Genomic DNA, 57,671 nt, shown 5'->3' on the forward strand with positions numbered 1-57,671 from the left:
AATCTTCGGGTTTGGTTAGATGAGTTGGCTGTTGAAAGGTATAATAAGCTGAATACATAGGCTTATTAAGCAAACCCGGTGAACTGAAACATCTCAGTAACCGGAGGAAAGGACATCAACCGAGACTTCCCTAGTAGTGGCGAGCGAACGGGAACCAGGCCAGTGCTCTTGTGAAATAAAGGCGAACGCTCTGGAAAGGGCGACCATAGCGGGTGACAGTCCCGTAGCCATCAAACAGCAAGAGACTCGAGTAGGGCGGGACACGTGAAATCCTGTCTGAACATGGGGGGACCACCCTCCAAGCCTAAGTACTCCTCTACGACCGATAGTGAACAAGTACCGTGAGGGAAAGGTGAAAAGCACCCCCGACAAGGGGAGTGAAACAGATCCTGAAATCGGAAGCCTACAAGCAGTCGGAGCCCCCAAGCGGGGTGACGGCGTACCTTTTGTATAATGGGTCAGCGACTTCATGTGCCGAGCAAGCTTAAGCCGTTAGGTGTAGGCGTAGCGAAAGCGAGTTTGAATAGAGCGTTAAGTTCGTCGCATGACGACCCGAAACTAGGTGATCTATCCATGAGCAGGATGAAGGTACAGTAACATGTACTGGAGGTCCGAACCGATATCTGTTGAAAAAGATTCGGATGACTTGTGGATAGGGGTGAAAGGCCAATCAAACCTAGACATAGCTGGTTCTCCGCGAAATCTATTTAGGTAGAGCGTCGAATGTATTCCTTGGGGGTAGAGCACTGGATGGATGCGGGCTGCGCGAGCGGTACCAATTTCAACCAAACTCCGAATACCCAAGAGAACTGTTCGGCAGACACACTGTGGGTGCTAACGTCCATGGTGAAAAGGGAAACAACCCTAACCTGCATCTAAGGCCCCCAAATTATGGCTAAGTGGGAAACGATGTGGGATTGCTTTGACAATCAGGAGGTTGGCTTAGAAGCAGCCATCCTTTAAAGATAGCGTAACAGCTCACTGATCAAGCGATCCTGCGCGGAAAATGTAACGGGGCTAAAGCCATGTGCCGAAGATCAGGGCTTGCATAGCAAGCGGTAGCGGAGCGTTCCGTAAGCCTGTGAAGGTCAATCGTGAGGTTGGCTGGAGGTATCGGAAGTGAGAATGCTGACATGAGTAGCGATAAAGAGTGTGAGAGACACTCTCGCCGAAAGACCAAGGGTTCCTACGTAAAGCTAATCTGCGTAGGGTTAGCCAGCCCCTAAGGCGAGGCCGAAAGGCGTAGTCGATGGGAACCAGGTAAATATTCCTGGGCCAGTATGAAGTGACGGATGCGGTAACTTGTGAGGGCTTATTGGATTGTCCTTGCAGGGAACGTGTCCCCTGGAAATAACTCATACAGAGACTGTACCCGAAACCGACACAGGTGGTCAGGTAGAGTATACCAAGGCGCTTGAGAGAACTATGCTGAAGGAACTCGGCAAATTACACGCGTAACTTCGGGATAAGCGTGACTTCACATTGGGCAACCAGTATGAAGTGGCACAGGCTAGGGGGTAGCGACTGTTTATCAAAAACACAGGGCTCTGCGAAGCTGTAAAGCGACGTATAGGGTCTGACGCCTGCCCGGTGCCGGAAGGTTAAAAGGAGTGGTGCAAGCTGCGAATTGAAGCCCCGGTAAACGGCGGCCGTAACTATAACGGTCCTAAGGTAGCGAAATTCCTTGTCGGGTAAGTTCCGACCTGCACGAATGGCGTAACGACTTCCCCACTGTCTCCAGCATAGGCTCAGCGAAATTGAATTCCCCGTGAAGATGCGGGGTTCCCGCGGTCAGACGGAAAGACCCTATGAACCTTTACTATAGCTTCGCCTTGGCGTTAGCAACAACATGTGTAGGATAGGTGGGAGGCTATGAAGCAGGGGCGCCAGTCCTTGTGGAGCCATCCTTGAAATACCACCCTTATTGTTGTTGACGTCTAACCGAGACCCGTTATCCGGGTCCGGGACATGGCGTGGTGGGTAGTTTGACTGGGGCGGTCGCCTCCCAAAGTGTAACGGAGGCGCGCGATGGTGGGCTCAGAACGGTCGGAAATCGTTCGACGAGTGCAATGGCATAAGCCCGCCTGACTGCGAGACTGACAAGTCGAGCAGAGACGAAAGTCGGCCATAGTGATCCGGTGGTCCTTCGTGGACGGGCCATCGCTCAACGGATAAAAGGTACTCTAGGGATAACAGGCTGATTTTGCCCAAGAGTCCATATCGACGGCAAAGTTTGGCACCTCGATGTCGGCTCATCACATCCTGGGGCTGGAGCAGGTCCCAAGGGTATGGCTGTTCGCCATTTAAAGTGGTACGTGAGCTGGGTTCAGAACGTCGTGAGACAGTTTGGTCCCTATCTGCCGTGGGTGTACGAGACTTGAGAGGATCTGTCCCTAGTACGAGAGGACCGGGATGGACATACCTCTGGTGGACCTGTCGTGGCGCCAGCCGCGCAGCAGGGTAGCTAAGTATGGAATAGATAACCGCTGAAAGCATCTAAGCGGGAAACTAACCTCAAAACAAGGTCTCGCTGAGGATCGTGGAAGACTACCACGTTGATAGGCCAGGTGTGGAAGCACGGTGACGTGTGAAGCTAACTGGTACTAATAATCCGATCGGCTTGATCGTTCCTCAATAAAATTTATGGAACAACAAGCATAAGTGCATACAATGTCTTCTCGAAACCCCTGTATTCTGTTGACCTGGTGGCTATGCCGGAAGGTCCCCACCCGATCCCATTCCGAACTCGGTCGTTAAGCCTTCCTGGGCCGATGGTACTTTGTCTTAAGTCACGGGAGAGTAGGTCGTCGCCAGGTCTACAGAATACAGGCGGTTTTATATAAAGCCCTTCATTACAATCCTATCAAAGAGACCGTCAGGCAAACCCGCTTGCCGGTCTTTTTGCTTTTACCGCATGAGACACTAATCTCATGCGACGGCGTAGGCAGGAGCAGCCCCGTCTGGATGGCCATAAGCCAGACAGACAAACGTAAAATGCCGGGCTGCGCTCACAGGCCCGAAACTTGGTGACGCGGGGTGGAGCAGCCCCGAGGTTTTGTGAAAGCAAAACCGAAAAACGTAAAATGCCGGGCTGCGCTCACAAGCCCGATCTCTAGGTGACGCGGGGTGGAGCAGCCCGGTAGCTCGTCAGGCTCATAACCTGAAGGTCGTCAGTTCAAATCTGGCCCCCGCAACCAAGCCTATTACACCTTCAGGTGTGACAGACTGAAGCTCACAGGAAGTCGTAACACAGACCCCCGAGGCGAAAGCCAAGGGTTTTTTGCTTGGCGGCAACCTTCGGCCAGGCACTAAAGGGTTTGGGCGTAGTCGCCGTAGAGTGTCACATAGATGTCGGACGAATTTTCGGCAGGCGTACCCTCGCAGATATGCAGAAAGGCGGCCAAGTTGAATTTGCGGCTATGCTTAGGTCGGATGGTAGTCGAATGTTTGGTCGCGATCATCCTGCTTGTTCGGCACATCTCCGAGGGGCGGATTATTGCCTTGCCTGAAGGCAATAAATCTGCGAAGCGCCGGCGGACGCGCCAGCCAGCTACGTCGATTGCAATAGATGCGTTGATCGCGGCTTGGCTTTTGCTTTGGCTTCGGCTTCGGCGTCCTCCCAAAGCCGATTTTGACGCCCCGTTTTCCTCCTAACGCAGAATGGGCGCTTTAAGCTCAATCCATCGACGCGTAGAAAAAAAACGCTGCCCATTGCGGACTCGTTTGACACCCCATGTGAATGTAGCTTATTAAATGTAGCTAAGCTACTTAAGCAAATATATGTATTCAGAGGTGTCCATGACCATCAACCGTATCGGCGATCCGCGCTCCGGCAGTGGCGGGCAAATGCTGCCTTTTGCGCAGGCAACGGAAGCCGGCGGGTTTGTGTTCGTGTCCGGCCAGGTCGGTTTCGATGCCGGCGGCGAAATTGTGCAGGGTGGCATCGTCGCCGAGACAAAACAGACCATGGATAATATCGTCGCCATCCTCGCCAAGGCTGGCTGTACCCTGGCCGATGTCGTGAAGGCCAATGTCTGGCTTGACGACACGCGCGACTTTGCGGCGTTCAACCGCGTCTATGCCAGCTATTTCGATGGCCAGTTGCCGGCGCGCTCGTGCGTGCGTTCGCAGATCATGATCGACGCCAAGGTCGAGATCGACGTCATCGCCTACAAGGCCAAATAGGGTGACGGCGGCCGTCTACGCCTATCCGTGGAATCTACACGACCTGGATGCCGATGTCGCGCGTGTCCGGGCCATGGGCGTGGATGAAATAAGCCTCGCGGCCAGCTATCACGCTGGCAAGTTCATTCATCCGGGCGATCCGAAGGCGCGGGTCTATTTCCCGGAAGACGGCAAGGTTTATTTTCGTCCCCGCAAAGCCTACGGCATCGTACAGCCGCAGGTCTCGTCCCTGACGACCGGACGAGATGTGCTGGCGGAATTGTGCAATCGGGATGATGTCGCCGTCAATGCCTGGACGGTGCTGCTGCACAATACGCGTCTGGGCATGAAGCATCCGGACCTGGGGGTGCGCAATGCGTTTGGCGATGCCTATCCTTACAGCCTGTGCCCATCGCAACCGGAGGTGCGCGCCTATGCCGTCACCTTGTGTGCTGATCTGGCGGAAAACTACCGGCTGAAAAGTCTGTTGCTGGAGACGCCGGGCTTCCTGACCTATGGCCATGGCTTCCATCATGAATTTGCGCAAGTGGTGCCCAATGCATGGCTCGATGCCATGCTGGGTTTGTGTTTCTGCCAGCGGTGCCGTGAAGGCGCGAAGGGAGACGGAATCGATGTTGATGGCCTTGCCGCGCGGATATGCGCGGCTGTCGACGCCTGGCTGGCTGGCGGCGCTGATCAGTCGCTGGATCAGTGGAACGCCGAAGATGCGGATCTGGCCGCGTTTCATCGCTTCCGCTGTCAGGTCGTGACTTCACTGGTGGCCGATATTCGCGCGGCGGTGTACCCGGCAGTGAAGGTCAAGGTTATAGCCACTTGCCAGCGGCCCCACGCCACGGCCTATCTGGAAGGGCATGATCTGACGGCACTTGATGCGGTCAGCAATGGGCTGGAACTGCCACTTTACCAGTCTTCACCTGAAGACGTGGTGGCGGATGGTGGTTATGTGCTTGATCTCGTTCCAGCGTTCCGTACCAGTGTTATCCTGCGTCCCGGTTATCCTGACATGGGTCAGGAGACCGACCTGAGCGCGGCGCTGGCGGGGCTGCGCAATCTGGGAATAGGCGATTTTGCTTTTTACAATTTCGGTATGCTGCGCCCGATGAACCTCGAATGGCTCCGGAACACGCTGACTAAAAAGGTGGCTTATGTTTGATTTCAGCGGAAAAGTGGTTCTGATCACTGGGGCTGCGGGGGGCATCGGCCGGGGGCTGTGCGAAGCTTTTCTCGGCTGGGGTGCCACGGTTTACGCGCTGGATCGCGATGCGGGCGCTCTGTCCACAATGGACACGCGCCTGAAAACGGCGGCAGTCGATCTTACCGATCTGGCGGCCACAAAGGCTGCGATCGATAACCTGGTGACGGCGCACGGACCGGTGGATATCCTGGTCAACAATGCCGGAGCGGCCGCAGCCACGGCTTTGGCGACGCTTAAGCCGGAAGACTGGACGCACGATCTTGCCATCAATCTGAGCGCCGCCTACCACTGCGTCGAGGCGGTGAAGACGTCGATGTTTGCGCGTAAATCGGGCGTCATTATCAATATCGGCACGGTCAATGCCGGCCTCGCCATTGGTCACCCGGCCTACAGTGCCGCCAAGGCCGGGCTGGTCAGCTATACGCGCTCTCTCGCCATCGAATATGGGCCGCTCGGCATTCGTGCCAATCTGGTGGCGCCGGGCACGGTCAAGACCCAGGCCTGGGCCGAACGCGCGGCGAAGAAGCCTGAGGTCTTCGACGACCTGAAAAAGTGGTATCCGCTGCGTGACTTTGCCGACCCGAAGGACATCGCCAATGCCGTCGCCTTTCTCTCCTGCGATCTGTCGCGCATGATCACCGGCATCGTCCTGCCAGTCGATGCCGGCCTGACGGCGGGCAATCCGGTACTGGCCGCGGAACTGACCCTGGAAGCATTCTGATGGCGCTCGATCTCGACCCCATACTCGACTTGCCCCTGACGGCACGCATCAAGGGGCTGCCTGCGTCCGCCGAAGGCTTGCCTCTGCGCGAGGCCGGCGCGCAGGGCTGGAAACTGCTCGATGGCTCGATCCCAATGTCGGCGGCGGTGATCCGCAGCAGTGTGCTGACGAAAAATCTGAATGCTTTCCAGACCTATATCGATCAGGCAGGCGCGAAACTGGCGCCGCACGGCAAGACCAGCATGTGCCCGCAACTCTTCGACCGCCAGTTGGAAGCCGGTGCCTGGGGTATGACGGTGGCGACGGTTTCCCAGGCGAATACGGCGCTGGATTTCGGGGTCCAAAACCTGCTGATCGCCAATGAACTGGTCGGGGAGGCTGAGATTCGCGCCTTGTCGGCCCGCCAGGACGCGGCACCCGATACATTGATCCTCAGCCTAGTCGACAGCCTGGCGGGCGTAGAACGGCTGGAAGCGATCCTGACAAGCGCTGGCGCCAAAAGACCTTTCCAGATGATGGTCGAACTCGGTCTTTCCGGTGGGCGGACGGGGGCGCGTACGCGTGACCTGGCGCTGGAAATTGCCCGCTGTGTGGCGCGATCGCCTAAACTCACCTTGCGCGGTGTCGAAGGCTATGAAGGCCTGATCGTCACTGACGATGCCAAGGCGGATGCCACCCGCGTCAATGCCTTCCTCGATGACCTGCTGGGCCTGTTCGATACCTGCCATGCCGAAGGGCTGTTTACCGGCGAGCCTGTCATCAGCGCCGGCGGTTCGGCCTATTTCGACCTGGTGGCGCGCGGCCTGAAAACCGAGGGCATTACGCCCTTGCTGCGCAGCGGCTGTTACCTGACCCATGATACCGGTTTCTACAACAAGCTGTTGGCCCATGTCGGTGAGCGTGAGGTGCTTGGTCCGGCACCGGCGCTTCAACCCGCGCTTGAGGTCTGGGCTCAGATCGTTTCCCATCCGGAGCCCGACCTGATCATCGTCAATGCCGGCCGCCGCGACCTGTCAGACGATTCTGCCCTGCCCAAGGTCGAATACCATGCCGTGCCGGGCGAGGGCGCCAAGGCGCAGGCCGTTAAGGGCTGGTCATTTTTCCGCATGAACGACCAGCATGGCTATATCCGTCTGCCGCACGGCGCTCAGGTCAACATCGGCGACTATGTCGGCCTTGGCATCTCGCATCCCTGCACCACCTTTGACCGCTGGCCGGTCATTCTCGAAGTCGATGACGCTTATTCAGTCATCGGCGCGCTGAAGACGTTTTTCTAAGAGTACCCGCCTATGTCACCTGTACCTGCCGATATTCTCCTGCGCGATGGCCTTGTCTTCGATGGCAGTGGTGACGCACCTTTCCGGGCGGATATCGCCATCCGCGACGGACTGGTCATCGCGATCGGCGACCTGCCCCACCTTTCGGCGCGTAAATGCTTCGACCTCGCGGGAAAGGCTGTGGCGCCCGGTTTTATCGACGTTCATTCGCACGATGATTACGCGTGCATCCGTCAGCCGGAAATGACGGCCAAGATCAGCCAGGGCGTGACGACGGTCGTGGTCGGCAATTGCGGCCTCTCGATTGCGCCGCTGCGTTTCCCGAACGAACCGGAAGAACCCTTCAACCTGCTGGGTGACTCAAGGGCCTTTGCCTATTCCAGCTTTGCCGACTACGCGACGGCGATCGATCAGGCGCGGCCGGCGGTCAATGTGGCGGCGATGGTGGGCCATACCACCTTGCGCCAGATTTGTTTGCCAGACCTCAAAAAGGCCGCCTCCCCGGTCGAACGCAAGCAGATGCAGGCTTTGTTGGCCGAGGCACTGGAGGCAGGTGCCGCAGGTATGAGTTCCGGCGTCTATTATCCGCCGGCCGCCGCCGCCGATCTCGATGAACTGACCGCCCTGGCGGAGACGGTAAGCGCTCACGGCGGCGTCTATGCCACGCATATTCGCAGCGAATATGACGGCATTCTCGAAGCCTTGGAAGAGGCATTCACGACCGCCAGCCCGACCCAGACACCGCTGATTATTTCGCACCACAAGTGCGCGGGGGTGCGCAACTGGGGGCGCTCGGTCGAGACGCTGGGCCTGATAGACAAGGCGGCGAAAGCCCAGCCGGTCGCCATGGATTGCTATCCCTATACGGCCGGATCATCGGTGCTGAATCCCGACCTGTGCGACGGTGAGATCAAGGTGCTGATCAATTCGTCGGAAACCCATCCGGACCAGGCCGGGCGTTATCTCCATGATATCGCCGGTGAATGGGGCATTAGCGAACGCGACGCTGCCGTTCGGCTGCTGCCGGGCTATGCCTGCTACTTCCAGATTCACGAAGACGATATGCGCCGGATTTTGGCGCATCCGCTGTGCATGGTTGGTTCCGACGGCCTGCCAAATGACAAGAACCCGCATCCGCGCCTGTGGGGCACCTTCCCGCGCGTGCTGGGGCATTATGCCCGTGAAGAGAAGCTGTTCCCGCTGGCCGAGGCGATTGCCAAAATGACCGGGTTGCCGGCCAAGCGCTTTGGCTTCCATGATCGCGGCCGGATCACCATTGGCATGGCGGCGGATATCACCGTCTTTGACGCCGATACCGTGGCTGACCGCGCCACTTTTGAGAAACCGGTGCAGATTTCGGCCGGCATCGAAGAGGTTTTCGTCAACGGCGTCCATAGCTGGTCGCACGGGCAGGGGCTGGCGCGCGCCGGCGGCTTCCTGTCACACAAGACAATCGCAGCCGCAACCGCCATAGCTGGCGAATAACCGTTACAGGGGGAAACACTGATGCCGACACCTGGCCTTTCATCCGCCGCGAATGCACCTGAGAAGACCCCTGGGGGGCGGTGCTGATGTTCTGCGGCCTGTTCGCCATCTTCGGCTTCGTCACCTGGCTGAACGGCCCGCTGATCACCTTCTCCAAGCTGGCCTTTTCCTTGAGCGATGTCGAAGCCTTCCTGGTGCCGTCGGTCTTCTATCTCTCCTATTTCTTCCTGGCCCTGCCCTCGGCCTTTATCCTGCGCAAGACCGGCATGAAGGCCGGCATGGCGCTGGGGCTTCTGATGATGGCCGTGGGCGCCGCCGGCTTCGGCCAGTTCGCCTCCATGCGAATGTTCCCGCCGACGCTGGTATCGCTGTTCATTATCGGCGCCGGTCTCTCCCTGCTGCAAACGGCGTCCAACCCCTATATTTCCGTGCTGGGGCCCATCGAATCGGGCGCGCAGCGCATCGCCTTGCTCGGTATCTTCAACAAGCTGGCCGGCGCCGCCGCCCCCTTCGTCATCGGCACCCTGATCCTAAATGGCATCGGCCAGATGCAGGCCCAGGTCGACGCCGCCCCCACCACCGCCGCGCGAGACCTGCTGCTTAATGCCTTCGCGGCCCGCATCCACATGCCCTATCTGGTCATGGGCGCCTTCCTCGCCTTGATCGCTTTCCTGGTCTACAAGTCGCCCCTGCCCAATATCAGCGATGACGCCAATCCCGGCACCGGCAAGGGCTTCTGGGCCGCCCTGCCGCAGATGGTCTTCGGCTTCCTGGCCATCTTCTTCTATGTCGGCGTCGAGGTCATGGCTGGCGATGCCGTCGGCACCTATGGCAACGGCTTCCACCTGCCGGTCGACAAGACCATCTTCTTCACCAGCTACACCATGGTCGGCATGTTGATCGGCTATATCTGCGGCCTGATCGCCATTCCGCGCTTCATAAGCCAGGAACGCTACCTCGTTTTCTCGGCCGTGCTCGGTATCCTCTTCAGCATCGGTGCCTTCCTGACAAAAGACTATGTCTCCGTCGCCTTCGTCTTCGCGCTCGGCTTTGCCAACGCCATGATGTGGCCGGCCATCTTCCCGCTCGGCATCCGCGGCCTGGGCAAGCTGACCGAGTTCGGCGCCGCCTTCCTGGTCATGGGCATTATCGGCGGCGCGGCCATCCCGCAGCTTTTTGCCCACCTCAAAGACCAGTACGGCTTCCAGCTCGTCTTCCTCTGCCTCATGGTCCCCTGTTATGCCTATATCCTCCTGTTTGGCGTGCTGGCGGGACGTAAAGCAAAATAAGGTCGTGTTGATATATGGTGTAGTTTTGCTACAAGGCAGGCATGACTGTATTGAATGACATCCTGACCACCATCCGCGAACGTGCCCCGCATGAAGAGGGCGTTAATCTGAAAATCGGCGAGGAAATCCTGCGTGACCCGGCCATGGTGGTCGATGTCAGCATCAAGAGCTTCGCCAGCCGTATCGGGGTCAGCGAACCGTCGGTGATACGTTATTGCCGGTCGATCGGCTGCGATGGCTTTAAGGAGTTCAAGAAGCACCTTGCGCAGTCCCTGGTACTGGAACAGAAATTCGCCAAGGCCCCCACCTCGGTCGGCGGTGAGGAGGGCAGCAGCCAGACCGGCGACGAACGCTTCGACCGCCTCACCACCAGCGTTGCCATCGCTCTGCGCTCAGTCAGCGAAACCGAACATTTCGAGCAGATCGACGCGGCGGCGAAGACGCTGATGGCGTCTCCCATGATCGCCGTTTTCGGCCTGGGTGGTTCGTCCGCAACCCTGGCCATGGAGGCGCAGAACCGTCTGTTTCGCTTAGGCTTGCGCGTTGTCGCCCACGTCGATAGCTATATGCAGCGGATGACGGCCGCCACACTGAAAAAGGGCGATACCGTCCTGATTATCTCAGCCACCGGCCAGCCCGAAACCCATGCCGAAAGCGCCCGCATCGCCCGCAGCTACGGGGCGACCTGCATCGCCATGGCGCCGCTGAAAAGCCCTTTGGCCAAAGCCTCGGATATCCTGATCCCGATCGAGTTGGCGACGGATGTACCCTATCATCAACCCAATCCGGTGCGTTTCGCCCAACTGTTTGTGCTCGACTGCATCGCCGATCGTGTGGCTCTGATCCTGGGCCGGCCGGCGATGGAAACTCTGCGCCGGGTGTCCTCCGCCGTTTCGCCGCAACAGCATTACCTGCCTACGGGCGATTAACGGGCGTCATATCCAGCGTCAGTACCTCGAAAGGTTTCAGATGCAGGGTGACGGGCTTGCCGGCTGTCAGCGTCATAGTTGGTGTCTTGGCGCCTTTCCGGGGACTGCGGGCTGTGTAGATCGTGGCGGCATCCATTGGCAATTCGAGCGCGATGCCGATATCCACCGCGAAGTCCTGCGCCTTGTCGGACGGATTGCGGAGGGTGATGATGCCCTTCCGCGGTGCCCAGGCCGCCCAGCCATAGACATCCAGCCGGCCGGGATCGCCGCCGATCCAGTGCGTATCCTTCAGCACATCGGCATTGGCGCGCGACCAGTCTGCCGCCTCGGCGAGATTATCCCAGTCCGCGGGTTTCAGCAGGGACGGCGTGATATACATTTCCTGAAGGGCCGTGCCACTGCCGAAATAGGAGTGAATTTCGTCGGCGAACTCCTGTTTCGGGTCGCTGTCCAGACCAATCGCGTGCTGAGCATAGATCAGACCATGCACCATGAGCGAGTTGAGAGGGAACAGCGGCCCGCCGATAACGATATTCTGGTAGGTTTCGCGATCGCGATAGGTCATCCATCGCTGTCGGGGGGAGCCTACACCTGTGAAGGCATGGTCCTGGCCGCCGTGCCAGATGGAATCGGCGTACATCAGCCAGGCGGGCGAGGGGTAGGTGCCTGTAGTGACATTGATGAACAGGTCTGGACGGGCTTTGCGCAGGTCATCGATCAGATGGATGGCAGCGTCGAAATCACTGTTGAACCGGCTGCCGGGAAAGACCTTGGCGGCATTACCTGTGCCATCGAGTTTGAACTGGTTGACGCCCTGAGTGGTGACCAGGTCGAGCGTGACCTTACGGAAATTATCGTAATACTTTGGGCCGGAGAGGGCGAAGCCGCCATCAATAATCTCATAGCCGGTGTTCGGCACATTGGCGATGCGCGCCGCCTTGTTCTTGTTGTAGCCGCCCCATGGCGACAGCCAGGCGCCTGGCGCCGCACCATATTGGGCGGCGGCGTCGCGCAGCGGGATGAAGCCGTTCGGAAAGGCCTTGCTGAACGCCCATTGGCCGCTGAGATCGTCCCAGCCATCATCCAGCAGGAAGGAATCGATCTTGACGCCGCGTTTGACGGCCAGTGCCTCACCAAAAGCATGGATGCGGTCCAGTGCGTCGGCTTCGGTATAGGTGGTGTCGTATCCGATGTCGTACCAGGAATTATAATGCAGGAAGGTGCGGTAGGGATGGGCGCGCTCCGCCTCGATATAGCTCAGGAAGTCGCGCCGCAACTGGCCCGGCGCGGTGACGCCGATGACTGCGGAGTAGCTCAGGCTCTGGCCTTTGCGCAGAGGCAGGGCATTGTCGATCTGCGTCCATGCCTCGTCTGATTCCACAATGGCATGACTGTAGGCGAGCGGATTTTCAAACATCACATAATCATTGCCGGCAATGACCGGTGAGCCGTTGACCTTGCCGCAAATTTCCGCCCCAGGTGCATTCAGACCCATCAGGCGAACCTGGGGGATCATCTCATCCTGCTTCAGCGCCGTGATGGTGACGACTTCACGCACATATTTGGCCCCTTCGGGCTGAATCAGCCGCCAGTCAATGCGCAGCCGGTTCTCTTTGTCGATAAAAGTGCCTTGGATTTCCTGCCGCACTTGCATTTCGGAATGGCGGGAAGCCTTTGCGTCACCGGGCAGGGTTACGACGCGCAAGGGGGCGTCAAGGGTCAGATCGGCCAGGGTCAGGGTCTGGCCTGTGTTCAGCGAGACCGTGAAAGGTGCAGTGACGATCAGGGTGCGGTCGTTAAGCTTGTCGGAAAACCGGAAATCCGCCACCTGTCCCCCATCTGCCGTCCAGGTCAGGGCGGCGTTCTGGTTGCCGAAGGACTGTTGGTCACCGGCAAAGGCTGCCGAATGTGGTCCGGGCAGGCTCAGGAGCGCCAGAAGCGAGACACAGGCTTTGATAGGCGACATCAGTTTTCCTTTTTTGTAGCTTCGCTACATTATATGGGCTACAATTTTCGAATAAGTCAATTTCGAAATTGACGCCTTGAGGCTGCATGTATTGGTGGTGGCTGTAACCAGGCCGCTAGAGGTGAAAATATTGGAAAATGAAAGAAAATTCCTGCTTGTTGCGTGATTTGCCTCTGGTCTCAGTATTGCGGAATTGCAACAGATGGACTTTTAATTGTCATATAATTTCAGGGAATGTGTAACGGAGTTTGACATTTGTAGCGAATGTAGCATCATCCATGTAGCTCGTGTAGCTGGGAACAGATAAAAAAGGGATGATAAGAGGATGAGTATCTGGAAGAACAAATGCAGTGTATCGCGCACAGCGTTAACCATGGCCCTGTTTTGCGGGTTGGCTGGCATAACGGGGCAGGCTATGGCCGCGCAGGATGCACCGGCCGAGGCGCAAGGCGCCAGCCCCGATGACACTACGTCCGTAGTGGTCGTTGGCTCCCGAAAGGCGCTCAAGACGGCACAGGATCTCAAGAAAACGGCCGATACGGTTGTCGATTCCATCACAGCCACGGATATCGGCGCCTTCCCTGACAAGTCAGTCGCCGAAGCCCTGCAGCGCGTGCCGGGCGTGACCGTCATGCGCTCGGTGGCGGGTGGCGATGTCATGCACTTTCCAGCGGAACCGACAGGGGTCATCATCCGCGGGCTCCAGCAGGTCAAGGCTGAGTTCAACGGCCGGGATATCTTCAGCGCCGGTTCGGCCTCGGGCCTGAGCTGGGAAGACGTATCGCCGGAAATGCTGGCCGGTGTCGATACCTACAAGAACCTCACGGCGGAAATGCTCGAAGGCGGCATTGCCGGCACGGTCAATCTGCGTACCCGTCTGCCATTTGACCAGAAAGGCCAACTCATCTCCGCCACGATCGAGGGCGATTACGGCGACATCAGCGAGAAGTGGACGCCCTCGGGTTCGGCGCTTTATTCCAACCGCTGGCGCACTGAACTGGGTGATTTCGGCTTCCTGGGTGATATTGCCTATTCGGATATTGAGACCACCAGCCAGGGCGCCATCCTGCCACGCATGATGCCCTTTGCCGCCGGCACCTATACCGACCAGATGAACTACATCCCCTCGGGCATCAGCTATAACAACACCGTCTATGACCGCACCCGCAAGGGCATTTCCCTGGCGGGCCAGTGGGCCAGCACCGACAACCATTTCAAGGCGACGCTTCAGTATAACAAGTCGACCTATGAAAACACCTGGAACGAAGACCAGTTGCTCAGCTACTGGGCCTGGGTCGATCCGGCCACAACCAACGAATCGACGGTCTGGACCGACGGTTCCCTGATCGCACCGCCAGATGCGCCAGGCTTGGGTATCAATGAAGCCGGCGGCGGCACGCCGTTCACCTTCGGCAGCAATGGCATGTTCCAGACCGGCGTTATAACGGCCTCGGCCGGCGGCTGGGGCTATGGTAGTATCGCTGACTGGTCTACCGGAGAATATGCGGCGGGTTCGACGGATCAGTATGGCACCTATGGCCAGTATGGCATCAAGGATGCGAACGGAAATGACCTGCCGATTTATCAGCCGTGCCTGGCGTCAAATGTCACCCACGCGGGCCAGCCCTGCCGGCTGGGCCCTTCGGTTAATCTAGCGACACGTTACTCAACGGAAAGCCGGACAGTCGAGGATACGGCGCTCAATTTCATCTGGACGCCGACCGACCGGCTCAAGCTGACCTTTGATGCGCAGCATGTCCTGTCCGTCAATACGCACTACGATATTACCTACCGCAACGGCACCTACGCCAATCTGGCCGTTGACCTGACAGGTGACCTGCCGAAGCTGAATTTCGAGCTGCCGTCCGGCTACAATGTTGTCGGCACCGATCCGATGTCCGACTACCGCAACTACTTCAATGAATCGATCATGGATCACCTGGAAGATTCCAAGGCCACCATGAACGCGGTCCGCATCGATGGCGCCTATGCCTTCGACGGCCCGTGGCTCAGTGAAATCCGTGCCGGTGTCCGGATGTCGGAACGGGACCAGCTCAATCAGTGGTCGGCCTATAACTGGCAGTCGATTTCGAGCAACTGGGGTGCCAATCCCGCTGATTCCTTCCACCTCGATGCGCCGGCCACGGCCAATTTCGCAGGCTATCCGGGCACTTACTGGCAGACGCGGACCTTCGGCGATACCGGGTTGCTGGACGGCCTGATCGGACAGAGCCAGTTCGTCACCATCAATCCTGACTATCTCAAGGATATCAATTTGATGGAGCAGACCTTCGGCATGACGGCCCAATCGGCTGGCGGCACGAAGACGCCATCGTCGAACTGGGACCCGATCTGCATGCGTGCCGCCAATATTGCCGGCAGTTGCTTCCAGCCGGGTGAAATCCTCAATGTCAACCTGAAGCAGGATTCGGCCTATGCCATGCTGAAGTTCGGTGGTCCGGACGCCACAGTCTTTGGCGGCGGTATCACCCTGTCGGGCAATGTCGGTGTGCGGGTGGTCCAGACCAACCTGACCAGCATCGGCGCGACCAATTTCGCCGTGCCTTTCACGTTTGATGAAACCAACTGCCTGCCGCTGACGCCGGAACAGATTGCCGCCCTGGGGCCCAACCAGTATGCGATTTCGCCGGGATGCCTGGGCCAAAACTCGCTGGACGATCAGGCTTTCTCAGATGGCGGCTATTCAAGCTCGACCGTCAAGACCAAGCATACCTATACCCTGCCCAGCCTGAACCTGAAGTTCTCGCTGCCGGATAACTGGATCGTGCGCATCGCCGCTTCGCGCGGCATGTACATGCCGGATATCGGACTGCTGAAGAACTACACGACACTGCAACGCAGCTATGTGCCGCAATCGGCGATCACCGTTGGTAATCCGAGCATCGTGCTGGATAGTGCCGGTAATCCAAGTAGCTATATCTACGGTTATTCCGGCAGTACGGGCAATGCGCGTCTGAAGGCTATCACGGCGGACCAGTTCGACCTGTCGGTCGAGCATTATTTTGCCGAGGTCGGTTCGTTCAGCTTCGATATCTTCTCGAAGAAGTTCCACGACTACATCCAAAACGGCACCTTTGTCGTGCCGATGACCCACAATAGCGTCACCCGCGATGTCGTCGTGAATGGCCCGGTGAATGGTGACGGCGCCAGCGTCAAGGGCTTTGAATTGGCTTATCAGCGCTACTTCACCTTCCTGCCCGCACCGTTCGATGGCTTCGGCCTCCAGGCCAACTACACGCATCTGCATAATGAAGGCGTGAAGAACAGCAACCTGACGCTCGATACATCGGATGGCTCGACCATTACGCGTTCGGCCCAGGACGGCATGATCAATCCGGGCCGTCTGGAGCAGTTGTCGGATGATTCCTACAACCTGATCGTGATGTACGACAAGGGGCCGTTCGGGGCGCGTCTGGCCTATAACTGGCGTTCCAAGTACGTCAACTCAGTCAACGACTGCTGCATCGGCTTCCCGGTGTGGAACGACGCTGAAGGATTCCTTGACGGCTCGCTGCGTTATGCGATCAATTCCCATACGGAAATCGATCTCCAGGGCACCAATCTGCTCGATACCCGGCCCAAGATCTACCAGGAGGTTCAGGGGCCAACGGCGGCCAATCCCGACCAGGCACCGCTGTTCCTGCCGGCAGGGACTTTCGCCTTCGATCGCCGTGTTCAGTTGAGCGTGCGGTTCAAGTACTAAAACTCTGGAGTGGTCCGGGCGTTGGTCTGGACCGGACCCATGCTTTCTCCCGCCGTTCCCCGGTGGCATGGTTGTACTCCGGGCGCGCAGCCGATCGGCTGCGCGCCACTTTTTTCATTTTAAGAGCAGATAAGACATGACGGACGCCAAACTCCAAAAAGTCGTCATTCTGGGCGGAGGGACAGCCGGCTGGATGGCGGCGGCCTGCCTGGCCAAGGTCTATGGCGCAAGCCTCTCCGTCACGCTGGTTGAATCCGCCGAAATCGGCACGGTCGGCGTCGGAGAATCGACCATCCCGATGATCAACCTGTTCAATGCCATTCTTGGTATCGATGAAGCCGATCTCGTTCGTGAGACAGAGGCCACTTTCAAGCTGGGTATCGAGTTTGTCGACTGGACCCGGAAAGGTCACAGCTATCTGCATCCGTTTGGTGCCTATGGCGTGAACATGGAGGGTATTGGCTTTCATCACTACTGGCTGCGACTGGCGGTCCACGAGGGCGCTAAGGACTACGGCCAGTTCAATATGGAAACCCTGGCGATCCGCTCGGGACGATGTGGTCCGACCCAGACCGACCTGCCGCAGATCAAGCTCAACAAGGCGTATCAGTTCGACGCCACCCTCTATGCCGCCTTTCTCAGGCGTTACAGCGAGGCGCGTGGCGTCAGGCGGGTCGAGGGGCGGGTAAACGACGTGCATCGCAACCCTGAGACAGGCGATATCACGAGCCTGATACTCGAAGACGACCGGACGATTGAAGGCGATCTGTTTATCGATTGCTCCGGTTTCGCCGCCCTGCTGATCGGCAAGACACTGGGTGTTCATTTTCAGGACTGGAGCCAGTGGCTGCCGTGCAATCGTGCGGTTGTTGCGCCGTGCGAAACGGCGGGCGCGCCTTCGCCCTTTACCCGCGTCACGGCCTATGAGGCCGGCTGGCAGTGGCGGATTCCGCTCCAGCACCGGACAGGCAATGGATATGTCTTTTGCGATGGTTTTGCCGCCGAAGACGAAGCCACCCAAAGCTTGCTCAGTCGGTTGGAAGGCAAGGCTCAGGCCGAACCGCGCGTGCTCCGGTTCACGGCCGGCCACCGCACCCGCATGTGGGAAAAGAATGTCGTTTCGCTCGGCCTGGCGTCCGGGTTCCTGGAGCCCTGGAATCGACTTCGATCTATCTGGTCCAGAGTGCCCTGGCGCGCCTGATGGCGTTGTTCCCGCGCGGGCCGGTAAATGCCGGTGTTCGGTCGAAGTTCAATGACGACATGAACGCCGAATATGAATGCGTCCGCGATTTCCTGATTGCCCATTACAAGCTGACGGAACGTGACGACACGCCGTTCTGGCGCATGTGCCGCGACATGGATATCCCCGACCGGCTGCAAATGCGGCTGGAGGCTTTTAAAAGCGACGGGGTGCTGCTCGAATTTCCCCAGGATCTTTTCAAGGAGTCGAGCTGGTTTTCCGTGCTGATGGGGCAGGGGCTGCGTCCGAAAACCTATCACCCCCTGGCCGACGCCATGCCGCGGGAGGAGTTCCTGAACCGGATGGGGCAGTTGCGCAAGATGATTGGCCAGCGCGCCTCGGCCCTGCCCACACATAGTCAGTACATTTCTCATCTGAAAGGCCGCCAATGAAGACCTGTCTTTTGCTTCTCCTGATATGGCTGACGCCCGCCGTGGCGGCGGCAACGCCAAAACTGGCCGTGGTCAGCTACTGGGGTCAGCGAGTCGAGAATTTCGACCACATCCCCGATCATACGGTGGCCCTGATCAACCCTTCCAGCGGTATACTGGTGGAGGACTCTGTCGCTACGCCGGTTGACAATATCGGCGTCTATAAGGATGTCTTCCGCCGAGCCAAAAAGCACGATATTCGCCTCTATGGCTATGTGCCGACTGGCTATTTCAGTCACGACTGCAATTCGGACGGCAAGTGCCAGACCTGGGAACGGATCGAGTCGCAGGTGAAGATCTATTTCGAGAAAATGCCGGACCTTCAGGGCATCTTTTTTGATGAAACCGCACCGGCCGATTATGACTGCGCCCTGTTCAGTGCCGAATACGAAAAGCTGCGGGCACTCGTTGCCAAGTACCGACCCGGTGGAAAGATCATATTCAATGTCGGGATGCCTGACATCTGTGCCGTTGCCGCCACTGCGCCAGGCGAGATGATCGTGCTGTTCGAGAATGACGGCCGGCACTATGTCAATGATTACAAGCAGATCAAGGCGGCCACCGATCAGGCAAAAACCAATGGCACCGAGGTCTGGCATATCATCAACAACATTCCGACCGGTAAGGAATTGGAGGCCGTCTTGCGTGCTTCCGACGTCTATGCGCCGGACTATCTCTACGTGATAGATGTCAGTGGCGACTGGCAGGCGGGCTTCGATACCTATGGCGATCTGCCATCCTACTGGAACGCCGAGATCAGGGCACTGACCGGCAACAATAAATAAACAGGGACATTCTCATGACACTCAAAACCAAACTCCTGATCGCCGGTGCCGTGATGGCCCTGGCAATGCCATTTTCGGCTCTGGCTCAGCCTGTGGCAAAGGGCGTGTGGCTGGGCAATACGGACGGCGCCGCGAAGACGCCGCCCATGGGTTGGAACAGCTGGAACGCTTTCCGCACCGAGGTCGATGAGGCCAAGGTGATGGGCGCGGCGCAGGCTCTCGTCGATGACGGCCTGGCGAAGAAGGGCTACACCTATGTCAATCTCGATGATGGCTGGTGGCTGAAGCGCCGCCTCACCGACGGGCGAATGATCATCCGCACGCAGATATTTCCTTCGGCGAAGACACCCGACGGCACCACCAGCTTCCGCGGCTTTACCGACCGTTTGCATAGTATGGGCCTGAAGGCCGGACTCTATACCGATGTCGGCCATAATGCCTGTTCGCAAGCCTATGATCTGCATTCGCCCAACCTGCCGGAAGGCACGGTCGAGGAGCGCCAGGTCGGCCTCGATGGCCATGTGTCGCAGGACATCAATCTCTATTTCAAGGAATGGGGCTTTGATTACCTAAAGGTCGATGCCTGCGGCCTGGCAGATTTCGCACCGGATTCGAAGCTGGTGAAGGACAACGGCTATATCGGCCTGACGCCGGAAATCGACCGCGCTTCGCTCAATCGCACAGACAGCGCCAGAGTGGAGCAGCGCTATGCCGCAGTGGCCGCCGCCCTGAAGCAGGCCAATCCGGATAATGACTACGTCTTCTCGATGTGCAACTGGGGCATGGCCAATGTCCGCGAATGGGGCAAGGATGTCGGCAGTTCGTGGCGGACCTCCAGCGACATCACGCCGAACTGGTCGAGCATGCTGCACAATTACGACAGCGCGGTGAAGCGCGCGCTCTATGCCGGGCCTGGCCACTGGAACGATCCGGACATCCTGTTCATCGGCGCCGGCGATTTCGATGCCGATCACCTGACCGAGGCACGCACGCACTTCACGCTGTGGGCCATGATAAATGCGCCACTGCTGATCAGTTACGACCTGCGCCAGGCGCCGCAATCGCTGCTCGACATCTGGGGCAATAGTGACCTGATCGCCGTCAATCAGGACCCCGCCGGCAACCAGGCGATTGTCGCCTACGATTCCGACGACGCGCAGATTCTCGTCAAGACCATGGCTGACGGGCACAAGGTCGTGGCCTTGTTCAATCGCACGGCCTCGCCCACCAAGGTGAACCTGCTGGCCAGCCACCTGAAACTGAAGGGTGAAGCGCCGGTTCAGCTCACCGACCTGTGGTCGAAAGCCGGCATCGCCTTCACCGGTGAGACCGAAGTCGAACTGGCGCCGCATGAAACCCGCGTCTTCTCGGTTCAGGGCGCGCGCGAACTGACGGATGGCGTCTACCTGTCGGAAATCCCCGGCGCCATCAATGTGGCCGACGATGGCGTGCGTGAGCCTCAGCTTGATCCGACCGTGCACCGGATGATCGATCCGTGGGCCGGCACGCGCTCGGGCGGTTCACGCCCGCAATATGCCGGCTGGGGCGGCGCGCAGGCAGATATGACGCCCTATGCGCAAGCCTTGCAGATTGGCGACCATACCTATGACAGCGGCATCGGCGTACTTGGCAATTCGCTGATGCAGGTGAAAAATGACGGTTACAGCACTTTCCGCGCTACGGTCGGCGTCGATGATTCCACGTCGAACCGCGATCGCGCCGTGACCTTCGCCGTATATGCTGACGGCAAGCTGGTCGCTAAAACGCCGCCGCTTAAATTCGGCGACGCGGCCCGCGATATCTCCGCCGATATTGCCGGTCACAAGATCATCGAACTGCTGGCGACGGATGACAGCGCGGCCAATGAACAGCCGGTCGTCGTCACTTGGGGCCTGGCTCGGTTACAAAAATAGCCATGCAGCCCTGCAAGAGTCTGACCGGCGTCACGCACGAGACGTTCTGGAACGATATCGTCCCGGCGAACGAACCGGTCGTCTTGCGCGGGCTGTGCGGGGATTGGCCGTCGGTCACGGCCGGGGGACGATCGGACCAGGCCATGGTTGATTACATGCGCCATTTTGACAGTGGCGCGGCGGTTGAATATTTGTCTGCCGCGCCTGATGTCAAAGGCGAATTCTTTTACGGCGATAGCCTGCGTACGCGCAACTTCCGGAAGGGACAGGCGTCGCTGGCTGAGGTTCTGAATCGCCTGCTGGCGGAAACGCAAGCCCCGCCGCCGGCGCTTTATAGCCAGTCCACGCCGGTCGATGCGATCCTGCCGGGGTTTCCGGAACAGAACCTCAACCCATTGCTCCCCGCCTTAACCCGGCCGCGCATCTGGATCGGCAATGCCGTGCGTGTCCAGACCCATTACGACCTGTCGGATAATATCGCTGTCGTCGTGGCCGGGAAAAGGCGCTTTACCCTGCTTCCGCCGGATCAGTTGCCCAATCTTTATATCGGACCTTTCGAGCAGACCCTGGCCGGCTCACCTGTCAGCCTGGCAGATATTGAGCGGCCAGACTTTCAGAGATTCCCAAAACTGCGGGACGCTCTGGCTGCCGGGTATATCGCCGAACTGGAGCCGGGCGACGCGATCTATATCCCCTACGGCTGGTGGCATCATGTTCGCAGCCTGTCCACGCTGAATGTTCTGGTGAACTACTGGTGGAATGAGGCGCCGTCTCATCTTCAGGCGCCATACGGCGCCTTGCTGCACGCCATGCTGCTGGTGCGCGATATGCCGGTGCGACAGCGTGCCGTCTGGAAGACGATGTTCAATCATTTCGTCTTCTGCGAAAACGGCGATCCCGGCGCACACATAGGGTTGAACGATCAGGGAGTCATGGCGAAATTGACACCCGCCCAGCACAGTCGCGCATTGGAACAACTGGTTCTGGGATTGGAACGGCAAAGGCGTGGACATTGACCTTGGCACCCAACAGGCCGAAACCGGCCACTGCCGCGTTCCAGGTTATGATGGATTGACCAATGCCTTGCCTGGCATCGCCCATGTTTGTCTTCTATCCAATAAGGAAGCCCTTGTTCGAAGGATAGCTCCACTAAGCATGGCCTTATGTATGGACGGGCTGCCGATTCCACGTGAGGTTTCTCATGAATAGCAGAAGTCGCTGATATTTATCCGGCTAGTCTGATCGACATGTATGTCGCCTTTGGGGCGAAGGCGACCGGTCATTTTTGACCCAATGCGGACATTTATAAATGTAAGATTCCGCGTTCTTCGCAAGAGGGGCAGGTGTCAGAGATCGCTGCCAGTAACATCCAGATGAAATTCCAATGCCATCGGCGATGAACAGTTTTATCGCTGCGGGCTGCAACGACACTCTGCCGACGCCGGTCTTTACAAAGTCTCTACGCGTTTCCGATGAAAATATTGCGGCGGGCGACGTAAATTAAATGCTTCAAGACATTCGCGCCTGCGAAATTAATCGCCTCCTCTAATTTAGCAGATAAATGTGATCTGAACTTTCTATTTAAATGTTTTGTGCTTACAGTTGCAGAAGATGTTATCCGGCAGGTAGATCACTGAATGTTTGTTGAAAAAGACAGCGACCCTAATTCCCTTTTGGGGCGTAATCTGACGGTGGGCCTGCTGGATCATGTGGGCAAGGCTATTGTCACTGGTTTCTACGACAACAAGAGCTTCCCGACGGAGGCCCAACTGGCCGACCAGTACAAGGTCAGCCGCTCGGTCACGCGCGAAGCCGTCAAGATGCTGACAGCCAAGGGTCTGCTCGCCGCCCGCCCACGACAGGGCACGATCATCCAGGCCACACGGAACTGGAATCTGCTCGACAAGGACGTCCTGCGCTGGCTGCTGGAACGCAAGTTCTCCCTGCAACTGCTGCGGCAATTTACCGAGCTGCGCGTCTCCATCGAGCCCAAGGCCGCCGAACTGGCGTCAGGCAGCGCCGGTTATGATGATCTCCAGCGCATCAAGAAGGCTTTCGACCGGATGGTGCTGGCCGATGGCGGAGAGGGCGATCCCACTGAGGCCGACATCGATTTCCATGTCTCGATCCTCTACGCGTCCGGCAATCCGTTCTATTACCAGTTCCAGGAACTGATCCGCACAGCGCTGATGACGTCGATCTCCTTCACCACGCGGGTCAATGGCGTAACGCCGAACATCGAGGCCCATGAGAACATCATGAAGGCGATCTTCGACCGCGATGCCCGCCGCGCCTATGACGCCATGCACCTGATCGTCAATGACGTGCTGGTGGTCATCTACGAACAGGAAGCCCTGAACAAGCTGAAGGCATAAGTCTCAGGGCCCAGGTCTCAGGGCGTGATCACCGGCTTGTCATCGACCCAGTCCAGCGGCGAGACATACATGGCCCTGTAGCGGTGGCGAGCGTCATCGCTGTTGCGCCAGGCATGGTAGGCGATCCAGGTCCGCCCCTGAAAGTCGAAGACACTCTGATGACCCGGCCCCACCAGGTCCGGCTGGCTCTTCAGGATCGGGTTTTCCGGTGCGTCATGGCAGGGACCGACCGGGCCATTGCAGACGGCATAGCCGGTGGCGTACTTGTCGCTGCCATAATCATTGGCGGCATAGATCATGTAGTATTTGTCGCCGTGCTTGATCATCTGCTCGCCTTCGACCACACCGCCCTCCCACGACTGGTCGTTGGTCACGCCGGTAACCAGGGCCGGCTGTCCCTCCAGGTGCTGGCCATCAGCAGTCAGGCGCTGGGCGATAATACCGATCGGCACGCCGCAGCAGTTGCCGTCGGTCTTGACGTAGAGCCACAGGTCATCGCCGTCGCGGAAAGGGCTTGGGTCTATCACGCCAAGCTCGCCGCCGCAGGTCAGGGGCGCCGATTGCGGCTTGAAGGGGCCTTCGGGTGTGTCGGAAACTGCCACGCCGACGCACAGGGTCAGGCCGTCCGGGCGCATCCGCGTCTTGTGCCGGCCCGTGAAATACATGACGTACTTGTCGCCGATTTTCATGACTTCCGGCGCCCAGATGTCGGGTCCGCCCGATCGCACCCAGCGCGGCAGCTCCGGCATGGCATCGGTCGGCGCGCTCCAGTTCCTGCCATCGGCTGAGCGCGAAAACGGCACGTTCAGCCGCTTGCCGTCGTGCTTGCCATTGGTCGAATAGGCGACCAGGCCGCCATCGACCGGCAGGACCAGCGGGTCGGGAAAATCGATGTCCAAAACCGGGGTGGCCGCGCGGGCGGGACCGGAGACGAGGGCCAAGGCAGCGGCCGCGAGAAGCATTAATCGAAGCATGGCAAATCTCTTTCAGGACAGGTTGGTCAGCATGTCATTGATACGGCGCTCGGCGTCGCCCAGCGCCTGGTCCGTGGGTTTCAGGCCGGCTATGGCCGAAGCCAGCTCGTCGCTCAGCACTTCCTGGATGGCGAACTGGCGCTGCACATCGATCGGCAGACCGCGGCCATAGGAGGTGATGGCGACCAGGTCGGCGCGGTGCGGCTGGTTGCGATAGGCTGGATTGAGCGCAACCGCCTCCATGGAGGTCAGGTGTCCGGATTGCGTCCACTGGATTTCGTGCTGGGCCAGGTATTTGAGCAGGCGGAAGGCGGCCTCGGTCTGGGCGGTGGACCGCCGCTTCACCGGCATGACCCAGGCATGGCCATCGACGAAGGCCGACGGGCCGCCGCCGAACAGTTCCGGATAGGGCATGACGCTGTAGCCCTTGTAGAGTGGCCGCCCGGGCTGGGCGGCCTCGTCATCGAACGCGCCGATCATCCAGGTGCCGACGATATAGACCCCGCCGCCGCCATTGATGAAGGTGGCCGTGGCAGCGGCATATTCCTGGTCCTTAGTGGTCATGTTCTCGGTGTAGATCTGCCGGAACAGGTCGACGATCTGGCGGGCCTGCGGCGTATTCAGGCGGATGTGTTGCGGGTCCGGGAAGATGACCTGGTTCTGGGCCAGCAGGTAGGTATAGAGATTGCGGGCATAGGCCGCCTTCTCGTTGACCATGGACTGCACGAAATAGGGCTTGCCGGTGGCGGCACGGAATTGCCGGGCCTGATCCAGCAATTCCTGCGGGCTCGAAGGCAGGATCGGGCGATCGTCCTTCGTCAGCAGTCCTGCCTTGCGGAACAGGTTGAGGTTGATATGGAACAGTTGCGTCCAGGCATCGAACGGCAGGCCGTAGATATCACCATCCATAGTCACCGCACGGCGCGCCACCGGCGTGAACTGATCCGGCGTAATGCCCACGCGTTTCAGGCCGACCGTCAGCGGCATCAGGAGCTTGTGCGTCTGGTAGTCGGGGATGACGGCCATGTGCATGGTGACGACGTCCGGCGCGTCGTCCGCCGCAATCTGGGCAGATAACTGATTATAGCCCGGCCATGCCACGGCATTGACCGTCAGGCGGATATCGGGGTTTTCCAGCTCGAAGCGATCGAGCAGGCCTGTGACCAGTTCGCATTCGCCATTGGGATTGCTGAGGGGCGCGCCGAATTTCGGTACGTGGGCGCGGCAGTCGCCAAAGATACGCTGGACCGTCAGCGGCGTGCGTGCGTCCGGCTTTTGGCATCCGGCCAGGGCGGAGGCGCCCATCAGGGCCAGTAGTCCGCGCCGGTTCATAGCTTCACCACGCCGGTCACCGCGCGCACGATATGGTGCTGGAAGAGGCAGTAGATGATCAGCACCGGCAGGCCCGCCATAACGGCCTCGGCCATCAGCACGCCCAAACCGGTGATTTCGACATAGTTGGTCTGCGCCGCGGCCATGCCTTCGGTCAGGGTATACATGTCCGACCGTGTGGCCGAGATCAGCGGCCACCAGTAGTCGTTCCATGACAGCAGGAAGGTATAGATGCCCAGGCTGGCCTGTGCCGGTATGGTTTGCGGCAGCAGGATGCGCCAGAAAATGCGGAAGGTCGATGCGTGGTCGAGGCGGGCAGCGTCCTCAAGGCCCTTGGGCAGGGCGCGAAAGGTCTCAGTCATCAGGAAGACGCCGAAAGGCGCTGAAAGTCCCGGCAGGACGAGCGCCGCATAGGAGTTGTGCCAATGCAGCGTACTGAAGATGTGGTGGCGCGTCAGGATGACCGACTGGTCCGGAATGGCGAGGCCCAGCAGCACAAAGCCATAGATCCAGTTGCGGCCGGGGAAGGGCAGGCGGCCGAAGGCATAGCCCGCCAGTGAAGACAGGGACAGGACGCCAACGACGCCGAGAGCGGAGACCAGCAGCGAATTGAGGAACCAGCGCATGAGCGCGAGGTTGCCGGTCAGTTCGCGGTAATTGTTCAGCGTGTAGGGGCCAAGCGGATTGAACGACACATGGCGCGCCAGATCCGTATTGGTTCGCAACGACAGGAAGACCGCCCAGACGAGCGGCAGCAGCATGGCCACGAGGACCAGGCCGCAGAACACCCGTCGGATATCATTCCACACCCGGCGCGAGGCTGACAGGCTGGCTAACACCTTCATGCGCGCCCCCATAGTCGTTGGCCGAGCTGCGGCACCAGGGCCACGCCGACGATCAGGGCGAACAGGATCTGCGAGGCGGCGGCGGCATAGCCGACATCCCAGTGATTGAAGCCGGTCTCGTAGATATACAGCACCATCGGCCGCGAGGCGCCATTCGGGCCGCCTTCGGTCAGCAGTTGCGGCTGCCCGAACAGCTGAAACTGCAGGGCGCATTCATAGGCGGCCACAATCACCAGGGTCGGTGTCAGCAGAGGCAGGGTTATGCGGCGAAACACGGTCCACGGCGAGGCATAGTCCATGGACGCGGCTTCATAGACGCTAGGTGGCAATTGCTGGAGCGCAGACAGAAAGAGGATCATCGGCAGGCCCAGTCCCCACCAGATGGTAATGAAGGCCATGCTGACCAGTACCAGATGCGGGTCGCTGAAGAAGGCAATCGCCGGCAGGCCAAGCATGGCGCTGACATGGCTGATCAGGCCGCCATCCGGCGTCAGAACCTGGCGCCAGACAATGGTCAGGACGGTCACCGACAGGACCGACGAGGCGAAGACGACGCTGCGCACGAAGGCGACGAAACGGCCGGCGCGATTCAGGGCCAATGCCAGGGCCAGGGCTATGCCGACGAGTGGTGGAACGCACAAAAGTACGAACAGAACGCTGTTGCCCATGGCCTGCAGGAAGGTGGGGTCGCGCAGGAGGCGCGTGTAGTTTTCCAGGCCGATGAAGTGTTCGCCACCGAACAGGTTGGCGCGGAACAGGCTGAGGCGCATTCCGGCCAGCAGCGGATAGACCAGCAGCCAGACATAGATGACGAGAAAGGGCACGGCGAACAGGAAATTGTTCCATGGCGTGAAATGTCGGCGCGCGATCCTCATGACGACGCGACCACTACGGACGGGTGGTAGGCCACGCCGTCCTTGTCGAACAGGTGCGCGTGGGCGCCGTCCAGTTTCAGGCCGATCGCATCTCCTGGCTGGAGCGGGCTCAGGCCGGGTGCTTCAGCCACGATCTCACGGCCGTTTTCCAGACGGGAATGCACGAATGAATGCTCTCCCAGGCGTTCGATGAAATCGATATGCGCCAGAAAGGCCGGTTTGCGCGGCGCCGATACGGTTACGTGTTCCGCTCGCAGGCCGAGGCGCCAGCTCTGGTGAACCGGCAGGGCATCGAAGGGAATGCGTGTGGGGATGACGACGCCGGTAGCGACGATGAATTCGGCAAGATCGGCCTTGCCGCGCCGGACATCGCCTTCCAGCAGGTTCATCGGTGTGGCGCCGATGAAACGGGCGACGAAGAGATTGGCCGGGCGGGTGAAGATTTCCTGTGGCGTACCGATTTGCTGGATTTCGTGATCGTGCAACACCATGATGCGGTGCGCCAGGGTCATGGCCTCGACCTGGTCGTGCGTTACCATCACGACGGTCGCCGCCAGGGTCTGGCTGAGCCGGGCCAGTTCGCGCCGGGTCTTCAACCTAAGCGCCGGATCGAGGCTGGAGAGGGGTTCGTCCATCAGCAAGAGGTCAGGTTTCTTGACCAGGGCGCGGGCCAGGGCAACGCGCTGCTTCTGGCCGCCGGAAAGGGTGGCTGGCCGGCGATCGAGCATATCGCTCAGGCTCAGCATGTCAGCGGTTCGTGAGATGCGCTGGGCAATTTCGGCCGGGGGCAGCTTGAGGTTCTGCAGGCCAAAGGACAGGTTGTCGCGCACACTCATGTGCGGATAGAGGGCGAAATCCTGGAAGACCATGGCGATGCCGCGCTCTGCGGCCGGCAGGGCCTGGACTGGACGCCCGTTCAGTCGGACCTCGCCACCATCAATGGAATCGAGCCCGGCGATCAGGCGCAGAAGGGTCGTCTTGCCGCAGCCCGAGGGGCCGAGGATGACGAAGAACTCGCCCCGATTGATATGGAATGAAATGTCCCTGAACAGCTTCGTGTCGCCGAAAGCCTTGGCGACATTACGGAATTCAAGACCTTCTGAAATCGGAGGCATGCGTCAATACATCTGGATTGGGATGGCGTCGGGGCAACGCCGGGGTTCACCCATAGCCCATCCCGCAAAGGCGGGAAAGGCAGCGCAGGTTTGCGGTTCCTATCTGGGGGCTTCCAGCGGTACGCCTTCTTTCACTGGTTCGCCGAATGCCGGGCGTCCGTTGGCGTCCAGGTGAATGGCTGGATATGCGGGGCGCGCTTCGGGGAACAACCCATGCCGGGGCCGGAATTGGCGTGGTAGATGATCCAATTGGTCTTGCCGTCGGGCGAGGTGAAGAAGCCGTTGTGGCCCGTGGCATAGACGCCATTGGCAACCGATTTGGACAGGACCGGCTGCGGTGATTTCGTCCAGGCTTTCGGATCGGTTGGGTCGCTGCCCCTGGGCGCACTCAGAAAGCCCAGCGCATAGTCATCCGACCAGCAGGCGCTGGCGGAATAGGTGATGAATAGCTGACCATCCGGTCCCGGCAGGAATTCCGGACCTTCGACGATCTGGCGGCCGCCCTGGCGCTCCCACGGCTGGTCGGGGATGGCGATGATGGTCTCGCCCCCCGTCAGCGTCCACGGATTAGACATAAGCGAGATACTCAGCACGCTGTCCTTGCCGGCATAGGCCGAATAGATGAAATAGCGCTTGCCACCATATTCGAAGGTGGTGCCGTCAATACCGTGCAGGGCGGTATTGACCTGGCCCTTGTCGATCCAGTTGCCATCCGTGGGATCGGCATTCGCATTTTCCAGCACGAACACGCCACGGTGCGCATCGTCGTCATGACCGGCTTCGGCGGCGGTGTAGTAGAGATACCATTTGCCGTCGATCTTGTGCAGTTCCGGCGCCCAGATGGAGATGGAATTGGCGGCGTCGCGCGGCGGAATCCAGCTCTTGCGCTTGGCCTTCTCAAGCCGCGTAAGGTCGTTGGTCTTCCAGATGGTGATTTTGTTGCCCAGGGTGTGCATGTAATAATAGGTGCCGCCATCGCGCGTCACCCAGGGGTCGGGCCCCGAAGGCAGGAGTGGATTGGTATAGGTATTGGCGGATGGGGCTTCGGCCTTGGCCCCCAGCGGCGCCATGGCCATGAGGGCGGTAGCCAGCGCCGGCAGACAGATGGAAATCCTGCAAATCATTTTCCACTCCCTTAATTATATTATTTATCCGACCATAAACAAGATATCATTGATAGACAACAGAATTTTCGTAATTTTGCGCAAGAATATTGCCGGCGGAAAAGCAGAAAAAAAGCCTCCCCGCCTCGGGGTGAACGAGGCCGGGAGGCTTGAGTGCCAGCGAATTTAGGGAACAAGCTGGAGGGAGAAGCCGGACGCCCGCGGCCGGGAAATAGCCGCAGGCGCCGCGCGCAATCTAGTAGTGGAAGTGGACACCGACCGAGTAGACGGTTTCTTCGGTACGGACACCGAGGGTGTACTGGCCGCCCTGGATGCCGCCAACCGCATTGGTCGCGACGCGATAGGTCTGCATCGGCTTGGCGAACAGGTTATTGAGGTCGACGCTCAGCGAGACATTATCCGAAACCTTGTAACTGCCGGAGAAGTCGACGCGCTGGGTGCCCTTCACATAGACGCAGCCCTCATTGCCACCCCAGTTGGCGCTGGTGTCGCAGTAGCTGAGCCAGCGGCTGCGGGCATTATAGGTCAGGCGGGCCGACCACGAGCCATTTTCGTACATACCGGTCAGGTTGCCGGTCAGGCGCGAAACACCCGCCTGGTTCTGGTCCTGCTTGGCACTGCCGTTGGCGATGGCTTCCGGTGTGTTCTTTACATGGCTGTCCATATAGGTCGCGTTGGCCTGGATGCCGAAATTACTGGCCCAGGTCGGCAGGAAGTCAAAGTCGAAGAAGGTGCTGAACTGTACTTCCGCGCCCTTGAAGCCAACATGGGCGGCATTGTACGGCACGGTCAGGCGGACGTTCTGCGTGTCGGTCGGATAGTAGATCGCCGGGTCCGTGTTGGGAACCGGATCGGGACGGTTCGGGTCCTGTGCCGGATTATTGGTGAAGGTCGTGTCCGTGATCCACTTGGTCGTATAGTTGATGAAGCCATCAACCTCGCGGTTGAACAGGTCCGCCGCGAACATGCCGGTCGTGCCAAAATAATGCTCGTAGGTCACATCGAAGTTGCTGGAGGTGTACGGCTTCAGGTCGATATTGCCCGAGCCGCCGCCATCACGGAAAAACTGCTGGCTGGTGCTGTCATACTGAATGACATAGCTTGAGTTCACGACATAGTTCGGATTGAGATCAGAGAAGTTCGGACGCGTCCGGGTCTTGTTGGCCGCCAGACGGATTTGCGTCTTGTCCGTCAGGTGCAGGCGCATGCTGGCGGACGGCAGGGTGTCCGTATAGTCGCTGTCCGAGGTGCGTTCCGTGCTGGTCACGCTTTCCTTGCTGTTGACGACGCGCACGCCCACGACGCCATCGACGGGCACATTGCCCAGATTGAAGGCGTAGTTGCCTTCCAGATACCCAGCCAGGGACTTTTCGTCGGCCGTGAAGTGCGCGGCCGGATTGTACAGCGGAACGCCCTGTGGGAAACCGACCAGGGTACGCAGGGCCGCGACATTGTCACGAATGGAGGCGTAGGTCGGCGTCGCCCAACTGCGTATCGTCGGATAATCATCACCCACAAAACCCGGCTGGCTCGTGATGATGTCGAGGCCGGTATTGGGGAAGGTGATGTTCATCCCTTCGACGTTCTGGTAGCGGTCGCCGTTGTCGAAGCCGGCCTTTCTTTCCACGGCGCGGACACCGAAGCGTACTTTCGGCAGCCACGACAGTTGGGTGCGGTATTCAGCATCGGTACGGAACTGGATATCACGGCCGCGCGCCGCCAACTGGCGATCGTAGAAGCCGCGGAAGATCCAGTTGTTGGGATCGGTCATGTTGAAATTATCGAGCGTGACGTTCGTGCCGCCATCGGCATTATAGTCGATATGGACAGTCGGCTGGACAACCGCCTGGCCGTTGACGCTCTGGACAGCCGCAAAGTCCCAGCTGTAGACCGACAGGACGTATTTCGACTGAGTCGAGGCCAGGTCGGCGCTCAGAGTCCAGTCACCGGAGTTCCATTTGCCGCCCACGGCCATCTGCCAGGTGTCGGTGTGGTCGGTGGTTGCCGCCTGCCAACCCTGCATACGGAACGGGTTGGTGACGGTCATGCTTTCGACCTGTTTGCCGTCGTCACTCAGCTCGACATCGCTGTAGTTCGAACCACCCCACAGCGGCACTTCCAGATTACGGTCGGAGGTCTTGGAATTATAGCCCTGGTAGAGGAAGTCGGCGTACAGATCCAACTCCTGGCTCGGGCGCCATTGCAGGGCGGCGTTGGCCGACGGACGTTCGCGGTCATGCTGGGAGTAGTTGATGCCGGGGTCGTCACCAAAGCGGTGACCGTCGACATTGGCACTGATGAATCCGCCCAGGGTACGGGTCGAGTCGAGATACTGGAAGCGGTTGTAGGAGACGTTCAGCAGCGCGCCGACTTCACCCATGCCGGTCATCCAGCGATCGCTGATCAGAAAGTTGCCGTTGGGCGAATACTTCTTGGATTGGTTGGCATACAGATAGTTGACCATGCCGGAGATTTCGCGGCCGCTGAAATCGAACGGGCGGCGGCCGCGGACGTTGATCAGGCCGGCTATGCCGCCTTCAACCTGGTCGGCGGTCGTTGACTTGTAGACTTCCAGGGCGGCGACGTTACCGGCGGCGAAATCCTGCGAGGCGACGAAACGGCCTTCGGCGGTAAAGATATCGCGGCCATTGTAGCTGGTGGCGATGTTTGGAAGCCCGCGCACCAGGACGCTGTCGGCTTCGCCGCCATTACGGCCGACGGTGATGCCGGTCACGCGGGCCAGCGAGTCCGACACGGTGGTATCCGGCAGCTTGCCGATTTCGGCCGACACAACGGCGTCGACGATCTGATCGGAATTTCGCTTGAGAGCGCGCGACGAGGCGGCGCTGCGACGCATGCCGGTTACGACGACCGTTGTGCCGGCGTCATTGGTGTCGCCGGTCGCTTCCGAGGTCTGAGTGGTGGCGGCCGGCTGGCTGTCTTGCGCCATGGCGACACCGCCCCATGACAGGATAGACATGGTCGAGGCTGTGGCGAGGATATAAGCTTTGAGTTTCATTCCCTGTTCCTGCTTTTAGTTCAGATTGACGCTTCGTGGCCAAGCGTGTTGGACTTGGTATATGATTTATATGATTATTGATGCAATTGATTTCTTTCGTTCAGCGAAAGGCGCGGGCGAAATGATGCAATTATGCTACAATTTAAATTGCCCAGTTATTTCAGTCATGTAGGGCTCCGAAAGGACCGCTCGAGCGGAAAAGGGCGCCGGGATTGAGATGGGTTTAGCGCAAGCCCTTAACAATTATAATACTTTTTATTTTCATTAGGTGGCGTGTCTGGTTTAGTGTGGTGATCCCAAACGCCCGTTGCGCACATTTTACCCTTGGTTTCCCTGGTCGTGCTTCTGGCTAATTCATTTGTCGTTATTATCGTACAAATTTATTGTCATTGCCCTATTCCGGTGTTACGCCGGCATATAGCGCAACGAACCAACAACTTGCCGGACGCAGGGCAGACCTTCCCCCGACGGCGCAGACATAAGCGCTCGCCGGAGAAAAATGGACCGCCAGATTCGGAATATTGTCATTGTGGGTGGCGGATCGGCCGGCTGGATGACCGCCTCTGCCCTTGGCAAGGCCTTGCAGTACGGCTGTGCCATCACCCTGATCGAGTCGGAAGATATCGGCACGGTCGGAGTGGGAGAGGCGACGATCCCGCCGATTCTTCGTTTCAACCAGACGCTCGGTATAAATGAAACCGATTTTGTGCGGGCCACCCAGGCCTCGTTCAAGCTGGGCATCCAGTTCGTCAACTGGGGCAGGCAGGGGCATTCCTATTTCCATCCGTTCGGCACCTTCGGGCGGCCGTTCGACCTGGTCAACCTGCACCACTACTGGCTGAAAGCATATGAAGGCGGCCAGGTCACCTCGCTCGATGACTACTGCATGGCCTGGTCGGCGGCGAAGCGGAATCGGTTTGCACCGCCTTCGCACGATCCGCGCCATGTGCTGTCGACCTATGAATATGCCTACCATTTCGATGCCGGCCTCTATGCCGCCATGCTGCGCGCCTATGCGGAGGGCAAGAATGTCAGCCGGCAGGAAGGCAGGATTGTCGATGTCACGCTCGATCCAGAGTCCGGCCACGTCAGATCAGTCACGCTGACGGATGGCCGGGTCGTTGCGGGCGACCTGTTTATCGATTGCTCCGGGTTCCGTGGCCTGCTCATCGAAGGCGCCCTGAAAACGGGATATGAAAACTGGTCTCACTGGCTGCCTTGCGATCGCGCTCTGGCCGTGCCCTGTGCGTCTTCCGCTGAGTTGACGCCCTATACTCGCTCGACGGCGCACCATGCTGGCTGGCAGTGGCGCATTCCTCTGCAGTACCGCACCGGCAATGGCCATGTCTATGCGTCGCAATTCATCAGCGATGAAGAAGCCGCCCGCCTCCTGCTCGATAATCTCGATGGCGAGCCGCTGGCGACGCCACGCCCGCTCGCCTTTACGACCGGGCGCCGCCGCCGGTTCTGGAACAGGAACGTCATCGCGATCGGTCTGGCGAGCGGGTTCATGGAGCCGCTGGAATCGACGAGCCTCTACCTGATCCAGTCGAGTATCGCCAAGCTCCTGACCCTGTTTCCTGACCGTGACTTCGATCCTGTCTTGCAGGATGAATTCAACCGCCTGACCTTGACAGAATTCGAGCGCATCCGCGATTTCATCATCCTGCATTACAAGCTGACCGGGCGCGATGATTCCCCGCTGTGGCGGTACTGCGCCCATATGGATATTCCGGACTCCCTGAAGAATTCCATCGATCTTTTCCGGCGATACGGAAAGATTCCCAGCAAGGAACTCGACCTGTTCGGTATGCACTCCTGGCTGGCCGTGCATATCGGGCAGCTCCATTTCCCCGAACGAAACGATCCGCTGGCCGCCTACCGGAAGACGGACGGCATGGCCTGGCTTACCCGCTTCCGCAGCCTGATCGAAAATGCTGCCGAAGGATTGCCCTCCCACAGGGACTATATCCGAACCGCCGGCATGGCCACTCAGCCAGTATAAAAGCCGGGAGATATTTCCCGGCTTTTCCCTATTTCTTCCTGAACGTTTTTTCGGCTTCGGCCGTCATCGCCCTGATCTGCGCCGTTTCGGCCGGCCGGTAAGGCTTGCCATCGGCATAGAAGATATCATGGAACCAAAGGGTCGGCGGGCTTTTCGTGTAGGGTTTTTCCCATGAATCCCACGGCATGTTGGTCTGGCTCTTGCCCAGCACAAAGCCCCAGTTGATGGCCCCCACATTATACTTGCGCGCCATAGGCAGGGCCGTGTCGAAGGTCGAGCCGTTGCCGCGCGCCATGTACTCGGTCATGATCAGCGGACGGCCATAGGGTTGCAGCGACTTGATGCGTTCTTCCAGGCGTTCCGGCCAATCATAGCTGTGGAAGCTTATCACATCGGACTGATCGATCTGCACGCGCTCGACTGCATTCAGCTTGCCGTTCGGCGACCAGTCTTCATTGTGCCATACGCCTGAAGTCAGGGGCTGGATCGGGTCTTGCGTCCGCGCCCAGGCAAAGACCTGCGGCAGCAGCTTGGCCACCTGAGCCGTCTTGGTGGCCTCATCTAGCTGCTGATAGTTGCCGCCCCCCTGATTGTCGGGCTCGTTCCACACATCCCAGGCCAGGATACGATCATCCTTCGCAAAGGCGCCGACAATGCCCTTGACGTAAGCCTCGTACCTGCCCCAGCCGGCCTCATCCATCAGGCCCGCCGTACCGGGCGACTGCACCCAGCCGGAATTGTGCACGCCGGGGATCGGCGGGTGCTGCGGCCCCAGTTTCGGGTTCGGATCCCAGCAGGAATCGAACAGGACGAGCATCGGCTTGATATGATGCTTGGCGGCCAGGTCGAGCACGATATTGATGCGCTTCTTGAACCCTTCCGGGTCCTGCGCCCATAGCTGGTCCTGCAGGAAGATACGCATGGTGTTCATGCCGATGCCTTCGGCGTAACCGAATTCCTTGTCGATCTCGGTCGGATTGAAGGTTTCGGCCTGCCACATCTCGAACTGGTTGATAGCATCGGTCGGCAGGAAATTGGAGCCGACCAGCCAACGCTGCTTCGCGTACCACTGATTGGCCGCCGCCGCTGACCAGCGGGCCGTCTCGGCATGAACGGTGGCATAAAGCCCCTGGGTCGATAAGGTCAGGGTACTCGCCACTACAAATGCCTTCATTGCAGATGTCATTTTCATTCGGAAATTCTCTCCAGATCTTATTGCGTGCTGAAGCGGTAGATCAGCGTATTGGAATAGGTTTCGCCCGGATGCAGCAGGGCCGAACCGAAGGCCGGCTGGTTAGGCGTGTCGGGGAAGATCTGTGGCTCCAGCACAAAGGCATCGCCTTCGCGGTAGATACCGCCCGACTTGCCAGACGAGGTGCCGTCAAGGAAGTTCCCGGAATAGAACTGGATGCCGGGCTGGTCGGACAGCAGTTCGAGCTTGCGCCCCGAAGCGTCGTCCTCGACCACGGCCATCAGGCGCGGCGCGGCTGTTTTTTCGCGGCTGGCCACCCAGTTGTGGTCATAGCCGCGGCCGTAGACCAGTTGTTGATCGGAAGCGTCACGGACGCGCGCGCCGATGGCTGTTGGGGTGCGGAAATCGAAGGCCGTACCCTCGACTTTACGCACTTCGCCGGTCGGGATGGCGCCGGAATCGGTTGGCAGGTAGCTGTCGGCCAGTAAGGTCAATTTCGAGTCATTGACGCTATGGACCGAGCCTTCGCCGTTGAGGTTCCAGTAGGCGTGGTTGGTGATATTGACGATGGTCGTCTTGGTCGTGGTCGCCGTATATTTGATCGTCAACTCATTGTTTTCATTTAATAAATAGGTGGCGTGAACCGTCATCTGGCCGGGATAGCCCATGTCGCCATCGGGGCTGACATATTCCAGCTCGACTGAGGCGTTGTCGCCGTCCGCCACCTTCATCACGGTCCAGTTGACCTTGTCGAAGCCCTTGGTGCCACCGTGCAGGGAATTGACGCCATTATTGACCGGCGCCTGGTAGGCCTTGCCATCGACCTTGTACTTCCCCCTGGCGATGCGATTGGCGAATCGCCCGACCGTGGCGCCAAAATATTGGGGATTGGAGACATAGTGATCGAGGTCGGCATAGCCGAGCGCGATATCGGCGGGCTTGCCGCTGCGGTCCGGGGTCACCAGGGCCTGAAGGCTGGCGCCGTAGGTAATGATGGTGGCCGAGGTGCCCTTGTGATTGCTGAGAGTGATGGCTTCAACGACCTTGCCGTCCTTAAGCTTGCCGAATTCGGCACGTTTGGCTTCGGCGCAGTGCCCGCTTGTCGCAAACGCGCCGGCTACCAGCGCGGTCGTACTGGCCATAATCCAGTTTCGCCCTGTCATGTGTTCCTCTTATTATCTTACAATTGCGTATTTCTATATTTGTTATCCTATTTATCTTATAATTAAAAGGGGGGGGGTTGTTTCTGCTCTGTGGTAAATCCCGAGCCGTCAAAATTTTCAGTGGAAAGATCGGGGGCGAAATGAGGCTCGCTGCACAATATTTATAAAGCCCCGATAGGCATGCCGATTATCGGGACGACAAATAAGGTTAGCGTCATGACGAAATGAAGTCGATGTAGGGGCTCCAGACACTTTGCTCCTGACGCCACTTCGTGACGATCAGATCGATTTTCGGAATCTCATGGCCTCAGTCCGAAATAAAAAAAGATGGCGCTTCCTTTTGGGCCTCAAAGCGGAATTCATTTAGTCGCAAAGTGAAAATCTTGCGGCACCGATCCGGGATTAGCTCGACGAGGGTTAGTATGTGCAAGCCTCGTTGGCAGCGCCCCCCGCAAACCTACTAAAAAAGCCACCATATCGGGGGCTTTCAGCTATCTGGCCGATGCGCTGATTGCCTATCACAAGCGCGGCGAGGAGCGGGGCCTCAAAGCATATACCGATCGCGCGCTCAGCCGCGTCTGGAAGGCCGACCTCAGCTATATTCGTACCAGCGCCGCATCTCAGAAATCGATCACTGAAAACTATGTTGGGCTGCCTTGCTAAGCCACGGTCAAGGGCCAAACGACGGTGGAAATCTTTCAACCATTTACAAACTTGATTGGGCGAGCCATTGACCCACCTCCTATGCCTCCCCCGTTTGCTTTACCCGTTAAAACGTCGTGTTCGCATAGTGCTTTTACCTGGACGCCGCGCACTTGTCGGGGCGGGGACGATCAACTTCGTCCTGCGGGAGCATTGACTTTACCGATCTTGGTATTTCTCGGTTTCATTTGGCATGTAAACGTCGAGTGAAATAGGCGACGCTGTAGCCCAGCAGCACAAGCCCCACAGCCGCTGTGCCATAGGCCGAGGCCATCAGGAACTGCGCCCACGGCAGGGTCATGTCGCTGAAGTTCTTGAACAAAAGCAGGGCGACCGATCCGAGATAGCCGCTGGCATCGGCGACATAGATCAGGAAGCCGGCCGTGCCCAACAGGCCGCTGGCGGCGATGAAGCGATCGAACAGCAGGGCATTGAACGGCGTATAGGCCAGATAAAGCCCGCCGCCGAGCAGGATCATCCACCATACCGGACCCAGTATGTGGGCCTGGAAAGCGAAGGTCGAGGCGGCGGCCAGCACCAGCCCGATGCCGACCATGACCAGGTTGGCCATAAAGGCCAGGCGGTTGTTCCTGAACAGGGCCAGCAGGCACATGGCCGCCAGCACGACAATGCCGATCGGCAGTTCGGAGGCAGTGAAGATCTCGGCATTGTCCTTGAAGCCGAGGTCGGTCCAGATTTCGGCGGCGAAGTTGTCGCGGAAGTCGCGCAGGGCGGTCAGGCCAATATAGATGATGATCAGGGCGATCAGGCCGGGGGCGTAGGCGGCGAAGGTCGCCTTGCGGGCGGCCTTGTTCATCGGTGCGCGCACCACGCGGGCGGCCTCGTCTTGCGGTGAGGGCGGCGGCAGTTGCGACAGGCCCAGTACGCAGATCAGCAGCAGCGGGGCGAAGATCAGGCCGGTGACGGCTGGCATCCAGAATTCGGTGGCATAGTGCTCCAGCATCACCCATTTGCCGACCGATTTGACCACGCCCGACGAAACGATGAAGCTGGCGCACAGGATCGAGCCGAGGATTTCCGAGACGCGACGACCTTCGAGGAAGCCGAACACCAGCCCCCAGATCAGGCCGAGCGACAGGCCGTTGAAAAACAGGCACGCAATATTGTACGGCGCGGGCACTGCGGCGAAGGCCACCAGCATGGCCTCGGCAAAGCCGATCAGGAGCAGGATTGCGATGGCGCGGTAGCGGCCTGGCAGTTCGGAGATCACCTTGACGCCAATGACCTTGGAGAGGGCGTAGCCGAAGACCTGCGAGATGACGAGCGCGATCTTGTAGTCAACCACGAAGCCGGCCACATCGGTGAAACTCGCCACTGAAAAGGGCTTGCGATAGGCATACATGGCGAAATAGGCGCCGAACGCCATCAGGCCGCCATAAAGGGCGAAGACGACAGGCGGGGCCTTGGCCAGCCAGGCGGTGAAGCCGGACAGTCTGGCAGTGGGCATGGGGGCGTCAATCGTGCTCATGGCGGGCCTCAGATACGGATTTCGGTCGGCAGGACGCCGGGATAGACGCCAGCGGTGATGCGGGCTTCGAGTTCGGGCAGCAGGTCGGCGATGTCGGCGACGCTGTTCACCACGAAATCCGCGCCGGCCTCGCGCAGGGCTTCCGCAGAAGCCGCTACACGGATTTTGCGATCCTCTGATGACAGGGCGGTGAACTCGGCGAGGTCGAGGCCGGTACCGTTGCCGCTGGCCGCCACGCCGATGGTCCAGACTCCGGCCTCGCGGCCTTCCTCGATGCCGACCGTGGCGTCATCGACCTTGACGCAGGCGCGCGCCGGCCAGACGCCGAGATCGACCATGGCTTTCCAGGTCATCAGCGGTGAGGGGCGGCCCTCGGCGGTTTCGCCGGCGCAGACCACGAGATCGGGACTGTAGCCCTGCGCGGCGGCGGCCGGCAGGATGCCGGCCATCATTTCGCGGCTGTAGCCGGTGCCGGAACCAATGCGGACGCCTTTGGAACGCAGCAGTTTGACTAGGTCAGCGGCGCCGGGGATCAGCACGGCGCATTCGGTGGCGACGCGTTCCATCAGCGGGCCGATGGCGTTGAACAGGTGGTCGATGTCGGCGGGTCCGGCGTCGTGGCCCTTAATGGCGCGCCATTGCAACCGCATCGGCTCGCGGCTGAGGATGGCGGTGATATGGGCGCGCTTGGCCATGCCCATGTCGGCGCGGGCCTCGGACATGGTCAGGTCAATGCCTTCGAGCGCGAAGACCGATTGCAGGGCACGCACCGGCGCCAGGCTGCCGAAATCAACCATGGTGCCAGCCCAGTCGAAGATGAATGCCTTGATTGGAGACGTCATGGAAACCTCAGAAGCTTTGGAAAGTGCGTTCGGCGATGCCGAAGGATGTGGAGGCGCCCGCGCCGCAGGTGACGACCACCAGCCGGACATCGGGCAGGGGCTGGTCGATCAGGAAAAGCTGATCAGGCGAGGTGGCGTAGGTGCCGCTCCAGCGTTCGATGACGGGCGGTGGGGCGCCGAGAACGGCGCGGTATTCGTCGAGGATGAGTTGATCAACCGCTTCGGCGGTGAAGGGGGCCGGCGCGTCGCCATAGTGGTGGCTGTCGCCAACCACTAGCGAGCCATCGGCGTTTTGCACCACGATCAGGTGAACGCCATTGGCCAAATGTTCGGCGTGTTCGGCTTCCAGGCGGGTTTTCAGCGCGACGGCTTCGGGCAGGTCGGCATAGCCAAGATAGCGGATCAGGCTGAGATCGGACATAATCGCGCCAGGCAGGCGGAAACCGGGATCAGCCAGACGCAACATCTGCAACCGGCAGCGTGAGATGTTATGGGCCCTGATACGATCGGCGAACAGGCCGGTCAGGTCATCGCCGGGACAGACGATGATGCGCCCGGCATTGATCTCTCCCATCGAGGTATGCAGACGGCCGCTTTCGACGCCGGTGACTGTGACGCCGTAGTGCAGGTCGGCGCGTCCTCCGAGCCATGCAGTCAGTTTCGGAATGGCGGTGCGCGATTCGACGCGAATATCATGCGGTGAATGCAGGATGGCGCGCTGGCCATCGGCCAGAAAGGGCGCCTCCGCTGGTGTCAGCAGGCGGCAGCCTTCGCCCATCTCGGTATCGAGAAAGGCGCGCAGAACCGCCTGGGATTCGGCGTAGCGGGCGCTGACATAGAGGCCGCGCTGGACGATTTCGATGCCAGCCTCGGCGGCCGCTTCCAGCCACAGGTCGCGCGTCCGCATGGCGAGGCCGTGAAAATCGCCGCGCTGCTGGCCGGTGACAGTAATAAAGCCGAAATTGCGGATCGAGGCGCCGGTGGCGCGGGCATGGCGCTCGAACAGCGCGACTTTCAGGCCGGCCTTCACGGCGGTCCGGGCGTGGGCCAGACCGAGGATTCCGCCACCCACTATGGCCACATCATAGGTGGCCGTCATCAGACGACCATCGCGCCGATGCCGGGATCGGTGCGGCTGGCGCGGCCGGTTTCGATGTGGCCGGCATAGCGGCGAAGCCACTGGTCATTGCCGGTGATCTTCAGGGTCAGGTCGTACCAGTGGTCGGAGGCGGCCAGATCAAGGCGGACGGTCTCGACGGCATTGGTGGCCAGGCGGATGGTGCGCGCGGACTGGCTGTAGCGCGGATCACTGTTAAGGCTGATCTCGACCGCCGCGCCGCTGGTGTTTTGCAGGGCCAGGGTCAGTTCGCCCGTTTTCGCGCTTTCACTGACCACGACCATGACCGGATCGGGCACAAGCTTGTCGTCGTCACGCTGGCGGCCTTTGAAGTGACGATAAAAGCCGTTCGGACCGTGCACGGCCAGATCATAGACTTCGCGACCGCGATGGTTCCAGTGGCCGGCCTGATAGGACTGGCCGGCATCAAGCGTATAGCGCCACGGCCCAGTGACATTATAGGGCGCGTAGTCGTGGATGGTGAAGACCGCTGCCTTGGTGCCGGTATTGCCAAGGTCGATCAGCACATCCTTGCCGCTCTGGCGGACATTGGCGCCCAGGTCATAGGGCAGGGGCCGCGCCGGGCGTTGTTCGGCCGGCTGGCCACCGGCGGTCTGCACATCGGGGATCTTCAGCGAGGGCTGCGTGGCGGCATGGGCAAGGCGGGCCTTGTAATCGTCGGTCGAAGGCAGGTTCAACTGCGACAGGTCGGCGTTCGGGGTCTTGAAATCAAAAGCCGATGTCAGGTCGCCGCTGATGGCGCGGCGCCAGTCGCTGATGTTCGGTTCCATGACGCCGAAACGCTTTTCGAGGAACTTGAGGGTCGAAACGTGGTCGAAAACCTCGGAGCAGACATAGCCTCCACGGCTCCAAGGCGAGACAACCATGGCCGGGACGCGGATGCCGAGGCCCAGCGGTTGCAGGCCTTTGTTCGGGTTGCCGGGCTCGTTGCCATAGTCCTTGAATTCGCCGGCGACGCTGACTCCGCTCCAGCCCTGGGTTTCATCGGCGGGCGGCGAGGGGGGCAGCATGTGATCGTAGAGGCCGCCGGCCTCGTCATAATTGATAATGAAGACCGTCTTGGCGAAGACTTCCGGATGGTCGGTCAGGGCCTCGATCAGCTTGGCGCAGACATTTTCGCCATCGGCGGGTGTCCAGCTTGGATGTTCGGAAAGCGCCGCAGCGGTGACGATCCATGACACCTGTGGCAGCCTGCCTGCGGCGATATCGGCGCGGAAGGCCTCGACCAGTTGCTGGCCGTCGGAACGCGTGCGGTCCGCGCCGGTCTTGTGTTCAGAAACCCACGACCGACCACGTTTGTAGAGGGTCGAATTTTTGTCGCACGGACGGAAGGGCTTGAAGACCGACAGGATATTGTCGCCGAAATTGTCGTATTCCTGATAGACCTTCCATTCGATGCCGGCTTTTTCCAGCCGCTCGGCATAGGTGGTCCAGGTATAGGCGTCGATCGGCCGGTCCTCGGCCATGTCCGCCGAAGGGGTCTCGTCCTCGCCGTAGTTGGACAGCACCGGCTCGCCCCCCACCTTTCCGGCGCCATTGCTGCCGGTCCACAGGTGCAGGCGATTCGGATAGGTCTGGGTCAGGGTCGAGCAGTGGTAGGCGTCGCAGATGGTGAAGTTGGCGGCCAGCGCATGGTAGAAAGGCAGGTCCGATGCCTTGTAGTGCGTCATGCGGTTGTGCAATTGCTTGGAGACGCCCCACTGATCATAGTGGCCGCCATTGACGATAATCGTCGCAGCATCGTGGCCCTGGTCGGCGCCATCGACGACATAGGCATTGGCGGTCTTCGAATCGGCCCAGTAGGGCATGACATAGCCGTCCGGATGCTGGTCGCTGGGTTGACGCCAGACGCTGTGGCCATTGCGCAGGCGAAGCGGACGCGGATCGCCCTGGCCGCGTACACCGGGAAAGGTGCCGAAATAGTGGTCGAAGGCGCGGTTTTCCTGCATGAAAATGACGACGTGCTCGACATCCATGATCGTGCCGGTCTTATTATTAGCGGGCGTCGCCATCGCTTTTTGCAGGGAAGCAAGGGCGGCAGTCCCTAAGCCTGCAGCGGTCATTTGCAGAAGCTGGCGACGGTTGGCGGAAGGTGTGGTCATGAAGCAGGCCCTGCGGAAATCTGTTGGCCGCTGGTATAGACCAGGCAATTTTCGCGGTGCTTGAATTTTTCATGACAATTTTGTCGCGTAAGTTTCACATCACGGGGGCGAAATTCATTTGTGGCAGGGCGTGCACGTTGGTATAGACCAGATAATTGTTCTTATGAATCGAGACCTTGATGACCCTGCCTGCTGATTGCGTGTCCCCGCCTGCTGATAATGCCCAGGATTTTATCGATCATGTGCGGGAGACCTATGCCAGTCGGGGGAATGACCATTATGGCGAGGACATCAGCCAGCGCGAGCACGCCGAGCAGTGCGCCCATCATGCCCGCGCTGAGGGCGCCAGCGATGAACTGATCGTCGCTGCCCTGCTGCATGATATTGGTCATCTGCTGCACAAGTTCGGCGAGGACGCGGCGGATCGCGGCATAGATACAAGGCATGAGCGCATTGGGTCCGGCTTCCTGGCCCGTCATCTGCCGAAGGGCGTTACCGAGCCGATCGCCCTGCATGTCCGCGCCAAGCGCTACCTGGCCACCACCAATCCGGCCTATCTCGAATCCTTAAGCGGCGCCTCGCTGCAAAGCTTCACCCTGCAGGGGGGCGTCATGAGCGCGGAGGAGGTCGAGGCCTTCCTTGCCGAGCCCTATCATATGGATGCGCTGAAGCTGCGGGCCTATGACGAGCTGGGCAAGGTGGTCGGCCTGGAGATGGCCGGCTTCGACACCTATCTGCCGATGATTGCAGGCCTTGCGGCATCGCGGTAGCAAAAGCCCGCGAACTGATCTATGGGCGTTAGATCGCTGTCCGCTACCTTGCCTGAAAGTTTGTCCGCATGACCACCAAACGCTCGCTCGCCCGGCCCGACTGGTGGATGGACATGGCCGAACCGGGAGCGGAAGCCGGCAACCTAAGGCATTATCTCGGTGTGCGGGACAGCATTGCCGCCCGTATCGAAAGTGGCGACCTAGCACAGGGCGCCTGCCTGCCGTCCGAGCGTCAGTTGCAGATCGGCACGGGGGCGGCGCGCGGCACGGTGCGCGCGGCCCTGATTCAGCTTGAAGCCGAAGGCCTGATCTACCGCAAGGATCGTTCGGGCTGGTATGTGGCGCCGCCGCCCGTGGTATATGATCCAACGCGCCTGGAAGGTTTTATGTCCTATGTCAGTGCGCAGGGGCGGGTGCCACTGACCGAGACCCTCTCAGCCCATGAAATATCCGCGCCGCCGGCTGTTGCCGAGATACTGTCGATTGCGCCCGATACGCCGATCTATGAAATCCGCCGTCGCCGCTACATTGATGGACGGGCCGTGCTGCTTGAACGCATCTATGTTCTGCCTGAGGTGGCGCCTGGCGTGATCCAGCACAATCTCGATCAGTCTTTGACCAGCTTGCTGCGGGACAATTACAATATCAGCCTGGAGCGCAACTGGGTGGAGATGCAGCCCTGCGCCCTGACCGGCGATGAGGCCAGCGCCCTGCGCATCAAGACGGGCCTGCCGGGCCTGCGGCTTCGGCGCATCTGCTATGACGCGCTCGGGCGTGTGGTGGAATACGATATCGAACACTGGCGTCATGACGCCCTGAAGGTCTGTGTCGATATTCGCGGCCGCTGACAGCGCATACACCCGGTCTTATATATGGATTTACCACCGGCCGGGCCGGCATGATCGACCGTAACTTGATAATGAACCACGAATATGTGACAATTTTATGTAAATATTTCTAAGTTTAAATAATATTTCTTTAGTCTAACGAAACTGGTTTACTCCAGATTTATTTTAATACATTCAGTAATGGCTTCATATTAACAATCATGGCTTGGTGAAAAACTTGCCTGATGAGCTTTCGACAGGTGTCGGAAGGCGCGACCTCCTGCGCCTTTCGTCCTGCCGAAGGGCTTCAATTCAGGCAGTGTCGTGACGAGGACGATCCCGTCGCGCCAATGCGAAACGAAGCATCGCATGCCAGGCTATTGGACACGATCGGAGACTTTCATGCCTTCCCCCCCTCTCGCTGCCGGCCAGGCACACCGTCAATTTCCGCCACCGCATTCTGATGAGCGCCGCCCTGGGCTCCCTTTGCGCCCTTATTCCTGCCCTGGCCGCCGCTCAGGACACAGCGGCTGCGACCACGTCCGCCGATGACACAACGGAGGTGGTCGTCACCGGTTTTCGCAAGTCGCTGGGCGCCGCACGAGATATAAAGAAGAAATCGGATATCCAGAAGGACGTGATTGTCGCCGAAGACATGGCGAAATTCCCGGAACTGAACCTGGCCGAATCCCTGCAGCGTCTGCCGGGCGTGCAGATCACTCGCGAAGCCGGCGAAGGCCGCCGCGTATCCTTGCGCGGCCTCGGGCCTGATTTCAGCCGCGTGCAGCTCAACGGCATGGAAGTGCTGGGCAATGTCGACTCCGCCCAGGACAGCCGTGGCCAGCGTACCCGCGATCGCGCTTTCGATTTCAACATTTTCGCCTCGGAACTGTTCTCGAAAGTGGAAGTCGAGAAGACCTACCAGGCAGCCCAGAACGAAGGCGGCATGGCCGGCACGGTCGGCCTGTTCACCGGCAAGCCGTTCGATTATGGCCCAGGCCCCAAGGCAGCGATTGTGGCCAAGCTGGGCACCAACCAGTATACCAAGGACACGCAACCGCGCGTCGCCGGTCTGTTCAGCTATAACTGGGACAACAAGTTCGGTGCCTTGATCTCGGTCGCCTATACCAAGCGCGAGACCACGGAGCAGGGCCACAATACCTATAATTACAGCCATCTGGGGGCGACAACCCTGGATGAGAATGGCAACCCTCAAGGTGATGCCTATAATCTGGTTGCCAAAGGTCTGGACATCTCCCATCTAAGCGCCGCGCAGCAGACCCGTTTCCTGGCGGGCGACCTCTATTTCGCCGATGGCAACCGCATTTCCTCCTGGGACGCCAAACTGGAGCGTCTGGGCGTGACGGCGGCCTTCCAGTGGAAGCCGACCGACAATATGGAGCTGACGCTTGACATGCTGCATGGCGAGGTCACGACCCATCGTGATGAACTGCACCTCGCCACGCGACCGCTGAACGGCTTCGGTTCTACCACGCTTGACGGTGCGAAGGGGGCGCCCTGGCCCGCGCAATTCCAGAATGGCTCGGTGCTGAACGATTTCAGGGTCGATAACAGCGGCTATGTCACCATGACCGATGTCAGCAATGTCACCTTCGGCAGCGAACACCGCCGCGAACTGAACGAAAACCGCTTCAATCAGGCAGCCCTGACCCTGAAGTGGGACGTTTCCGATCGCCTGTTGATTGACGGCCACATCGGTTACGAGAAGTCGACCTACGAAACGCCCTATGATGACAAGCTGTATATGCGCGCCAAGGGCAATCTGATCGCCGATTATGGGATCGACGGCAAATCGGCATCTTTCTCTTATCCGGGCTTTGATGCGACCGATCCTGCCAATTACGCGATGGATAACTTCTACTACCGCGCCTTCCACAATCAGTCGGAGCTGAAAGAAGGCGTGCTGAACGCGCGTTACAAGCTGAATGACGTCTGGACCCTGCGGGGCGGTGTGGCTTACCACAAGTTCACACAGGGCGGCGCAGACTATTTCTATGACGGCGGTGTTAACGGCACTACCGGGGAGATGCGTGGTGATTCCGTTGCCGACATCACCTCGGTATTCACCAATGAATTCGGTTCGTGGCTGATCGGCGACTATGATAAGGCGTTCAAGAAGTACGACGAATATCATCGCCTGGAAGCTAAGCCCGATGGTACGGGTGGGGTCATTCAGGACATCGAGAACGTCTATGAAACCTCGGAAGAAACCGTTTCCGGCTACGTGCAGACGGACTGGGACAGCGAGCTTATGGGCAAACGCTTCCGTGGTAATGTCGGCTTGCGCAGCTATGAAACCAAGACCCATAGCACCGGTTGGATTCAGGGCGACAGTTACGCCTATCTGGGGACGACGGACGTGAAAGGCAGCTATTCCGGTATCCTGCCGGCTCTGAATACGGTTCTGGAGCTGACGCCGGAGGTGCTTCTGCGCTTCTCTGCCACGCAAAACCTGAATCGTCCGGGACTGGGTTCGATGGCCGCCAAGGGCAGTGCCTTCAAGGACGAGGATAGCGGTAAGATCAGCGCGTCTCGCGGCAATCCCGACCTCAAGCCCTATAAGGACAACACCCTCGACCTGGCGGTGGAATATTATTTCGGCAAGGTGGGGTTGCTGTCGGCGGGCGTATTCCAGAAAGACATCACCAATTTCATCAGTTCGGCTGACTATACGGTCGAAGATGGCAATGCGCTCACCTTCGCGCAGGCAGGTATCCCGGCAGGTACGGTGCCGGGCGCAACGGCCGACACCCTCATTGATGAATTTTCGATGCCGATCAACGTATCCGGCACCAAGAAGATAACCGGTGTGGAACTGGCGGCGCAAAGCCAGTTATCCTTCCTGCCGGCACCGTTCGACAACTTCGGCGTGGTGGCAAACTACACCTATGTCGATACGCCGCCTGAGATCACCGGCATATCGCAGACCAGCTATAACGCCACGCTCTACTATGAAACCAAGACCTGGGGGCGCGCGCATCCATGAGCCACCGCAGCAAGTGGTTCAGCGGACGCAACCCCTCCGTGATGAGCGCCGACACGCGCGGCTTCCAGGACTCGACCTACATAGATGCCGCGGCCTTCTGGAACGTCAACACGAACCTGCAACTCACCCTGGATGCGGTTAATCTGACCAACCAGAAGGATACGCAGTTCTGGGGGCAGAACGAGTATCTCTACAATCAGAATCAGAGCGGCACGACCTACATGGTCGGGCTGAGCTATAAATTCTGATAATCTGACTTTAAAGATTGCGCGCTCCTGCCGGCTTTTCGGTAGGAGCGCTTTTCCCGTAAAAAACATGATCATTTCCCATCGTCACCGTTTCATCTTCACCGCCGTGCCCAAGACCGGCACCCATGCCGTGCGCCAGGCCCTGCGTGAACAGCTTGGTGACGAGGATGTCGAGCAGGTGGGGCTGTTCGTGGACAAGCGCTTCCCATGGCAAGAGCTGGCGGCGATCCAGCATGGCCATCTGTCCCTGCGGCAGGTGCGGCCATATCTTTGCGAAGACGCCTTCACGGGCTATTTCAAATTCGCCTTCGTGCGCAATCCCTTCGACCGCTTCGTCTCGTATTGCGCCTTCATGCTGCGCGGTGGTGACGATTTCCAGAAATGGCCGCGCGAGGCCATGCATCATTTTCTGTTCCGCGATCCTCCGGAAAGGCACATCCTGTTCCAGCCGCAGGGGTCACTACTGGTGGCTCAGGACGGCAGGACCTTATTGACGGATATGGTCGGTCGAGTGGAGGACATGCAGGGCTCGTACGACTCCATCTGCGCGCGGATCGGCATTCCGTCGCGCCCGCTGGACCGCGTCAACGGCACAAAGCGCGATGATTATCGCCGCTATTACGACCAGGCCCTGATTGACGGCGTGGCCGCGCGCTATGCCCAGGATATCGACCTGTTCGGCTACAGTTTCGAGGGCTTGCAATGACCGCCAAGCCCGCTGCCAATCCGCGCAAGACCACGGGCGTCCGCCCCCTCGGTCCCGTCGATATTTCCGCCCTGAAAGCGACCGTACTGGCCATTCCGGAAGATGTCTGGGAGGCGGAAAATGCCGGCAAGCCGAATCGGTTCGACGTTCTGGATACGACACGTCATATCGTCTTTCGTTTTATCGATGACACCCGTGACTGGCGCGGATCCCACGACCGACCGGCCTGGGCGCAGTGGCGCAACCTGTTGGAGCCAGTGCTTGCACAGGCCGTCAGTGACTATGGCTATGCGCGTGGCGTATTTCCGCGGGTAATGCTGGCCCGGATGCCGGTTGGTGGAATAATCCATCCGCATATCGACGCCGGTCCGGCGGCAAAGTGGCCGCACAAGATACACGTTCCCCTGACGACAAACCCCGGCGTGGTGTCCTTTTTCGGCGGCGCCGAACGCAGGTTACCGGCGGGCGAGGCGGTGGAGGTCGGCAATCTCGGCCCGCACTGGGTGCGCAATGATGGCGCTACCGACCGCATTCACCTGATCTTCGAATATTACGACGCCGACCAGCCGGAGCCGGATTGGCTGGAGCCATACCTGCTGTCCTGTTCTTCGGCGGGAGTGGCGCGATGACCATTACGGATATCGACGCCGATTTAAAAGACCGCGACGCCTTGTTGCAGAAGGCCCGGGATTTGCGCAGCCGCCAGCGTATTCCGGAGGCCCTGGCCGTCCTGGTGCGGCTGGAGGCGGCATATCCCCGCTTCAGTCGCCTCTACCAGGAGCGTGCCCATTGCCATATCGGGCTAGGCGATGCGCCTGCGGCCATGGCCGCGCTGCACGCGGCGGTAGGCCTGAATCCGACCCTGCCAGCGAGTTGGGACATGCTGGAACAGCTCAGCAGACGTGCAGGCGATACCGCCCAGGCGACCATGGCGGCACGACATCTCTGCACTCTGAAGCAGTTGCCCAGGGAAGTGGTGATGGCCAACAGCCTGCTGGCCGATGGCGACCTTGACCCGGCGGAACAGATCATCCGTGATTACCTGCGCCGGGAAGGTGGCAATGTCGGTGCACTGCGTCTTCTGGCGCGAATCCGCCAGGAAAGCGGCGCGACGGAAGAGGCCGAGGCCCTGCTGGAAGCGGTGCTCGCTAGTGCGCCGGATTATCATGAGGCGCGGCTGGATTACGCCATGGTGCTGTTGCAGCAACAGAAGCACCTGCCTGCGCGGCAACAAGCCGGGCACCTGCTCGCCTGCGATCCGGACAACCGCGATTATCTCAAGCAATATGCCGCCGCCTGCATCGGCCTCGGTGACTATGAACCTTTAATCGCCATCTATGAACGGCTGCTGGCCGGGGAGGGGCAATCCGCCGCCGAAATCGCCGATTTGCGGCTGTGGCGGGCGGCCGCGCTGAAGATCACCGGCAACCAGACGGAAGCCATCGCCGACTATCGCGCCGCGCTGGAGGCCCTGCCAGATCAGGGCGTCGCCTGGTTTGGGCTGGCCAATCTGAAAACCTGGCGCTTCAGCGACGACGACATCGTGCGCATGAGGGCGGCGGAATCCGCGTCGGGTCTTCAGGACATGGATCGTATCTATCTCTGCTTCGCCCTGGGCAAGGCGCTGGAGGATCGGGCCGAATATGAGGGATCGTGGGCATATTACACCAAGGGCAATGCGGTGCGTCGTGAAACTGCCCGCTATCGCCCGGAAGTGGCGGAGGCCGCTCTCGCCCGGCTTAAATCCGTCTTTACCGCCGATTTTTTTGCCGAACGATCCGGCTGGGGTCTGGCAGATCCGGCGCCCATCTTCGTCCTTGGGCTGCCGCGTTCGGGCTCTACCCTGATCGAACAGATCCCCGCCTCCCATTCGGAAGTCGAAGGCACGCAGGAACTGACCCTGATCGGACGCTATGCCGCCGAGCTGTGCGGCCAGGACCCGGAATGCGGCTTGCCGCTGGATGTCGAGGCCCTGCGGCGCCTGTCCCCGGACGCGGCGCGCGCGCTGGGCAAGCGTTTCCTCGCCGAGACCCGCACCTTCCGGCGATTGGGCAAGCCGTTCTTCATCGACAAGATGCCCAACAATTTCTGGCACATCGGCCTGATCCATCTGATCCTGCCGCGCGCCACCATCATCGATATCCGGCGCGAACCCATGGCCTGCGGTTTCAGCAACCTCAAGCAATTGTTCGGAACCATAAACCAGGAATTCTCCTACGATCCTGTCCATATGGGCCGCCACTATCGCGCCTATCTCGACCTGATGCGCCATTGGGACAAGGTGCTGCCGGGCCGGGTGTTACGCGTGCATTATGAGGATGTGGTTGGTGATATCGAAGGCAGCGTGCAGCGAATGCTGAGGCATTGCGGCCTGCCTTTCGAACCGGCTTGCCTGGCCTTCCACGAGACACGGCGCAGCGTGCGCACCCCCAGTTCCGAGCAGGTGCGCCGGCCAATCAACCGTGAGGGACTCGATCAATGGCAAAACTTCGCGCCGTGGCTCGATGATCTAAGCCATGCGCTGGGTGATGCTCTGGCGGATTACAGGCGCTGATATGAAGCTGTCGCAACCCTTCTTCCAGCTTCCAGTGCTTTTCGACGTGACGCGCCTGCAGGCCGAGGTCGCCGCCTTGCCAACCGAGGCCTGGGTCTCGCATCCCGACGGGGTGCCCGGAAACAGCGCGGCACGCCTGATCAGCGCCAAAGGAGCCGAGACGGATTCTGTTCACGGCCCGATGTTGCCTACGCCATGGCTGAAGGCGATGCCCTATGTACGTCAAGTCCTGGCCGGCTTCGGCGTGGTATGGAGCCGATCACGCCTGATGCGCCTGGCCCCAGGCGCGGGTGTGCCCGAGCACGCAGACACCAATTATCACTGGCACACGCGGGTGCGGGTGCATATTCCTGTTTTTACGAACGAAGCCGTACGTTTCCACTGTGATGGGCAAGCGGTGCATATGGCGGCCGGGGAAGCCTGGATATTCGACAACTGGCGCCGGCATCATGTAGAAAACGGATCCAGCGAGGCGCGCATTCATCTGGTTGCCGATACCACCGGAACAGCGGCTTTCTGGCAATTTGCGACCGGTCAAATACCGCCACGTAACCAGTGGCGCACACTGGCCTTTAATCCTTTGGCCAATTCGCAATTGCTGACCGAGACCAATCAGCGCGCGCCTGTCATGCCCGCCGCCGAGGTGCAGTGGCTGATCGACGACCTGCGCGCCGAGCTGATAGCCATAAATGGGAACGCCGATGCCGCGCGGTTTGGCCATTTGCTGGAGAGTTTCGTGCAAGACTGGCGTCAGCTCTGCGCCCTGCATGGCACGGATGGGCGGGGGCGGCCGGAATTTCTGCGACTGGCGGGGGCGGTACATGACGCGGCGAGGGCGCTCAGCCTGGGCCTCGTCATGCGCACCAACGGCGCCGGCGCGCTGCTGGTGCTGGAAAAACGGGTGCTGCAACATCTGCTTACCGATGATGCGACTAAGCCATTTTCAGAAGGGCATATTGATAATCGGTAGGGGTGCCCCGCCCACAACCAAATCCGTAAGGCAGAAATGTCAGGCGGCTTTTGTGCATCTGAAAGCCCGGTCCATCACGCAGCCTTCATGTCGTTTCGGGTCATGTAGAGCCATAAGGCTATGCCCAGGCCCAAGAGGCACAGGGCGGCCATGAAGCCATAGCCGCGGGCGCCGAAGGCTTCATATATGGTGCCGGAGAACACCATGCCAAATCCGGTCAGTGTGCCGCTGGCATAGGCCGAATTAATCGCCTGTCCGAGGCCCTCATAACCTTGAGGCACCAGCAGGAAGACCAGTTCGAGGCCGGCGAGATATATGGCGACGAAGGTGAAGCCATGCAGGGCCTGCATGGGCCACAGAAGCCAGATGTCGGACGTGACCGACATGAGGCCCCAGCGCAGAACGCCGGCGGCCGCGCCAAGCATGAGCAGCCGCCAGGGGCCGAGGCGGTGGCGAAACCGTCCACCCAGGCCCAGGAAGACAAGTTCGCTCACAACCGCGAAGGCCCACAGGTAGCCGCAAAGGGTGGGTGACAGGCCGTCCTTTTCCCATAGCAGCGTCGAAAAGGCATAATAGTAGCTGTGTGCCGCCTGCATGCAGCCTAACGCGATGATCAAAAGCACGAAGCGCTTGTTTTTCAGCAGAGTTGCCAGGCGCGTCAGGCTGGGAGTGTCCCGGCGCGGCAGCAATAACGGATCGATTCGCGCACTAGGCGGAAGCAGAAACCTCGCCGCCAGGCTTACCAGTAGCGCCGAGGCGACCATCCAGGCCAGGACCGCGTCCACCCCCACCATCTGGAGCAGATAGCCCAGGGAAATATTGGCGAATATGAACGCGGCCGATCCGCTGGCCCTCACCCAGGAAAAACTGAAGCCGCCGCTGCGTCCCAGTTGCATGGTCATGGCATCCAGCAGCGGTGTAATGCTGGCGATGGCGGTAAAGCCTATGCTGAACAGGCCGATGAACCAATAGAAGCGTTCGGTGACGGGAACCGAAATAATCCCCATCAGGGCGTAGGCCGCGGTGGCTGACAAGGCCAGACATAGAAGAGGAGTCCGATACTTGACGAACCGATCCGCCCATAATCCGGACAGGGGGCCAGTGATCGCACGGGCGATCAGGGGAACCGCCAGAATCCAGCCAATCTGCGTGGCTGACATCTCATTCTGTCGTAGCCAGGAAGGTAGGAATGGCAGGCTCGCCCCGGTGCCTGCGCACAGAAGTCCATAAAAAATGGCTTGCCTGAGCATGGTTCCGGCCTGGAGCGGAGACTGCGCCATACCGGTCGAACCGATCGCAGCCTTTATACCCGTATCCTGGGTTGTGCCCATTGAAATGTATATCCGCTCAACTGGATGTGGTCATTTTTAAGTATGATTTTATAAACTTAGAAAGACGCGATTTTATCCGAAAATTCAAGAAAATTGTTTTTAATCTCATATCCTAACATAAATTAATATGATTTAAGGGGCGTCATTGCCCGCCCGACTATCTGTCACCACAGAACGACATAGATGATCGTCAGCACGACCAGAACGCCGACACCGGCAATATTGAAGACCCGCGTGGTCCGAAAGTCTATACGGGTCAAATCTACAACCGCCTCTGAAGACGGCTCGCTCGTCATCAGCGAGACGCCGATACAGGTGAGTAATGAGATCCAGAATACCCAGCCGACCCGATTAAGAAACGGCATGTCGGGTATGTGTGCGATGATCCATGCGGGGAAGGCGCCGTCAATTTCCGGGTGCTGATGGAGGTGGGCGGCGCCGTAAAAGGCACATGACATGACAAAACCTGTGGCGATCGCCGAAAAGGCACCAGCGGTCGTGCAGCGTTTCCAGCACATGCCGAGCGCGAAGATCACCACTATGCCTGGCGCGAAAAATCCCGTCAGGCTCTGACCAAACTGGAATACCTGATCAAAATTGCCGAGCAAGGGTTTGGCGACCAGGATGGCAATCGCAAGAGCGCCGACCGAGGCGATCCGCCCGATGGACACCAGTGTCTGGTCGGAAAGAGCGGGGAGGGCCGGCTTGACGATATCCATGGTGAAGATGGTGGCGATCGAATTGATTTTTGAGGCCGAAGAGGCGACGATGGCGGCGGCGAGGGCCGCGAAGACAAGGCCCAGGCAGCCGGGTGGCAGCAGGGTCATCATGGTCGGATAAGCCTGATCGGAACGGGTGATATCAGGGGCCAGGACGAGGGCGGCCATGCCGGGCAGGACAACGATGACCGGCATCAGCAGTTTGAGATAGGCGGCGAAGGCGATGCCTTTTTGCGCTTCCGGCAGGGATTTTCCGGCCAGGGCGCGCTGGATGATGTACTGGTTGAACCCCCAGTAGGACAGGTTCATGATCCACATGCCGCCGACCAGGACGGCGATGCCCGGCAGATCCTTATAGTGCGGACTGGTTTTGGGCAGGATCATATGGAAGTGGTCGGGAAAGCGCGTCATCAGGACATGAAAGCCGTTGGCAATGCCGGGCAGTGACGCCCGGCCGCCGATCTGGCTCAGCGTGACCGCCAGAATGATCAGGCCGCCCAGGGTCAGGAGCGACACCTGGACCACATCGGTCAGGGCGACGGCTTTCAGACCGCCGGAAAACTGATAGGCCAGGGCAAAACACCCGAGCAGGATCAGGGCCAGCATCGGGTCCATGCCGGTGACCGTGGTGACCGCCGTTCCCCCCAGCCACAGGATGGCCGTGAGATTGATCAGTATGTATTGGCCCAGCCAGAATATGGCCATCAGGTAACGAACGCTGGGCCCGAAGCGCCGGGCGAGGAAGCCCGGCATGGTGAGACTGCCGGTGCTGAAGAACACGGGCAGCACGAACTTGCCGACCAGCAGCAGGGTGGCGGCCGACATCCATTCATAGGAGGCGACCGCCAGGCCGATGCGAAAACCCGAACCGGACATGCCGATGATCTGCTCGGCCGAGATGTTGGCGGCAATCAGGGAGGCGCCTATGGCCCACCAGGGCAACTGGTTGCCGGCAAAGAAGTAGCCCTTCGGGCTGGCCCGGACATTGGCGCTGCGATTTGAGACAAATTGCGCCAGGCTGAAAATGGCAAGCGCATAGATGAGGGTGATGGCGATATCGAGGGGAGATAGAAAATTTGAAGTCATCGCATCCCGCCTGTGCCGAACGGGTCTTTGATACGCTTCGGCGTGCCCGGACTCCGTTCGTAATTCATTGCCTGCGGCAGGTCCATATACACTTCTATCTTTTGGGCGGAGACAATGGTGGCGACGAAATGTTGCGACATTTAATCGCATTAATGTGCGTGGTAATCCGGATGTCAACAGGGCTCAGTTTCATGCCTTGCAAGGCTTTGGCGTTTGGATCCGAATTTTGTTGTTATGTGATCAATATGCAGGGGCGAGATGCGCCTTTTAATGATCGTACAATTTTGCTTGCGTTGAGAAATAAGTATGATTTAATTGCGGTGAACTTTAGGCTGGTTATGTGGTTGGTGCGCGTTTGGTGCCGGTTTCCGCCTAAGGTTCCGGAAAGGTTCGCTCTCCCTGGTCCCTTCTTAACTCGACAGCTGTCGCCTGGGTCATTACCGTGCATAGCCTTGCCTGACCGACCACCCCTTGTTGGCTAAGCGAGGCTGTACACGGCTTTTTTCCTCACTAAAGTATCCGACCGTGCCATGGAAGGAGGGCGTATGCCTCGCGGGATCAGGAGCGAAGTAAAGGGCTGGGCCTGTGGACTGGCCAGCCTGCTTGCTGCAATGGGACCTTGCGCGTCGCAAGCCGTTGCGGCCGCGCCTTCAGTAACCAGCCAGGTCGTGACGGTCAGAATCGCCCCGCGTTGGGCCGAACCCGGCAAGCCTTTCGAGGGATGGGGCACGGCCCTGGCCTGGTTTGCCAATGTGACGGGGAAACTGCCGCCGGCGCAGCGAGAGCATCTGGCGGATTTGCTCTATGGCGCCGATGGCCTGAAATTCAATATATCCCGTTATAATATTGGCGGCGGCAATGCGCCCGAAACGGAAACCTATCTGCGGCTGGGGGCTGATATCCCCGGCTTCTGGCGCCGGCCGGCCGGTGCTGACGGTATGGACTGGTGGCATCCCGACGAGCCGTCGCAGTGGGACTGGTCGGCGGATGCGGGGCAGCGCTGGTGGCTGGATGCCATCCGGACGCGGGTGCCGGTGCGGGAACAGATTTTTGAAGCGTTTTCCAACTCGCCGCCTTACTTTATGACGGTGAGTGGGCGGGTTTCGGGCAATGCCGGCGGCCTGGATGACAATCTGCGGCCCGGTTACGAAGATAAATTCGCGGATTATCTGGTCAGAGTGACTCTGGAGCTGGAAAAGCGGCACCATATCCATTTCCGCACCCTGTCGCCGGTCAACGAGCCGGGCACGCCTTACTGGTATGCCGCCAACACGCAGGAGGGCGCGCACTGGTCGCCGGCCCGGCAGTCGCTGATCTTGAAGGCGGTCCGCAAAGCCTTGCGCGCGCAGAAATCGGACACCCAGATTTCCGGCATTGACGAGACCAATGCGCAAACCTTTGTTCAGGACTGGGCAGGGCTGGACGATGCGGCCAGGGCCGCGATCGATCAGATCAATGCACACAGCTACGATACGACTGGCAAGACGGCAGTGCGCGATATCGCGCGGGTTACCGGTAAGCGCCTGTGGATGTCCGAGGTGGATCTGTCGCCGCCCAATGTGACGCAGGATTTCGGCGATATGCGTCCGGCTATTGCCTTGGGCGAGCAAATCGTCAGCGACATCAACCGTATGCAGCCAGTGGCATGGGTGCTGTGGCAGGCGGTTGAGCGCGAGACGATGGAATCGGGCGAGGGGGCGAACTGGGGGTCGAACTGGGGGCTGATCAAGATGGATTACGCCAATCCGACAGACCCGAAGATCAATATCACCTCGAAATACGGCGCCATGGCCAATTTCTCCCGCTATATCCGGCCGGGCGATCGCTTCCTGCCGGTGGATGATATGGATACGGTCGTGGCGGTCCGGCCGGATGGCCAGTCGTTCGTGGTCGTCCATGTCAATCCTGGGCTTTATGAGCGCCGCCTGAATATTGACTTTCCCGGTATGAAAACGGGTTATCGCGTCACCCGGATTGTAACGGACCAGACGCATCGGGCGGTAACGGCCGGCGAGGCCGAA

Annotated in this window: 37 protein-coding genes, 1 tRNA gene, 2 rRNA genes and 2 pseudogenes (2 of these 42 cut by a window edge); 25 read left to right on the forward strand and 17 right to left on the reverse strand. The window is 59.5% G+C overall.

What is annotated here, in order from left to right; all coding sequences use genetic code 11:
- The 3 genes from NVV72_11605 to NVV72_11615 form a co-directional block, all read left to right on the forward strand.
- Positions 1 to 2,628, forward strand: a 23S ribosomal RNA gene (locus NVV72_11605) (it extends 155 nt beyond the left edge of the window).
- Between the two features lie 73 nt (positions 2,629 to 2,701).
- A 5S ribosomal RNA gene (gene rrf, locus NVV72_11610) occupies positions 2,702 to 2,816 on the forward strand.
- Positions 2,817 to 3,120: 304 nt separating this feature from the next.
- A tRNA-Met gene (locus tag NVV72_11615) sits at positions 3,121 to 3,197 on the forward strand.
- A gap of 111 nt (positions 3,198 to 3,308) precedes the next feature.
- Here the strand turns inward: NVV72_11615 and NVV72_11620 are convergent.
- The gene (locus NVV72_11620) at positions 3,309 to 3,461 is read right to left on the reverse strand and encodes a hypothetical protein (GenBank protein ID MCR6659942.1); all 153 of its coding nucleotides are present in this window, start codon (positions 3,459 to 3,461) and stop codon (positions 3,309 to 3,311) included.
- A gap of 337 nt (positions 3,462 to 3,798) precedes the next feature.
- Here NVV72_11620 and NVV72_11625 point away from each other — a divergent pair, with 337 nt between their 5' ends.
- The 7 genes from NVV72_11625 (at position 3,799) to NVV72_11655 (ending at position 11,081) form a co-directional block, all read left to right on the forward strand.
- Entirely contained in the window at positions 3,799 to 4,185 is a 387-nt protein-coding gene (locus NVV72_11625) for a RidA family protein (protein MCR6659943.1), read from the forward strand.
- 1 nt (position 4,186) lies between these two features.
- The gene (locus tag NVV72_11630) at positions 4,187 to 5,338 is read left to right on the forward strand and encodes a hypothetical protein (protein MCR6659944.1); all 1,152 of its coding nucleotides are present in this window, start codon (positions 4,187 to 4,189) and stop codon (positions 5,336 to 5,338) included.
- Entirely contained in the window at positions 5,331 to 6,101 is a 771-nt protein-coding gene (locus NVV72_11635) for an SDR family oxidoreductase (GenBank protein ID MCR6659945.1), read from the forward strand. The genes NVV72_11630 and NVV72_11635 overlap by 8 nt, the downstream gene beginning before the upstream one ends.
- Positions 6,101 to 7,378 carry an alanine racemase gene (locus NVV72_11640; protein MCR6659946.1) on the forward strand — a complete coding sequence of 426 codons (1,278 nt, stop codon included), beginning with the start codon at positions 6,101 to 6,103 and terminating at the stop codon, positions 7,376 to 7,378. The genes NVV72_11635 and NVV72_11640 overlap by 1 nt, the downstream gene beginning before the upstream one ends.
- Positions 7,379 to 7,390: 12 nt before the next feature.
- Complete coding sequence (locus tag NVV72_11645; GenBank protein MCR6659947.1) at positions 7,391 to 8,863, forward strand: D-aminoacylase; 1,473 nt, start codon at positions 7,391 to 7,393, stop codon at positions 8,861 to 8,863.
- Between the two features lie 86 nt (positions 8,864 to 8,949).
- Positions 8,950 to 10,152 carry a sugar MFS transporter gene (locus NVV72_11650; GenBank protein ID MCR6659948.1) on the forward strand — a complete coding sequence of 401 codons (1,203 nt, stop codon included), beginning with the start codon at positions 8,950 to 8,952 and terminating at the stop codon, positions 10,150 to 10,152.
- Positions 10,153 to 10,193: 41 nt separating this feature from the next.
- Positions 10,194 to 11,081, forward strand: coding sequence for a MurR/RpiR family transcriptional regulator (locus NVV72_11655; protein ID MCR6659949.1), 888 nt, complete (start codon positions 10,194 to 10,196; stop codon positions 11,079 to 11,081).
- Here NVV72_11655 and NVV72_11660 read toward each other — a convergent pair.
- Positions 11,068 to 13,047 carry a hypothetical protein gene (locus NVV72_11660; GenBank protein MCR6659950.1) on the reverse strand — a complete coding sequence of 660 codons (1,980 nt, stop codon included), beginning with the start codon at positions 13,045 to 13,047 and terminating at the stop codon, positions 11,068 to 11,070. The genes NVV72_11655 and NVV72_11660 overlap by 14 nt on opposite strands.
- Before the next feature lie 415 nt (positions 13,048 to 13,462).
- On the opposite strand from NVV72_11660, the gene NVV72_11665 reads away from it, so the two are divergent.
- From NVV72_11665 to NVV72_11690, 6 genes and pseudogenes are all read left to right on the forward strand, one after another.
- Positions 13,463 to 16,771, forward strand: a complete 3,309-nt coding sequence (locus NVV72_11665) for a TonB-dependent receptor (protein MCR6659951.1) — start codon at positions 13,463 to 13,465, stop codon at positions 16,769 to 16,771.
- Positions 16,772 to 16,964: 193 nt separating this feature from the next.
- A pseudogene (locus NVV72_11670) lies at positions 16,965 to 18,403 on the forward strand (tryptophan 7-halogenase).
- On the forward strand, positions 18,400 to 19,227 hold the full coding sequence (locus NVV72_11675) for a spherulation-specific family 4 protein (protein MCR6659952.1): 828 nt from the start codon (positions 18,400 to 18,402) through the stop codon (positions 19,225 to 19,227). The pseudogene NVV72_11670 and the gene NVV72_11675 overlap by 4 nt, the downstream one beginning before the upstream one ends.
- Positions 19,228 to 19,241: 14 nt before the next feature.
- A complete protein-coding gene (locus tag NVV72_11680) occupies positions 19,242 to 21,140 on the forward strand; it encodes an NPCBM/NEW2 domain-containing protein (protein ID MCR6659953.1) in 1,899 nt (632 codons plus the stop codon).
- A gap of 2 nt (positions 21,141 to 21,142) precedes the next feature.
- Positions 21,143 to 22,156, forward strand: a complete 1,014-nt coding sequence (locus tag NVV72_11685) for a cupin-like domain-containing protein (GenBank protein MCR6659954.1) — start codon at positions 21,143 to 21,145, stop codon at positions 22,154 to 22,156.
- Positions 22,157 to 22,777: 621 nt separating this feature from the next.
- Entirely contained in the window at positions 22,778 to 23,515 is a 738-nt protein-coding gene (locus NVV72_11690; protein ID MCR6659955.1) for a FadR family transcriptional regulator, read from the forward strand.
- Between the two features lie 17 nt (positions 23,516 to 23,532).
- Here NVV72_11690 and NVV72_11695 read toward each other — a convergent pair whose 3' ends face one another.
- The 7 genes from NVV72_11695 to NVV72_11725 all read right to left on the reverse strand — a co-directional run bounded on the left by NVV72_11695 (position 23,533) and on the right by NVV72_11725 (position 32,799).
- On the reverse strand, positions 23,533 to 24,489 hold the full coding sequence (locus NVV72_11695) for a glycoside hydrolase family 43 protein (GenBank protein MCR6659956.1): 957 nt from the start codon (positions 24,487 to 24,489) through the stop codon (positions 23,533 to 23,535).
- Positions 24,490 to 24,501: 12 nt separating this feature from the next.
- A complete protein-coding gene (locus tag NVV72_11700; GenBank protein ID MCR6659957.1) occupies positions 24,502 to 25,821 on the reverse strand; it encodes an extracellular solute-binding protein in 1,320 nt (439 codons plus the stop codon).
- Entirely contained in the window at positions 25,818 to 26,666 is an 849-nt protein-coding gene (locus tag NVV72_11705; GenBank protein ID MCR6659958.1) for a carbohydrate ABC transporter permease, read from the reverse strand. Before NVV72_11705 ends, NVV72_11700 begins: the two co-directional genes overlap by 4 nt.
- Positions 26,663 to 27,541 (reverse strand): sugar ABC transporter permease, encoded by an 879-nt coding sequence (locus NVV72_11710; protein ID MCR6659959.1) that lies wholly within the window; start codon positions 27,539 to 27,541, stop codon positions 26,663 to 26,665. The genes NVV72_11705 and NVV72_11710 overlap by 4 nt, the downstream gene beginning before the upstream one ends.
- Positions 27,538 to 28,656: an ABC transporter ATP-binding protein gene (locus NVV72_11715; GenBank protein ID MCR6659960.1), complete on the reverse strand. Its 1,119-nt coding sequence runs from the start codon at positions 28,654 to 28,656 to the stop codon at positions 27,538 to 27,540. The genes NVV72_11710 and NVV72_11715 overlap by 4 nt, the downstream gene beginning before the upstream one ends.
- Positions 28,657 to 28,787: 131 nt before the next feature.
- The gene (locus NVV72_11720) at positions 28,788 to 29,780 is read right to left on the reverse strand and encodes a glycoside hydrolase family 43 protein (protein MCR6659961.1); all 993 of its coding nucleotides are present in this window, start codon (positions 29,778 to 29,780) and stop codon (positions 28,788 to 28,790) included.
- A gap of 235 nt (positions 29,781 to 30,015) precedes the next feature.
- Positions 30,016 to 32,799: a TonB-dependent receptor gene (locus NVV72_11725; protein ID MCR6659962.1), complete on the reverse strand. Its 2,784-nt coding sequence runs from the start codon at positions 32,797 to 32,799 to the stop codon at positions 30,016 to 30,018.
- A gap of 499 nt (positions 32,800 to 33,298) precedes the next feature.
- Between NVV72_11725 and NVV72_11730 the strand changes: the two genes are divergently transcribed.
- Positions 33,299 to 34,804, forward strand: a complete 1,506-nt coding sequence (locus NVV72_11730) for a tryptophan 7-halogenase (protein MCR6659963.1) — start codon at positions 33,299 to 33,301, stop codon at positions 34,802 to 34,804.
- A gap of 28 nt (positions 34,805 to 34,832) precedes the next feature.
- On the opposite strand, the gene NVV72_11735 is transcribed toward NVV72_11730, so the two are convergent.
- The 6 genes from NVV72_11735 to NVV72_11760 all read right to left on the reverse strand — a co-directional run bounded on the left by NVV72_11735 (position 34,833) and on the right by NVV72_11760 (position 43,432).
- Complete coding sequence (locus NVV72_11735) at positions 34,833 to 35,996, reverse strand: cellulase family glycosylhydrolase (GenBank protein ID MCR6659964.1); 1,164 nt, start codon at positions 35,994 to 35,996, stop codon at positions 34,833 to 34,835.
- 20 nt (positions 35,997 to 36,016) lie between these two features.
- A complete protein-coding gene (locus tag NVV72_11740) occupies positions 36,017 to 37,138 on the reverse strand; it encodes a galactose mutarotase (GenBank protein ID MCR6659965.1) in 1,122 nt (373 codons plus the stop codon).
- Between the two features lie 907 nt (positions 37,139 to 38,045).
- Positions 38,046 to 39,350 carry a DUF5690 family protein gene (locus NVV72_11745; GenBank protein ID MCR6659966.1) on the reverse strand — a complete coding sequence of 435 codons (1,305 nt, stop codon included), beginning with the start codon at positions 39,348 to 39,350 and terminating at the stop codon, positions 38,046 to 38,048.
- An 8-nt stretch (positions 39,351 to 39,358) separates the two neighbouring features.
- Positions 39,359 to 40,192: a phosphonoacetaldehyde hydrolase gene (locus tag NVV72_11750; GenBank protein MCR6659967.1), complete on the reverse strand. Its 834-nt coding sequence runs from the start codon at positions 40,190 to 40,192 to the stop codon at positions 39,359 to 39,361.
- Between the two features lie 7 nt (positions 40,193 to 40,199).
- Positions 40,200 to 41,291, reverse strand: a complete 1,092-nt coding sequence (locus NVV72_11755; protein MCR6659968.1) for a TIGR03364 family FAD-dependent oxidoreductase — start codon at positions 41,289 to 41,291, stop codon at positions 40,200 to 40,202.
- Positions 41,291 to 43,432, reverse strand: coding sequence for a phospholipase C, phosphocholine-specific (locus NVV72_11760; protein ID MCR6659969.1), 2,142 nt, complete (start codon positions 43,430 to 43,432; stop codon positions 41,291 to 41,293). Before NVV72_11760 ends, NVV72_11755 begins: the two co-directional genes overlap by 1 nt.
- 179 nt (positions 43,433 to 43,611) lie before the next feature.
- Between NVV72_11760 and NVV72_11765 the strand changes: the two genes are divergently transcribed.
- The 7 genes and pseudogenes from NVV72_11765 to NVV72_11795 all read left to right on the forward strand — a co-directional run bounded on the left by NVV72_11765 (position 43,612) and on the right by NVV72_11795 (position 52,514).
- Positions 43,612 to 44,202: an HD domain-containing protein gene (locus tag NVV72_11765; GenBank protein ID MCR6659970.1), complete on the forward strand. Its 591-nt coding sequence runs from the start codon at positions 43,612 to 43,614 to the stop codon at positions 44,200 to 44,202.
- 68 nt (positions 44,203 to 44,270) lie between these two features.
- Complete coding sequence (locus tag NVV72_11770) at positions 44,271 to 45,050, forward strand: UTRA domain-containing protein (protein MCR6659971.1); 780 nt, start codon at positions 44,271 to 44,273, stop codon at positions 45,048 to 45,050.
- A gap of 442 nt (positions 45,051 to 45,492) precedes the next feature.
- Positions 45,493 to 48,284: pseudogene (locus NVV72_11775) on the forward strand (TonB-dependent receptor).
- A 67-nt stretch (positions 48,285 to 48,351) separates the two neighbouring features.
- Positions 48,352 to 48,990: a sulfotransferase family protein gene (locus tag NVV72_11780; GenBank protein ID MCR6659972.1), complete on the forward strand. Its 639-nt coding sequence runs from the start codon at positions 48,352 to 48,354 to the stop codon at positions 48,988 to 48,990.
- A complete protein-coding gene (locus NVV72_11785; protein ID MCR6659973.1) occupies positions 48,987 to 49,619 on the forward strand; it encodes an aspartyl/asparaginyl beta-hydroxylase domain-containing protein in 633 nt (210 codons plus the stop codon). Before NVV72_11780 ends, NVV72_11785 begins: the two co-directional genes overlap by 4 nt.
- A complete protein-coding gene (locus tag NVV72_11790; protein MCR6659974.1) occupies positions 49,616 to 51,544 on the forward strand; it encodes a sulfotransferase in 1,929 nt (642 codons plus the stop codon). The genes NVV72_11785 and NVV72_11790 overlap by 4 nt, the downstream gene beginning before the upstream one ends.
- Before the next feature lies 1 nt (position 51,545).
- Complete coding sequence (locus NVV72_11795) at positions 51,546 to 52,514, forward strand: aspartyl/asparaginyl beta-hydroxylase domain-containing protein (GenBank protein ID MCR6659975.1); 969 nt, start codon at positions 51,546 to 51,548, stop codon at positions 52,512 to 52,514.
- A gap of 74 nt (positions 52,515 to 52,588) precedes the next feature.
- Here NVV72_11795 and NVV72_11800 read toward each other — a convergent pair whose 3' ends face one another.
- Both NVV72_11800 and NVV72_11805 read right to left on the reverse strand, forming a co-directional pair.
- Complete coding sequence (locus tag NVV72_11800) at positions 52,589 to 53,764, reverse strand: MFS transporter (GenBank protein MCR6659976.1); 1,176 nt, start codon at positions 53,762 to 53,764, stop codon at positions 52,589 to 52,591.
- A 245-nt stretch (positions 53,765 to 54,009) separates the two neighbouring features.
- Positions 54,010 to 55,650, reverse strand: coding sequence for a sodium/solute symporter (locus tag NVV72_11805; protein ID MCR6659977.1), 1,641 nt, complete (start codon positions 55,648 to 55,650; stop codon positions 54,010 to 54,012).
- Positions 55,651 to 56,195: 545 nt separating this feature from the next.
- Between NVV72_11805 and NVV72_11810 the strand changes: the two genes are divergently transcribed.
- Positions 56,196 to 57,671, forward strand: partial view of a glycosyl hydrolase gene (locus NVV72_11810; protein MCR6659978.1) — the 5' portion only. It continues 69 nt past the right edge of the window; 1,476 of the gene's 1,545 nt are visible here — the first part of the coding sequence; its start codon is at positions 56,196 to 56,198; its stop codon lies off the right edge, out of view.

Origin of the sequence: Asticcacaulis sp. (assembly GCA_024707255.1) — a bacterium.
Lineage (GTDB): Bacteria > Pseudomonadota > Alphaproteobacteria > Caulobacterales > Caulobacteraceae > Asticcacaulis.

What these genes read in the sequence shown, in the direction of transcription:
- NVV72_11650 (MCR6659948.1), top strand. Translation starts at nt 8,950, where the DNA reads ATGTTCTGCGGCCTGTTCGCCATCTTCGGCTTCGTCACCTGGCTGAAC.
- NVV72_11625 (MCR6659943.1), top strand. Translation starts at nt 3,799, where the DNA reads ATGACCATCAACCGTATCGGCGATCCGCGCTCCGGCAGTGGCGGGCAA.
- NVV72_11720 (MCR6659961.1), bottom strand. Translation starts at nt 29,780, where the DNA reads ATGATTTGCAGGATTTCCATCTGTCTGCCGGCGCTGGCTACCGCCCTC.
- NVV72_11655 (MCR6659949.1), top strand. Translation starts at nt 10,194, where the DNA reads ATGACTGTATTGAATGACATCCTGACCACCATCCGCGAACGTGCCCCG.
- NVV72_11730 (MCR6659963.1), top strand. Translation starts at nt 33,299, where the DNA reads ATGGACCGCCAGATTCGGAATATTGTCATTGTGGGTGGCGGATCGGCC.
- NVV72_11750 (MCR6659967.1), bottom strand. Translation starts at nt 40,192, where the DNA reads ATGACGTCTCCAATCAAGGCATTCATCTTCGACTGGGCTGGCACCATG.
- NVV72_11705 (MCR6659958.1), bottom strand. Translation starts at nt 26,666, where the DNA reads ATGAAGGTGTTAGCCAGCCTGTCAGCCTCGCGCCGGGTGTGGAATGAT.
- NVV72_11760 (MCR6659969.1), bottom strand. Translation starts at nt 43,432, where the DNA reads ATGACCACACCTTCCGCCAACCGTCGCCAGCTTCTGCAAATGACCGCT.
- NVV72_11640 (MCR6659946.1), top strand. Translation starts at nt 6,101, where the DNA reads ATGGCGCTCGATCTCGACCCCATACTCGACTTGCCCCTGACGGCACGC.
- NVV72_11725 (MCR6659962.1), bottom strand. Translation starts at nt 32,799, where the DNA reads ATGAAACTCAAAGCTTATATCCTCGCCACAGCCTCGACCATGTCTATC.
- NVV72_11770 (MCR6659971.1), top strand. Translation starts at nt 44,271, where the DNA reads ATGACCACCAAACGCTCGCTCGCCCGGCCCGACTGGTGGATGGACATG.
- NVV72_11660 (MCR6659950.1), bottom strand. Translation starts at nt 13,047, where the DNA reads ATGTCGCCTATCAAAGCCTGTGTCTCGCTTCTGGCGCTCCTGAGCCTG.
- NVV72_11675 (MCR6659952.1), top strand. Translation starts at nt 18,400, where the DNA reads ATGAAGACCTGTCTTTTGCTTCTCCTGATATGGCTGACGCCCGCCGTG.
- NVV72_11700 (MCR6659957.1), bottom strand. Translation starts at nt 25,821, where the DNA reads ATGAACCGGCGCGGACTACTGGCCCTGATGGGCGCCTCCGCCCTGGCC.
- NVV72_11710 (MCR6659959.1), bottom strand. Translation starts at nt 27,541, where the DNA reads ATGAGGATCGCGCGCCGACATTTCACGCCATGGAACAATTTCCTGTTC.
- NVV72_11765 (MCR6659970.1), top strand. Translation starts at nt 43,612, where the DNA reads ATGACCCTGCCTGCTGATTGCGTGTCCCCGCCTGCTGATAATGCCCAG.
- NVV72_11635 (MCR6659945.1), top strand. Translation starts at nt 5,331, where the DNA reads ATGTTTGATTTCAGCGGAAAAGTGGTTCTGATCACTGGGGCTGCGGGG.
- NVV72_11800 (MCR6659976.1), bottom strand. Translation starts at nt 53,764, where the DNA reads ATGCTCAGGCAAGCCATTTTTTATGGACTTCTGTGCGCAGGCACCGGG.
- NVV72_11745 (MCR6659966.1), bottom strand. Translation starts at nt 39,350, where the DNA reads ATGAGCACGATTGACGCCCCCATGCCCACTGCCAGACTGTCCGGCTTC.
- NVV72_11645 (MCR6659947.1), top strand. Translation starts at nt 7,391, where the DNA reads ATGTCACCTGTACCTGCCGATATTCTCCTGCGCGATGGCCTTGTCTTC.
- NVV72_11780 (MCR6659972.1), top strand. Translation starts at nt 48,352, where the DNA reads ATGATCATTTCCCATCGTCACCGTTTCATCTTCACCGCCGTGCCCAAG.
- NVV72_11690 (MCR6659955.1), top strand. Translation starts at nt 22,778, where the DNA reads ATGTTTGTTGAAAAAGACAGCGACCCTAATTCCCTTTTGGGGCGTAAT.
- NVV72_11680 (MCR6659953.1), top strand. Translation starts at nt 19,242, where the DNA reads ATGACACTCAAAACCAAACTCCTGATCGCCGGTGCCGTGATGGCCCTG.
- NVV72_11785 (MCR6659973.1), top strand. Translation starts at nt 48,987, where the DNA reads ATGACCGCCAAGCCCGCTGCCAATCCGCGCAAGACCACGGGCGTCCGC.
- NVV72_11695 (MCR6659956.1), bottom strand. Translation starts at nt 24,489, where the DNA reads ATGCTTCGATTAATGCTTCTCGCGGCCGCTGCCTTGGCCCTCGTCTCC.
- NVV72_11755 (MCR6659968.1), bottom strand. Translation starts at nt 41,291, where the DNA reads ATGACGGCCACCTATGATGTGGCCATAGTGGGTGGCGGAATCCTCGGT.
- NVV72_11805 (MCR6659977.1), bottom strand. Translation starts at nt 55,650, where the DNA reads ATGACTTCAAATTTTCTATCTCCCCTCGATATCGCCATCACCCTCATC.
- NVV72_11740 (MCR6659965.1), bottom strand. Translation starts at nt 37,138, where the DNA reads ATGGCCAGTACGACCGCGCTGGTAGCCGGCGCGTTTGCGACAAGCGGG.
- NVV72_11735 (MCR6659964.1), bottom strand. Translation starts at nt 35,996, where the DNA reads ATGAAAATGACATCTGCAATGAAGGCATTTGTAGTGGCGAGTACCCTG.
- NVV72_11795 (MCR6659975.1), top strand. Translation starts at nt 51,546, where the DNA reads ATGAAGCTGTCGCAACCCTTCTTCCAGCTTCCAGTGCTTTTCGACGTG.
- NVV72_11685 (MCR6659954.1), top strand. Translation starts at nt 21,143, where the DNA reads ATGCAGCCCTGCAAGAGTCTGACCGGCGTCACGCACGAGACGTTCTGG.
- NVV72_11620 (MCR6659942.1), bottom strand. Translation starts at nt 3,461, where the DNA reads ATGATCGCGACCAAACATTCGACTACCATCCGACCTAAGCATAGCCGC.
- NVV72_11790 (MCR6659974.1), top strand. Translation starts at nt 49,616, where the DNA reads ATGACCATTACGGATATCGACGCCGATTTAAAAGACCGCGACGCCTTG.
- NVV72_11715 (MCR6659960.1), bottom strand. Translation starts at nt 28,656, where the DNA reads ATGCCTCCGATTTCAGAAGGTCTTGAATTCCGTAATGTCGCCAAGGCT.
- NVV72_11665 (MCR6659951.1), top strand. Translation starts at nt 13,463, where the DNA reads ATGGCCGCGCAGGATGCACCGGCCGAGGCGCAAGGCGCCAGCCCCGAT.